Annotated in this window: 48 protein-coding genes and 1 pseudogene (2 of these 49 only partly in view); 23 read left to right on the top strand and 26 right to left on the bottom strand. The window is 60.8% G+C overall.

The window, feature by feature from the left end:
* Positions 1 to 2212, bottom strand: the 5' portion of a protein-coding gene (bamA, locus tag HU725_RS11900; RefSeq protein ID WP_217872344.1) for an outer membrane protein assembly factor BamA. Its footprint begins 152 nt before the window's first position; only the first 2212 of its 2364 coding nucleotides appear in the window; it begins with the start codon at positions 2210 to 2212; its stop codon lies off the left edge, out of view.
* 178 nt (positions 2213 to 2390) lie between these two features.
* On the opposite strand from bamA, the gene HU725_RS11895 reads away from it, so the two are divergent.
* Both HU725_RS11895 and HU725_RS11890 read left to right on the top strand, forming a co-directional pair.
* Positions 2391 to 3083 carry a response regulator transcription factor gene (locus HU725_RS11895; protein ID WP_186477367.1) on the top strand — a complete coding sequence of 231 codons (693 nt, stop codon included), beginning with the start codon at positions 2391 to 2393 and terminating at the stop codon, positions 3081 to 3083.
* Positions 3080 to 4339, top strand: a complete 1260-nt coding sequence (locus tag HU725_RS11890) for a HAMP domain-containing sensor histidine kinase (protein WP_186477366.1) — start codon at positions 3080 to 3082, stop codon at positions 4337 to 4339. Before HU725_RS11895 ends, HU725_RS11890 begins: the two co-directional genes overlap by 4 nt.
* 6 nt (positions 4340 to 4345) lie before the next feature.
* On the opposite strand, the gene HU725_RS11885 is transcribed toward HU725_RS11890, so the two are convergent.
* Positions 4346 to 5047, bottom strand: a complete 702-nt coding sequence (locus tag HU725_RS11885; protein WP_186477365.1) for a DUF3053 domain-containing protein — start codon at positions 5045 to 5047, stop codon at positions 4346 to 4348.
* 302 nt (positions 5048 to 5349) lie between these two features.
* Here HU725_RS11885 and HU725_RS11880 point away from each other — a divergent pair, with 302 nt between their 5' ends.
* The 3 genes from HU725_RS11880 (at position 5350) to HU725_RS11870 (ending at position 8309) form a co-directional block, all read left to right on the top strand.
* Positions 5350 to 6177: an amidohydrolase family protein gene (locus HU725_RS11880; RefSeq protein ID WP_186477364.1), complete on the top strand. Its 828-nt coding sequence runs from the start codon at positions 5350 to 5352 to the stop codon at positions 6175 to 6177.
* Between the two features lie 182 nt (positions 6178 to 6359).
* Positions 6360 to 6680 (top strand): hypothetical protein, encoded by a 321-nt coding sequence (locus HU725_RS11875; RefSeq protein ID WP_060479663.1) that lies wholly within the window; start codon positions 6360 to 6362, stop codon positions 6678 to 6680.
* Between the two features lie 276 nt (positions 6681 to 6956).
* Positions 6957 to 8309 (top strand): PAS domain-containing protein, encoded by a 1353-nt coding sequence (locus tag HU725_RS11870; RefSeq protein WP_186477363.1) that lies wholly within the window; start codon positions 6957 to 6959, stop codon positions 8307 to 8309.
* 105 nt (positions 8310 to 8414) lie between these two features.
* Here HU725_RS11870 and HU725_RS11865 read toward each other — a convergent pair whose 3' ends face one another.
* Genes HU725_RS11865 through HU725_RS11850 form a run of 4 tightly spaced genes read right to left on the bottom strand, consistent with a single transcriptional unit; the run spans position 8415 to position 13510 of the window.
* On the bottom strand, positions 8415 to 9428 hold the full coding sequence (locus tag HU725_RS11865; RefSeq protein ID WP_186477362.1) for an XdhC family protein: 1014 nt from the start codon (positions 9426 to 9428) through the stop codon (positions 8415 to 8417).
* Between the two features lie 12 nt (positions 9429 to 9440).
* Positions 9441 to 10787 carry a c-type cytochrome gene (locus tag HU725_RS11860; protein WP_186477361.1) on the bottom strand — a complete coding sequence of 449 codons (1347 nt, stop codon included), beginning with the start codon at positions 10785 to 10787 and terminating at the stop codon, positions 9441 to 9443.
* A gap of 18 nt (positions 10788 to 10805) precedes the next feature.
* Positions 10806 to 13055: a xanthine dehydrogenase family protein molybdopterin-binding subunit gene (locus tag HU725_RS11855; RefSeq protein WP_186477360.1), complete on the bottom strand. Its 2250-nt coding sequence runs from the start codon at positions 13053 to 13055 to the stop codon at positions 10806 to 10808.
* Complete coding sequence (locus tag HU725_RS11850) at positions 13055 to 13510, bottom strand: (2Fe-2S)-binding protein (RefSeq protein WP_186477359.1); 456 nt, start codon at positions 13508 to 13510, stop codon at positions 13055 to 13057. Before HU725_RS11850 ends, HU725_RS11855 begins: the two co-directional genes overlap by 1 nt.
* Before the next feature lie 246 nt (positions 13511 to 13756).
* Here HU725_RS11850 and HU725_RS11845 point away from each other — a divergent pair, with 246 nt between their 5' ends.
* Entirely contained in the window at positions 13757 to 15943 is a 2187-nt protein-coding gene (locus HU725_RS11845; RefSeq protein WP_186477358.1) for an OsmC domain/YcaO domain-containing protein, read from the top strand.
* Positions 15944 to 16037: 94 nt separating this feature from the next.
* On the opposite strand, the gene HU725_RS11840 is transcribed toward HU725_RS11845, so the two are convergent.
* Complete coding sequence (locus tag HU725_RS11840; protein WP_225915482.1) at positions 16038 to 16286, bottom strand: hypothetical protein; 249 nt, start codon at positions 16284 to 16286, stop codon at positions 16038 to 16040.
* 224 nt (positions 16287 to 16510) lie between these two features.
* On the opposite strand from HU725_RS11840, the gene HU725_RS11835 reads away from it, so the two are divergent.
* The 3 genes from HU725_RS11835 (at position 16511) to HU725_RS11825 (ending at position 18895) form a co-directional block, all read left to right on the top strand.
* Complete coding sequence (locus HU725_RS11835; protein ID WP_060479655.1) at positions 16511 to 16939, top strand: DUF2231 domain-containing protein; 429 nt, start codon at positions 16511 to 16513, stop codon at positions 16937 to 16939.
* Positions 16936 to 18225, top strand: coding sequence for a PQQ-dependent sugar dehydrogenase (locus tag HU725_RS11830; RefSeq protein ID WP_060479654.1), 1290 nt, complete (start codon positions 16936 to 16938; stop codon positions 18223 to 18225). Before HU725_RS11835 ends, HU725_RS11830 begins: the two co-directional genes overlap by 4 nt.
* A 163-nt stretch (positions 18226 to 18388) precedes the next feature.
* The gene (locus HU725_RS11825; RefSeq protein ID WP_186477356.1) at positions 18389 to 18895 is read left to right on the top strand and encodes a DMT family transporter; all 507 of its coding nucleotides are present in this window, start codon (positions 18389 to 18391) and stop codon (positions 18893 to 18895) included.
* Here the strand turns inward: HU725_RS11825 and HU725_RS11820 are convergent, their stop codons facing one another.
* A complete protein-coding gene (locus tag HU725_RS11820) occupies positions 18896 to 19801 on the bottom strand; it encodes a LysR family transcriptional regulator (protein WP_186477355.1) in 906 nt (301 codons plus the stop codon).
* Positions 19802 to 19952: 151 nt separating this feature from the next.
* Positions 19953 to 20282: a hypothetical protein gene (locus HU725_RS11815; protein ID WP_186477354.1), complete on the bottom strand. Its 330-nt coding sequence runs from the start codon at positions 20280 to 20282 to the stop codon at positions 19953 to 19955.
* Positions 20283 to 20586: 304 nt separating this feature from the next.
* Between HU725_RS11815 and HU725_RS11810 the strand changes: the two genes are divergently transcribed.
* Positions 20587 to 21336, top strand: a complete 750-nt coding sequence (locus HU725_RS11810; RefSeq protein ID WP_186477353.1) for a FadR/GntR family transcriptional regulator — start codon at positions 20587 to 20589, stop codon at positions 21334 to 21336.
* Between the two features lie 214 nt (positions 21337 to 21550).
* On the opposite strand, the gene HU725_RS11805 is transcribed toward HU725_RS11810, so the two are convergent.
* The 11 genes from HU725_RS11805 to HU725_RS11755 form a co-directional block, all read right to left on the bottom strand.
* A complete protein-coding gene (locus HU725_RS11805; protein ID WP_186477352.1) occupies positions 21551 to 23131 on the bottom strand; it encodes an aldehyde dehydrogenase (NADP(+)) in 1581 nt (526 codons plus the stop codon).
* A gap of 18 nt (positions 23132 to 23149) precedes the next feature.
* Positions 23150 to 24703, bottom strand: a complete 1554-nt coding sequence (garD, locus tag HU725_RS11800; RefSeq protein WP_186477351.1) for a galactarate dehydratase — start codon at positions 24701 to 24703, stop codon at positions 23150 to 23152.
* A 78-nt stretch (positions 24704 to 24781) separates the two neighbouring features.
* Entirely contained in the window at positions 24782 to 26146 is a 1365-nt protein-coding gene (locus tag HU725_RS11795) for an MFS transporter (RefSeq protein WP_060479648.1), read from the bottom strand.
* Positions 26147 to 26248: 102 nt separating this feature from the next.
* On the bottom strand, positions 26249 to 27160 hold the full coding sequence (gene kdgD, locus HU725_RS11790; protein ID WP_060479647.1) for a 5-dehydro-4-deoxyglucarate dehydratase: 912 nt from the start codon (positions 27158 to 27160) through the stop codon (positions 26249 to 26251).
* Between the two features lie 435 nt (positions 27161 to 27595).
* Positions 27596 to 28405, bottom strand: a complete 810-nt coding sequence (locus tag HU725_RS11785) for a gamma-glutamyl-gamma-aminobutyrate hydrolase family protein (protein WP_186477350.1) — start codon at positions 28403 to 28405, stop codon at positions 27596 to 27598.
* A 298-nt stretch (positions 28406 to 28703) separates the two neighbouring features.
* Positions 28704 to 29486, bottom strand: coding sequence for an amino acid ABC transporter ATP-binding protein (locus HU725_RS11780; RefSeq protein ID WP_186477349.1), 783 nt, complete (start codon positions 29484 to 29486; stop codon positions 28704 to 28706).
* A 22-nt stretch (positions 29487 to 29508) separates the two neighbouring features.
* Positions 29509 to 30753 (bottom strand): NAD(P)/FAD-dependent oxidoreductase, encoded by a 1245-nt coding sequence (locus tag HU725_RS11775; protein ID WP_186477348.1) that lies wholly within the window; start codon positions 30751 to 30753, stop codon positions 29509 to 29511.
* A 15-nt stretch (positions 30754 to 30768) separates the two neighbouring features.
* A complete protein-coding gene (locus HU725_RS11770) occupies positions 30769 to 31479 on the bottom strand; it encodes an ABC transporter permease (protein ID WP_060479643.1) in 711 nt (236 codons plus the stop codon).
* Entirely contained in the window at positions 31476 to 32195 is a 720-nt protein-coding gene (locus tag HU725_RS11765; protein ID WP_186477347.1) for an ABC transporter permease, read from the bottom strand. Before HU725_RS11765 ends, HU725_RS11770 begins: the two co-directional genes overlap by 4 nt.
* A gap of 100 nt (positions 32196 to 32295) precedes the next feature.
* Positions 32296 to 33048 carry a transporter substrate-binding domain-containing protein gene (locus tag HU725_RS11760; RefSeq protein ID WP_186477346.1) on the bottom strand — a complete coding sequence of 251 codons (753 nt, stop codon included), beginning with the start codon at positions 33046 to 33048 and terminating at the stop codon, positions 32296 to 32298.
* Between the two features lie 18 nt (positions 33049 to 33066).
* Positions 33067 to 33942 (bottom strand): MurR/RpiR family transcriptional regulator, encoded by an 876-nt coding sequence (locus tag HU725_RS11755; RefSeq protein ID WP_186477345.1) that lies wholly within the window; start codon positions 33940 to 33942, stop codon positions 33067 to 33069.
* Positions 33943 to 34083: 141 nt separating this feature from the next.
* Between HU725_RS11755 and HU725_RS11750 the strand changes: the two genes are divergently transcribed.
* The 9 genes from HU725_RS11750 to HU725_RS11710 all read left to right on the top strand — a co-directional run bounded on the left by HU725_RS11750 (position 34084) and on the right by HU725_RS11710 (position 50178).
* Positions 34084 to 35109 (top strand): Ldh family oxidoreductase, encoded by a 1026-nt coding sequence (locus tag HU725_RS11750; RefSeq protein WP_186477344.1) that lies wholly within the window; start codon positions 34084 to 34086, stop codon positions 35107 to 35109.
* A gap of 116 nt (positions 35110 to 35225) precedes the next feature.
* Positions 35226 to 36422, top strand: coding sequence for an amino acid aminotransferase (locus tag HU725_RS11745; protein ID WP_186477343.1), 1197 nt, complete (start codon positions 35226 to 35228; stop codon positions 36420 to 36422).
* A 246-nt stretch (positions 36423 to 36668) separates the two neighbouring features.
* On the top strand, positions 36669 to 37949 hold the full coding sequence (locus tag HU725_RS11740; RefSeq protein ID WP_186477342.1) for a serine/threonine transporter: 1281 nt from the start codon (positions 36669 to 36671) through the stop codon (positions 37947 to 37949).
* A 166-nt stretch (positions 37950 to 38115) separates the two neighbouring features.
* Entirely contained in the window at positions 38116 to 38616 is a 501-nt protein-coding gene (tpx, locus tag HU725_RS11735) for a thiol peroxidase (protein WP_060477282.1), read from the top strand.
* A 228-nt stretch (positions 38617 to 38844) separates the two neighbouring features.
* Positions 38845 to 40152 (top strand): MdtA/MuxA family multidrug efflux RND transporter periplasmic adaptor subunit, encoded by a 1308-nt coding sequence (locus HU725_RS11730; protein ID WP_186477341.1) that lies wholly within the window; start codon positions 38845 to 38847, stop codon positions 40150 to 40152.
* Entirely contained in the window at positions 40149 to 43247 is a 3099-nt protein-coding gene (locus HU725_RS11725; protein WP_186477340.1) for an MdtB/MuxB family multidrug efflux RND transporter permease subunit, read from the top strand. The genes HU725_RS11730 and HU725_RS11725 overlap by 4 nt, the downstream gene beginning before the upstream one ends.
* A complete protein-coding gene (locus HU725_RS11720) occupies positions 43244 to 46351 on the top strand; it encodes an efflux RND transporter permease subunit (protein ID WP_186477339.1) in 3108 nt (1035 codons plus the stop codon). The genes HU725_RS11725 and HU725_RS11720 overlap by 4 nt, the downstream gene beginning before the upstream one ends.
* Positions 46348 to 47835: an efflux transporter outer membrane subunit gene (locus HU725_RS11715; protein WP_186477338.1), complete on the top strand. Its 1488-nt coding sequence runs from the start codon at positions 46348 to 46350 to the stop codon at positions 47833 to 47835. Before HU725_RS11720 ends, HU725_RS11715 begins: the two co-directional genes overlap by 4 nt.
* A gap of 255 nt (positions 47836 to 48090) precedes the next feature.
* The gene (locus tag HU725_RS11710; RefSeq protein ID WP_186477337.1) at positions 48091 to 50178 is read left to right on the top strand and encodes a putative bifunctional diguanylate cyclase/phosphodiesterase; all 2088 of its coding nucleotides are present in this window, start codon (positions 48091 to 48093) and stop codon (positions 50176 to 50178) included.
* Here HU725_RS11710 and HU725_RS11705 read toward each other — a convergent pair.
* Together HU725_RS11705 and HU725_RS11700 are read right to left on the bottom strand one after the other, a co-directional pair.
* On the bottom strand, positions 50175 to 50435 hold the full coding sequence (locus tag HU725_RS11705) for a DUF1652 domain-containing protein (protein WP_186477336.1): 261 nt from the start codon (positions 50433 to 50435) through the stop codon (positions 50175 to 50177). The two genes, HU725_RS11710 and HU725_RS11705, sit on opposite strands and share 4 nt — an antisense overlap.
* A 393-nt stretch (positions 50436 to 50828) precedes the next feature.
* Positions 50829 to 51476, bottom strand: a complete 648-nt coding sequence (locus HU725_RS11700) for a DUF1345 domain-containing protein (protein WP_186477335.1) — start codon at positions 51474 to 51476, stop codon at positions 50829 to 50831.
* A 199-nt stretch (positions 51477 to 51675) separates the two neighbouring features.
* Here HU725_RS11700 and HU725_RS11695 point away from each other — a divergent pair, with 199 nt between their 5' ends.
* Positions 51676 to 52521 carry a site-specific integrase gene (locus HU725_RS11695; RefSeq protein WP_371326759.1) on the top strand — a complete coding sequence of 282 codons (846 nt, stop codon included), beginning with the start codon at positions 51676 to 51678 and terminating at the stop codon, positions 52519 to 52521.
* A gap of 69 nt (positions 52522 to 52590) precedes the next feature.
* Here HU725_RS11695 and HU725_RS11690 read toward each other — a convergent pair whose 3' ends face one another.
* From HU725_RS11690 to HU725_RS11680, 3 genes are all read right to left on the bottom strand, one after another.
* On the bottom strand, positions 52591 to 52890 hold the full coding sequence (locus HU725_RS11690) for a hypothetical protein (RefSeq protein WP_186477334.1): 300 nt from the start codon (positions 52888 to 52890) through the stop codon (positions 52591 to 52593).
* Positions 52891 to 52974: 84 nt separating this feature from the next.
* The gene (locus HU725_RS11685) at positions 52975 to 54327 is read right to left on the bottom strand and encodes a GntP family permease (protein ID WP_186477333.1); all 1353 of its coding nucleotides are present in this window, start codon (positions 54325 to 54327) and stop codon (positions 52975 to 52977) included.
* 110 nt (positions 54328 to 54437) lie between these two features.
* Positions 54438 to 54977, bottom strand: coding sequence for a gluconokinase (locus tag HU725_RS11680; RefSeq protein ID WP_186477332.1), 540 nt, complete (start codon positions 54975 to 54977; stop codon positions 54438 to 54440).
* 206 nt (positions 54978 to 55183) lie between these two features.
* Here HU725_RS11680 and gnuR point away from each other — a divergent pair, with 206 nt between their 5' ends.
* The 3 genes and pseudogenes from gnuR to HU725_RS23145 all read left to right on the top strand — a co-directional run bounded on the left by gnuR (position 55184) and on the right by HU725_RS23145 (position 57639).
* Positions 55184 to 56203, top strand: a complete 1020-nt coding sequence (gene gnuR, locus HU725_RS11675) for a transcriptional regulator GnuR (RefSeq protein WP_186477331.1) — start codon at positions 55184 to 55186, stop codon at positions 56201 to 56203.
* Between the two features lie 116 nt (positions 56204 to 56319).
* Positions 56320 to 57102: pseudogene (locus tag HU725_RS23150) on the top strand (PAS domain-containing protein); the annotation flags it as partial.
* A 42-nt stretch (positions 57103 to 57144) separates the two neighbouring features.
* Positions 57145 to 57639, top strand: a complete 495-nt coding sequence (locus HU725_RS23145; RefSeq protein ID WP_397468457.1) for a methyl-accepting chemotaxis protein — start codon at positions 57145 to 57147, stop codon at positions 57637 to 57639.
* Here the strand turns inward: HU725_RS23145 and HU725_RS11665 are convergent.
* Positions 57614 to 57671, bottom strand: partial view of a transporter substrate-binding domain-containing protein gene (locus tag HU725_RS11665; RefSeq protein WP_186477387.1) — the end only. Its footprint extends 3230 nt past the window's final position; only the last 58 of its 3288 coding nucleotides appear in the window; its start codon lies off the right edge, out of view — the gene reads right to left on this strand; it ends in the stop codon at positions 57614 to 57616. The genes HU725_RS23145 and HU725_RS11665 overlap by 26 nt on opposite strands.

The following is a 57671-nucleotide window of genomic DNA, read 5'->3' as shown; positions in this document are numbered from 1 at the left end:
CGTTGCCGCACCCTTGGGTCGTGGAGAGGTAGCACTTGTCGGAGTAGACGTTGCCCGCGTCGACGAAAACCGAGCTGCGCAGCTGACTCTGATTTTTGATGAAAGGCATCGGGAAGAGGTACTCGGCGCCGCCAGTCACCAGGATATTGCCGCCAAGCACATCGGTGTCTCGGTCAGAGTAGTAGGCCTGGCCGGCGCTGGCATAGTTGCCGGTGGCAGGGGTGCTGCGCGGGCCGAGGGTGCCGTCCTTGAACCCGCGCACCGTGCCTTGGCCGCCGGCGGTGTAGCTTTCATAGAATGGCAGGCCATCGGTGGAGCCGTAGCCGTTACCGTAGCCTAGCGTGCTGTGCAGGCGCAGCGTGGTGTCGCTGCTCAAGGGCAGGAAAGTCTGCCCGGTATAGTCGAGTTTGTAGAACGACAGGTCGCTGCCAGGCGTGGTGGCCATCAGTGTCAGGGACTGCGAGTGGCCTCGAGTGGCGAGCACGCCTTTGTTCAGTGTCGACTCGGACCAACCGATCGAGGCCTTGAGGTTGTTGAAGCTCTTGCCCTCGCGCTCGATGAAGTCGTAGATCTCGTCGGCGCTGTAGGTGCCTGGGTTGATGTCATCGTGCTGCAGGGTCAGGCCATACGTCAGGCGCGACGTTTCGTTTATGGGGTAACCGAAGTTGACGCCTGCCCCATAGCTGTTGATTGCGTAGTATGAAACCCCGTCATCGTAGTAGTCGCTGTAATCAGTCGTGCTGTAAAACAGGTTGTAACCCAGGCTAACGCCGTCTTCGGTGAAGTAGGGATCGACAAAACCGAAGTTGTACTTGGTCTGGTACTCCGAACGGGTCAGGCCGATGGATACCTTGTTACCGGTGCCGAGGAAGTTGGTCTGGCTGATCGAGCCACCCAGGATCAGGCCCGCGCTCTGGGCGAAACCGACACTGGCGGTGATCGAGCCGGAAGCTTGCTCTTCGACACTGTAGTTGACGTCGACCTGGTCGTCGGTGCCTGGCACGGCCGGGGTTTCGACGTTGACTTCCTTGAAGAAGCCCAGGCGCTCCAGACGGGTCTTGGACTGGTCGATCAGGTAGGTCGACGCCCAGCCACCTTCCATCTGGCGCATCTCGCGGCGCAGCACTTCGTCTTCGGTCTTGGTGTTGCCGCGGTAGTTGATACGGTTGACGTACGCGCGCTTGCCAGGGTCCACCACGAACATGATGTCGACGGTATGGTCCTGATCGTTGGGCTGCGGCACGCCGTTGACGTTGGCGAAGGTATAGCCTTCGTTGCCCAGGCGACGGGTGATCAGCTCGGAGGTGGTGGTCATCACCTTGCGCGAGAACACCTGGCCAGGCTGCACCAGCAGCAACGACTTGACCTGGTCTTCCGGCACCTTGAGGTCACCCGACAGCTTCACGTCGCGAACGGTGTACTTTTCGCCTTCGTTGACGTTGACGGTGATGTAGACGTGCTTCTTGTCCGGGGTGATCGACACCTGGGTAGAGGCGATGTCCATGTTGATGTAGCCGCGGTCCAGGTAGTAGGAACGCAGGCGTTCCAGGTCACCGGACAGTTTTTCGCGGGCGTACTTGTCGTCGTTCTTGAAGAACGACAACCAGTTGGTAGTCTTTAGCCCGAACAGCTGCTGCAGCTCTTCGTCGCTGAACACCGTGTTGCCAACAATGTTGATGTGCTGGATGGCAGCGACGGTGCCTTCGTTGATCTTGATCTTCAGGGCTACGCGGTTGCGCGGCTGGGGCACCACTTCGGCGTCCACCTCGGCCGAGTAGCGGCCCTGGGCAACGTACTGGCGCTGCAGCTCGTTGCGCACGCCTTCGAGGGTGGCACGCTGGAAGATCTCGCCCTCAGCCAGGCCCGACTGCTTCAGGCCCTTCATCAGGTCGTCGGTGCTGATCGCCTTGTTGCCTTCGATCTCGATGCTCGACACCGACGGGCGCTCGACCACGTTGATGATAAGTACGTTACCGTCGCGGTTGAGCTGAATGTCCTGGAAGAAGCCAGTCTTGAACAGCGAGCGGGTGGAGTCCACCAGACGCTTGTCGTCGGCCTGGTCGCCAACGTTCAGCGGCAAAGCGCCAAACACGCTGCCAGCGGATACCCGCTGCAGGCCGTTGACGCGGATGTCGGCGATCCTGAACGACTCGGCCTGGGCTAAGGAAGCATTGAGCACGAGGAGGGAGAGCAACAGTCGCGGGTAATTCATCGAAGGTTCCAGGCGGGCATTAAAGAGCAGCGCGGGGCTGCCGGGAAGCGGGCGATGAGCATACGGGCGGGCTGTGTACGGCGCCGTTAACCGAGGGTAAAGATGTGTAAAGTTTGCCCACTTGCTGTTCATGCAAGGCGATCATTGCACCTCTGCAGAGGCTGGCACCTGACCCACCATGATTCCCGTACTGCTGGTCGATGACGACCGTGAACTAACCGAAATGCTTGCCCTTTACCTGGCGCGCGAGGGCTTTCAGGCCACGGCCGTGGCCACTGGCGAGGAGGGCGAGGCGCGTGCCTTGAGCGGGCACTATCGCCTAGTGGTGCTGGACGTGATGTTGCCAGGCATCTCAGGCATCGAAGTGCTACGGCGCATTCGTGCGCAGAGCCAAGTGCCGGTGCTGTTATTGACTGCACGTGGTGACAATATTGACCGTATCGCCGGGCTGGAGCTTGGCGCCGATGACTATGTTCCCAAGCCCAGCTCACCCGGTGAACTGGTGGCCCGCCTGCGGGCGATCCTGCGCAGAGTGCATCCGCAAATATTGGCCGAGAGTCAGGGCGCAGAGGCGATAGGCCGTGGCGCGCTGACCCTGTGGCCGGCCCGGCGCAAGGCGCAGTGGGGGGCGAAACCGCTGGACCTGACCGGTACAGAATTCAGTCTGCTCGAAGCCCTGATGCGCCAAGCGGGGCAGTTGGTGAGCAAGCAGGATTTGTCGCTCAACGCCTTGGGGCGGCCGCTGACCGCTTATGACCGGCGCATCGATGTGCATATCAGCAGCATCCGCCAGAAGCTCGGCCCGCGCGTCGATGGCAGCAGTTGGATCCAGAGCGTGCGCGGCATGGGTTACATGCTGATCGTTGAATGATACGCCGGCGCCTGTTCTGGAAGCTGTTCTTGGCATTCTGGCTGGCCAACAGCCTGACTTTCCTGGTCGGTGCCGGTGCCTTCATGCTCGACGAGTTGCGCGGTGACACCCCAGGGTTGCGCTCAATGCTGGCCACCGAGCTGAACCTGCTACACCGCTACGGCGAACAGGCTGGCCGTCAATACTTGCAGGTTTCACCTCAGCCTCCAGAGGTGCAGGTCGGCTTGTATGACGGCACCGGCCACCTGCTGGCCGGGCGTGCCGTGCAAACGCCGCGTTTTGAAAGGGCGCTGCTCGACGAAGGCGGGCGAGCCTTGGTGCTGCGCGCCTCGGTACCCGCCCGCCTGAACGAGGCGCCACCTCCGCGCGCGATGGGGCCATTGCTGACCGGAACGCTGATGAGTGCTCTGTTCGCCTTTTTGTGCAGTCTTTATCTGACCCGACCGTTGGCCTGGCTGCGTGAGGCCATGGGCCAGGTTGCCCAAGGCCGGTTCGATGTACGTATACGCCCGCGTCTGGGACGGCGCCGCGATGAGATCGTCGAGCTGGCCGAAGACTGTGACCGCATGACTGGGCAGCTCAAAGCGTTGGTCGAGGCGCAGCAGCAACTGCTTCACGATATCTCCCACGAACTGCGCTCGCCTTTGACTCGCTTGCACGTTGCCATCGGGCTGCTGCGCCAGCAGCCTGAGCGCACGCAGATGCTTGGGCGCATCGAGCGCGAATCGCGGCGCATGGATGACTTGATCGAGCAACTATTGACCTTGGCGAGGGTGCAGTCGCAACAGACCAGCAGCGAGCATGGACAGCTGGATGTCGTCGAGTTGCTGGCTCAGATCGTCGAAGATGCCCGCTTCGAAGCCAGTATGAAACAGGCGCAGGTCACCCTGCAGGGGGCCAGCGCATTCGTCACCAAAGGGCATGAAGAACTGCTGTATCGTGCTTTCGAGAACGTGATCCGTAACGCCATGCGCTATACCGCAGCGGGCAGTGAAGTGCGGGTCGAGGCCTTGCTGATCGGCGCTGGCGACCAGCTGCAGGTACTGATCGTTGACCAGGGGCCGGGGGTAGAAGCATCACGCCTGCAGCGCATTTTCGAACCGTTCGACCGCGGCGGGCAGCAGGGTGGCGATGGCTTCGGCCTGGGGTTAGCCATCGCTCGCCGCGCCGTCGAGCTGCACGCAGGCGCTATCACTGCAAATCTGGGCGAGCGTGGCGGCTTGAGTGTGGCGATCATGCTGCCACGCCTGGATTGATGCGGTTCAGCGACCGAGCATTACAGTCTTGAGCTGCGCCTGAGCCTGCTGCACGATTTTGGCCTGATTCGTCAGGTCCTGCAGCAACGCGTTGAGTTGCGCCTGCACTGTAGGGTCGGTGACCTTGACGACCGGCCCGTTGATCTGGATCTGTGCTTTATGAGCTTCGACGTAGTCGGCCACTTTCAGGCTACTGTCGAGGGTGCCGTTGATCTGCGGCAGCACCTGGAGGAAGGTATCGGCCGGCACGCTGACAGTGCGGTCATACGCTTTGTCGTAGACCACTTTGAGATCTTCCGGCTGCTTGAGCTGAGCATGGGCGCTATCGGCCTTGGCTTTTTGCACTTGCAGCTCGCTGCCCATGTCGTTAAGGCCAGTCTGTACTGCTTTGATGTCGTCACGGCGGCTGGTGATATCGTCTAGCGAACGCACCGCGCCTTTTTGCAGCAGGCCGCCAAGGGGCTTGACGGCGTCATCCATGGCGCTATTGAAGTGGGTAATGACCGCGTAGTGGTCGCTGTAGGGGCCGAACGCCTTCGACTCATCGGCGCTGAGCTTGGGAACGTGAACGCCGGGCTTGTCGATGATGCGGGTTTGCAGGAATTCGCTGAAGGCAGCGCGTTGCTTGGGTTCGTTGTCGCCGCAGGCAGCGAGTGCGAGAGGCAGGGCGAGGGCAAGCAACCACGTGGGGCGGAACGAGACGTTCATGTCGATGAAACTCCATAGGGATTGAGGCACGCCAGCTGGCAAGCTGGCGTAGCGCTCAAGGGTAGCGGGTTTTCAGCGCTGGATCCAATGTTCGCCATGCGCACCCACGGCCAAGTGAATCCCCCGACTTGCCGCCCTCGCTCGAGCGCTCGGCCGTGCTGTATCCGCCACAGGCGCTGTTACGCTTGTGGATGACTGTCTGCAACCGTATCAGCCCGGCACGCGTCGATAGGTTTCGACAGGATCGGTTAATGCATCGACTATAGGTGTAACAAACGCATTGGCGCCTGGAGAAGATACGCTTGAACATCTACGACGAACCGAAGATCGACTGCCATAACCATTTGTTCGACCCCTCAAACTTTCCATACCACCCCCAGGCCCCTTACGCACCGGCTGGCCAGGAGGTGGCAACCCTAACCCAGTTCAACCAGGTGCTCGACGCGTATGGCGTGCGCCATGCGTTGCTGGTGGGGCCCAACAGTGGCTACCACACCGACAACGCACTGTTGCTGCACGCCCTGGCAACAGGCCACGGACGCTTCAAGGGCATTGCGGTAGTCGAGCGGCAAATCGGACTGGACGCCTTGGCCGCGCTGCAGCACCAGGGCGTGGTCGGGGTGGCCTTCAACCCAGCATTGAACGGCGTAGCCAGCATGGCCGATGCCGAGCCCTTGTTCGGTAAGCTGGCCGAGTTGGGTATGTTTGCTCAGGTACAGGTGTGCCAAGACCAACTGCTGGGATTACAGCAGCTGATAGAACGCTCTTCGGTTCGTCTGTTGATCGACCACTGCGGCCGGCCAGATGCCGCCATGGGGCTGCAGCAGGCTGGTTTCCAGGCATTGCTGGGGCTTGCCGACAGCGGCAGAGCTTGGGTGAAGCTCTCCGGCGTGCAGAAGTTCGCCGAAGCCGATGACCTGTATCGGCAGAGCCACGATTACATCCGTGCGCTACTCGAGCGATTTGGCCCGCACGCCTGTGTTTGGGGCTCGGACTGGCCCTTCATACGCCAGCACGCGCGGGTGGATTACGGGCCGCTGCTCAAGCTTGCAGAGCGATTGATGCCCGATGCCCAGGTACGTCGCCAGGTCATGTGGGACACCCCGCAGCGGCTGTTTGGCTTTTGCTGATCTTACGCAGTCGACAGTACCGCCCCCGGCTCATGGCCGTATGGCGCGCGCCGCTAGGGGCATGGGCCTGAGTTGTGGTATACAACCATCAACCACACCACCTTCGCTGGCATCCGGATGCGTCGCGGCGGTTGGGTGAATTTCTCGCACTTGCTCCACTACTGTGAAACGGAGATTCGAAGATGACCGCCACCGACCGTCTAAGCCTGCTGCAGTACGAGCACCTGGGCCTGGACGATGTTGCCGCTGCCGAGTTCAAGGTGGCGCTGGAGGAGCTACGCAAACTGGCGCTGGAAGACCGTTACGAGCACCCCGCAGCACTGCACCTGGGTGATATCGCCGACGCCGAAAACCGTCAGGAACTGGCTGAAACCAAAGCTTGGGGAATCGGCTTTCTGCAAGGGCTGACCTGTGCCAAGGCTTTCAACCAGGAGCAACTGGAGGCGCTCAGGCGGGTATTCCAAGCTGCCGCCGACCGCGCTATCAAGCGCATGTGCCGATAAACGCAAGATTGGGAATCTGCCGCTGTCTGCAATGGACAGCGGTAATCAGTTAACCCCCGGATGTGCATGCGAAACACGCAGCCGCATGCACAGTCGTGCCGTACAGTGTTAACGGGCATATCGGCTTTTTTTCGACTTTACTCTCAAGCACCGATGCCAAATCTTCATGTTTTGACCGCAACCTGTACGGGCGGCTCGCAGTAGCGCGGGCTGGCGTCGAGCCAGGCGAGCTCGCCCGGCTGCATCAGGCGGTTGAACAAGGGTATGGGGGCCCGCATGAAGCTACGCGCTAAACTGCTCTGGCTGTTAGTCCCGCCGCTGCTGCTGGTGTTGCTGCTCATCTACTTCGCAGCCCAGAGCATGCTGCTGGCGCCCCAGGACAAACAGGACGAACGCCTGCTGGTTGCCGAAGCCGAACGCCTGCGGGCGTTGCTAGGCAGTACTTTCGAGCGTGACGCCAACCGCCTGCGGCAATGGGCCCAGGCGCTACCGGGGGCCGTACCAGCGGCCTTCCCCCTGGATGCTGCCACGTTGGGCCGCAGCGGTTTCGACTTCATCGGCTATTTTGCCAATGGCATGCGCCGGCAGAGTTGGCGGCCGCTTGACCTCACGACGCTGGAACGCCCCTCTGGCGTTCGACCCTTCAGCTTGCAGGCGCTGCATGAAGGCGCTGAGCAGCAATTGGTGCGTCTGCTCCAGGCCCAGGATGTGGCGCCGCCTGCGCAATTACTGGCAGTGTTCAGGGTGCCGCTGATCATCGTGGCAGTCGATACCGCTCGCAGCGGCGAACGGGCCGGCGGTGTACTGCTGGCCGGCACCTTCATGGACCGCAAGCGAATCACCATGCTGCAGCAACAATTGGCCGGCGAGCTGGCCTGGCTGCCTGTGACCAGCGAGCAGCAGCGGCCAGCGCTTCAGACTGAATTGATGAGCATCGGTAATCGCAAGGTAGTCGATGGCCGCCATCAGAGTATCGACCTGCTGTTTCATGACAGCCTGGGTGAGCCGCAACTGCGGCTGCAATTGACCCGTGAACGCCACCTTTATCTGGAGGGCGAGCAGCAGCTAACTATCTTTCTCGGCGTAACATTTGGGCTTCTCTGCCTGGCATGGCTATTGATCTACCTTGCACTGAACGTGAATCTACTGCGACGCATTGCGCGCTTGCATCGCGAACTGCTCGCCGTGGGTGGGTCAGCGGTCGGGCGACGCCTGACAGATGACAGCGTTGACGAATTGGGCACCCTGGCACGCGAAGCGAACCGTGTGCTCGACCGCCTTGAGCAAAACGAAGCCCGCGACCGTGTGATTCTCCAAGCAATGCGAGACGGCTATTTCGAGCTTGACGAGCTGGCCAGGATTGCGTCAGTAAACCCGGCGTTCTGCACGTTGCTTGGTTACCCGGCGGTTCAGATGCTTGGGCGCTCCTTCGCTTCACTGCAAGCGCCGCAGCCTTCAAGCCCTGATATAGCCTCGGTAATCGCTGAAACCGAGCCCGGGGCGTCAGTCTGGACTGCACTACGCTGCGCCGATGGCAGCATTGGCCAGTTCGAAATGCAGATTTTCAGGCGCCACAGCGCCGCAGGGCGCCTGATCGGCTATCGCGGCGTTCTTCATACAATCAGCTAGCGTGCATCACATAGCCCCTGGCTGATCTGAATCGCCTTTCGCTACGCCTGGGCTGATTCAGACGACCGCAGGCATTTCAAAACGCGCGTCCAAGGGATTGGTAGCTTAATCCTGAGCCTCAAGCGCCCGCTTGGCAGCGCTGACATCGACCGCGCTCGGCAAGGTAATACCGTTCTTGGCCGCCAGGATTTCGGCCATGACACTGACGGCAATCTCCGCAGGGGTCTTGCTGCCGATATAGATGCCAATCGGCCCGTGCAGCCTTTGCAGTGAGGCTTCGGTTTCGCCGAAATGCTCGATCAGGCGCTCACGGCGCAATTGGTTATTGCGCCGTGAGCCTATCACGCCAATGTAAAATGCAGGGCTGCGCAACGCCTCGAGCAGTGCCAGGTCGTCGAGCTTGGGGTCATGGCTTAGGCCCACGATGCAACTGCGCAGGTCGGGGGTAAAAGCGCGCACTACGTCATCCGGCATGCCGACGATCTTCTCCACGCCTGCAACATTCCACCCGTCCATGTATTCGGGGCGAGGGTCGCAGACTGCCACCTTGAAGCCATTGAACAGCGCCATGGTTGCCAGGTATTCGGCCAGCACCCCGGCACCGATCAGCAGTAGGCGATACCCCGGCCCGAGGGGGTTGCCCATCATTTTGCCGTCGAACTGGAACGGTTCAGGCGGCACGCTGGTGGTCAATTGAACCTGACCGCTCTGCAGGTTCAGCGCCCGGCGCACCAGGTTGCCATCCTCCAGTAGCTGCAGCAGTTGCCCCAGGCTTGCCAGCGCTGGGTCGAATTCGAGGATCAACTCCAGCGTACCGCCACAGGGGAGGCCGAAGCGGTGGGCTTCATCGGCGCTGACACCATAGCGCACCACCTGCGGTGGGCTTGATGGCATACCCTCGCCGCGGTAGGCGGTGGTGTAGCGGTGGATGAGATCGTCTTCGATGCAGCCACCCGATACGCTTCCCACCACCCGGCCGTCGCCGCGCAAGGCCATCATCGAACCTACTGGCCGGGGCGATGAGCCCCAGGTGCGGGCGACGGTGGCCAGCAGTACGCGTTCGCCCGCCAGCAGCCAATCGTGTGCGCTACGCAGCACCAACAAGTCGATACTTTCCATTGGCCCGGGCCCTCAACGCATGTGCAGAATGATCGGGCTGCTGCTGGCCGGGTCGGTGTGCCCACGTAGCTTGCTCACTGCCTGCGCGTCCACCGTGCCACCGTTATTGCCCCAGGCGCTGCGCGCGAAACTCAGCACCGCCGCGATCTGCGGGTCCGTCAACTGTTCGCGGAAGGCGGGCATGCGGTAAGCATCCGGTATTCCGGCGGCGACTACGCGCTGCGAGCCGTTGAGGGTAATGTTGATCGCCGAGGCGTTTTCGCGGGCCAACGCCGAAGTGGCACCGGCCAGCGGTGGCATCCATTGCCCCTGACCCTTGCCATCGAGGCCATGGCAGCTGGCGCAACGGGTCACGTAAGTGTGCGCGCCGGGGTCGTCCAACCGTGTGGCTGCCGACAACGCTTGATACTGCCAAGGCGCACCGTCTCGTTCAGGGTCGCCGGGCAGGGATTTGAGGTAGCGAGCAATAGCGTTCAGGTCTTCATCGTGCATGAACTGGGTGGAGTTGTTGAACGCTTCGGTCATGGACCCGTAGACGACCGCATGCCGATTGCGGCCTGTCTTGAGGAACTGGACGATTTCAGCCTCGCTCCAACGGCCAAGGCCGGTGTTGGGGTCGCTGCGAAGGCTGGGGGCGTACCAGCCATCGAGCAGGGCGCCGGCCAGGTAGGGTTTACCGTCTTCATCGAGCGCTTTTTCATTGAACGCAAGGCCGCGCGGGGTGTGACAGCTGCCGCAATGGCCCGGGCCCTGAACGATGTAGGCGCCGCGGTTCCACAACGCATCCTGCCCGGCCTTATCGGCGTAAGGGGACTTGGCGGCGAACAGCCCATTCCACAAGGCAATGGGCCAGCGCATATTCAACGGCCAAGGGATATCGCTTGGCAGGTTTGCCTGATGAGCTGGCTGCACACCACTCATGAAGAAGGCGTACAGCGCCTGCACATCGTCATCGCTGAGTTTGGCGTAAGAGGGGTAGGGCATGGCGGGATACAACCGACGACCGCCGGGCGCCACCCCATGGCGTACGGCGCGATCGAAATCAGCCAGGCTGTAATTGCCGATGCCAGTCTCGCGGTCAGGGGTGACATTGGTCGCATGGATGGTACCCAAGGGCGTGGCCATGGCCAAACCACCGGCAAACGGCTTGCTGTCGGGCAGGCTGTGGCAAGCGACGCAATCGCTCAGCCTGGCGACATACTCGCCGCGGCTGACCTGCGCGGGGTCAAATTGTTGTGTTTGGTCGGTGTTGAAGGGGCTGGCTGGTTCGCGGGTCACGTACCAGGCCAGCAGGCCGGCCGCGATCAAGCACGGCATGGCCAGCCAGCCAGCGGCTCTGGCGAAACGACGATGGCTCATTGGGCAGTCCTTTTCCAGTCAGCTGAAGGTATGGCGGCTCAAGGGCAGGCTACGCACCCGTTGGCCGGTCAACTGCGCCACGGCATTGGCCACGGCAGGCGCCACTGCCGGCAACGGCGGCTCACCGATGCCACCCATCTTTGCTCCGCTCTCGACGATACGTACATGCACCCGAGCCATACGCGAGGGTGGCAGGATTGGGTACAAGTCGTAGTTGCGAGCACGGGGCTTGCCATCGATGAAGACCGCTTCCTCCACCAGCGTCTGCGACAGCCCCAGTGCCACTGCACTGTTGACCTGGTGCTCGATGATCGAGGGGTTGACTATGCTGCCGGGGTCAATTGCCTGCCATATGTCATGCACCTTGACCTGACCGTTTTCGATGGACACCTCAGCGATGGCCGCCGCTTGCGAGCCAAACGGTGAAGCCATGGCAATGCCACGGGCGCGCCTGCTGCCGTCCTCAGCGGTGAATGGCCCGCGCTTCCAGCCTCCGGACAGTTCGGCCACCGCGTGCAGCAGGTTGGTCAGGCGCTGATTGTCACGCAACAAGTGCAGGCGAAGTTCGTAAGGATCCTTTCCGCCCTTGTCGGCCAATTCGTCGAGGAATGATTCGTAGAAGAAGTCGTTCAACGAGTTGCCCACCGAGCGCCAGTAACCGAGCATTGCTGGGCCTTTCACATAGATCTGGGCGACCCGCTTGTTGGCGATGGCGTAGGCTTTGCCCGAAAGCCCCTCTACAGCAGTGGGGTCGACCTTCTCGCCTTGTTTGCCCGCGAGGGCTTCGGTGGGCCCTTCGGTGGCGCTGATCGCTTCGAGGGCTACCGGTAGCCCGTCGGCATCCAGCGCTGCACGGAACTTGACCACCGCCACCGGGCGCAGCACGTCGCGCAAGAACTCTTCCTCACGGCTCCATATCAGCTTGACCGGGCGATTGACCGCTTTGGCCAGGGCAATGGCTTGTGGATAGGGATTGGCCGAATCGTAGAGGAAATGGCGACCGAAGAAGCCACCGAGCAGCGGCGAGTGCAAGGTGATTTGAGCCGCGTCCAGGCCGGTGCGCTTGGCGATGTCATCGCGGAACATGTCCGGGGCCTGGTTAGGCAGCCACACCTCGAGGGTCCCATCAGGGTTGAAGCGAGCGATGGCGGACGGCGGCTCGAGCTGGGCATGGTTGAGGTACTGGTTCTGGTAGCTGGCTTGGACCGTGGTCTTGGCATTGGCCAAGGCACTTTCAACGTCCCCTTCATGTTCATCGTCGCGGGCCGGGCCTTGCGCATTGGCCAAGTGCTCCCGCCAGCCATCGCTTGAGAAGTCTGCCGGCATTGCCCGCACCTGGCTGTCGGCCTCAGGCTCTTTCCAGTCCACCTGAATCGCCTCGACGGCGCGCTTGGCATGCCACCAGCGCTCGGCCACCACGGCTACCGCCCCTGGCAGCTGGTGCACCGAATGCACCCCTTTCATGCCCTGAACCTGCGCCTCATTGCGTAGGCTGCCCACGGTCATGCCCAGGCGCGGCGCATGCTGCACGGCGGCATGCAGCATGCCATCGACCTTGATATCGATGCAGTACTGGGCCTTGCCCGTGGATTTGTCGTAGGCATCCAAGCGCGGTACTGGTTTGCCGATCCAGCGGAACTGGCTGGGGTCGCGCAGTTTGACGCTGCCTGGATCCGGAACCGGCAGGTCCATGGCGCGGCCGGCCAGTTCACCGTACGCCAGTGAGCGACCGGAGTTTGCGTGCACGACCTTGCCAGGCTCGGTGGTCAGCTCATCGACTGGCACGCGCCATTGCTCGGCGGCGGCCTGTAGCAGCATGGCCCGGCCAAGAGCGCCGAGCCGGCGCATGGTCGGGTAGCTCATGCGCACCGACATGCTACCGCCCGTGATGCGCATGCCATTTTCCATCACCACATAGGCTTCACCAGGCGGGGCGCTCTCGACCAGGAAATTGACAGGGTCAACGTCCAGTTCCTCGCCAACAATCTGCGCCATGGCCGTGAACGGGCCCTGACCGCCTTCCATGAATGGGCTGAGCAGGCGCACCTTGCCATCAGGGCGGATTTCCAGAAACGCCGGAACCTGGGTGCCGCGTTCTGCTGTGGCTGGCGTCGCTGCCTGTACCCGAGCCGACCCCAGTGGTAGGCCAAAACCTAGCACCAGTGCACCCACCGCTGTGCCGGCCAGGAAGCGACGACGCGACAGATTGACGGTTTCGCCCTTTTGCAACTCCATTAGCACTGCGCCATGATCGATGGGAGTATTCATCAGGCCTGCTCCCCTTGGGCGAGTGCATGCACCGCCGTGTAAATGGCGTTATAGGTGCCGCAGCGGCAGAGATTGACCATCGCCGCGTTGATCTGCTCATCGCTCGGTTTGGGGGTGTGCTTGAGCAGCGCCGTGGCAGCCATGACCTGACCAGATTGGCAGTAGCCGCATTGCGCCACTTGGTGCTTGACCCAAGCTGCGACCACACGCTTGCCGACTTCATCGGCCTCTACCGCTTCGATGGTGGTGACTTCGCGGCCAACCACGCCGGCTACTGGGGTGACACAGGCACGCACAACGTTGCCATCGACCAACACTGAACACGCATCGCACTGGGCCAGCCCACAACCATACTTGGTGCCAGTCATGCCCAGGTCGTCGCGCAGTACCCACAGCAACGGCGTGTCGGCATCGGCGTCGACCTGGTAGGTCGTCTGGTTGATACGAAGTTCCATGGCTCACCTGCTGATCATCGGTTGATGGCATTGACTGTCGACTGGGGGATTCGTTGCCCCCCAATCCAGAAACGCTAGCACACAGATACGACCACTGGTCAGGTTGCAGATGGGGGTTCGCAGGATCAGGCAAGCAATCCGTTGGATTGGGTAGGCGCACGGGATGGCGAAGGGGACTTCCGGGGCGAAAACCCGGATAATGCCGGCCAATTTCGTTTTGCACGCTTAAATCACGGTACTGTCCGCATGGAAATCAAAGTCAACTTTCTCGACAACCTTCGTCTTGAAGCCAAATTCGACGACTTCACGGTGATCGCCGATCAGCCGATCCGCTACAAAGGCGATGGTTCGGCCCCTGGCCCGTTCGACTATTTCCTGGCGTCCTCGGCGCTGTGTGCGGCGTACTTCGTCAAGCTCTACTGCCAGACCCGCGATATCCCCACGGAGAATATTCGCCTGTCGCAGAACAATATCGTCGACCCGGAAAACCGCTATAACCAGATCTTCAAGATTCAGGTCGAGCTGCCTGAGGACATTTCCGAGAAGGATCGTCAGGGCATCTTGCGATCGATCGATCGCTGCACCGTGAAAAAAGTCGTGCAGACCGGCCCTGAGTTCATCATCGAGCAGGTCGACAACCTCGACGCCGATGCCCAGGGCCTGCTGATGCCGGTGGCCGAAACCACCACCTACATTCCCGGCAAGGACCTGCCGCTGGAACAGACCATCGCCAACATGTCCGGTATCCTCGCAGGCCTGGGCATGAAGATCGAAATCGCCTCATGGCGCAACATCGTGCCTAACGTCTGGTCGCTGCACGTACGCGATGCGCAGTCGCCGATGTGCTTCACCAACGGCAAGGGCTCGACCAAAGAGGCCGCGCTGGCCTCGGCGCTGGGTGAGTTCATCGAGCGGCTGAACTGCAACTTCTTCTACAACGACCAGTTCTGGGGTGAGGACATTGCCAATGCGCCGTTCGTGCATTATCCGAACGAGCAATGGTTCAAGCCTGGGCCAAAAGACGCTTTGCCCACGCAGATTCTCGATGAGCACTGCTTAGGCATCTACAACCCAGATGGCGAGCTGCGCGGTTCGCACCTGTACGACACCAACTCGGGCAACACCGAGCGCGGCATCTGTTCGCTGCCATTCGTGCGCCAGTCCGATCAACAGGTGGTGTACTTTCCCTCCAACCTGATCGAAAACCTGTTCCTGAGCAACGGCATGAGCGCTGGTAACACCTTGGCCGAGGCCCAGGTACAGTGCCTGTCAGAAATTTTCGAGCGTGCCGTCAAACGCGAGATACTCGAAGGGGAGCTGGCCCTGCCGGACGTTCCGCCGCATGTGCTGGCCAAGTATCCGGGCATCCTGGCCGGTATACAGGGCCTGGAGGAGCAGGGGTTCCCGGTGTTAGTCAAGGACGCATCGCTCGGCGGTGAGTTCCCGGTGATGTGCGTGACACTCATGAACCCGCGTACCGGCGGGGTATTTGCCTCGTTCGGTGCCCATCCAAGCTTCGAAGTGGCGCTTGAGCGTAGCCTTACCGAGCTGCTGCAAGGGCGCAGCTTCGAGGGGCTGAACGACCTGCCGCAACCGACCTTCGAAAGCCATGCCCTCACCGAGCCGAACAACTTCGTCGAGCACTTTATCGATTCGAGCGGTGTGGTGTCGTGGCGCTTCTTCAGCGCCAAGGCCGACTTCGAGTTCGTCGAATGGGACTTCTCAGGCCACGGTGAGGACTCCAATAGCCAGGAAGCGGCAACCTTGTTCGGCATCCTCGAAGGCCTTGGCAAAGAGGTCTACATGGCCGTGTACGACAATCTCGGCGCCACTGCCTGTCGCATCCTGGTGCCAGGCTATTCCGAGATCTACCCGGTTGAAGACCTGATCTGGGACAACACCAACCGCGCTCTGGATTTTCGCGCCGACATTCTCAACCTGCACAGCCTCGACGACCGAGCGCTGCGCGCCCTGCGCCGACGCCTGAACAACCTCGACGTGGATGACTACACCACTATCACCACGCTGATTGGCGTTGAATTCGACGAGAATACGGTGTGGGGCCAGCTGACCATTCTGGAGCTCAAACTTCTGATCTGCCTTGCGCTCAAGCGCTTGGAGGATGCCAAGGAGCTGGTCGAGGCGTTCCTGCAATTCAATGACAACACTGTCGATCGCGGGCTTTTCTACCAGGCGCTGAACGTGGTGTTGGAGGTGTACTTGGACGATGAGCTTGAAATCGCCGATTACGAGACCAACTTGCGGCGCATGTTCGGCAATGAGCGGATGGATGCAGCGCTGGGGTCGGTCGAGGCAAGCGTTCGATTCTACGGCCTGACGCCGACCAGCACGAAACTCGAAGGGCTGGACCGACATCTGCGCCTGATCGAAAGCTACAAGAAGCTGCATGCTGCCCGGGCAAAGTTCGCCTGAGCCTTGGCAGGGCGCTGTGCGCCCGTTGGCGACGCAATTGGCTGGCCGTTACCGATGCGCCGTCGCCGTCTGCGGCGCCAGCCGGCCTTGAACCTCAGTGCTTGCACTTGGCGAGCACTACCTGGCATGTGCCAGGTGTGCCGCCGGAGCGGCCGGCGTATCGGATGCAATTGTTCAACGATTTCTGCTTGGCGATGCCTAGGGTATTGCCCCAGGCAAGTCCGCCTTCGCCAATGCTGGGCAACGCCTTGGCGAAACAGTTGGAACCAGGCGCCGCGGCATAGTAGCGCGCCTTGGTGCTTTTGCTCGAGCATCCGGCATTGATGACCAAGCTCACGGCCATCAGCACAGCTGTAGCCCAGCACGCCCTATGGCGTTTGTCCTCGATGCCCATCCTGCCCCCTTGTCACCCGTGCATGGAGTCTTCAAGACTACTTGCATCAAGCCAAGCGGTGAACTATCCGCACATCCAGGTGATCCCTTCTTAAGCGCACCCTGCGCACGCCTGATGGACCGAGCCGCGCGCCAGTCTGCCAGCCTTAGGATACCGACTGATAAGGAGGCGCCGTGAGCGCTACTGAGCACACTCTTTACCGATGCACGCCCAGCCCGCTGCATGCGATTTTGCTGGCCGGCACGGTACCGTTGTTTCTCGGCGCACTGCTGAGCGACATTGCCTACTACATGAGCTATCAGATCCAGTGGAGCAACTTCGCCGCATGGTTGATAGCCGGTGGCTTGTTGTTCTGCGGGCTGGCGTTGTTGTTCGCCTTGGCCAACCTGGTGCGCGCTCGGCGCAAAGCTGGGCGGCCGACCCTTTATTTGCTGCTGCTGTTGGTGACGTGGGTGCTGGGCCTGATCAATGCTTTCGAACACGCCAAGGATGCCTGGGCAGTGATGCCCGCTGGTTTGGTGCTGTCGGTAATCGTCAGCATCCTGGCCTGCGTGGCCGCTGGGCTGGGCTTGAGCAATCTGCGTTCGGGAGTTGAAGCATGAAGCCATTGCACGCACTTTCTCTGTTGAGCGTGGCCCTGCTGTTGGCCGCCTGTGGTGGTGACGGTGAGCCGAATCAAGCGCTGGGCCCTGATCCGAAGCTGCCTGCGCCTGAGCGCGGGCTGTTGCCCAGTATGAAAATCGCCCAACCAGCGCAGTGGGGTGATCAGAAACCTACAGTGCCCGAGGGCTTCAGCATCACCGCCATCGCCACCGATCTGAAAATTCCGCGTCAAAGCCTGGTACTGCCCAATGGCGATATTCTGATCGCCGAGGGGCGTGGCGGCAGCGCCGCCAAGCTCAAGCCCAAGGATGTGATCGCCAGTCAGATAAAGGCCCAGGGCAATACCCAGGTCAAAGGTGGCAACCGTTTGACCCTGCTGCGCGATGCCGATGGTGATGGCACCTACGAGATGCAGACGGTATTCGCCGATAACCTCAACGCGCCTTATGGGCTGGCATATGCCGACGGCAAATTGTACGTCGCCAACCAGGATGCGCTGGTGAGTTTCGATTACCAGGATGGCCAGACCAAAGCCGGCGGCCCACCCAGCAAACTCACCGACCTGCCAGGGCAGGTCAACCATCACTGGACCAAATCGCTGACCATTAGCCCCGATGGGCGCTATCTGTATGTGGGCATAGGCTCCAATAGCAACATCACCGAGCGCGGCATGGAGGTGGAGATAGACCGCGCCATGGTCTGGCAGGTGGATGCGGTCACCGGAGCCCATAGGCCGTACGCCACCGGCCTGCGCAACCCAACCGCATTGACCATCCAGCCAGATACCGGCCAACTGTGGACGGTGGTCAACGAACGTGACGAACTGGGGCCGGACCTGGTACCGGACTACCTCACTTCGGTGCGTGAGGGCGGCTTCTACGGCTGGCCCTACAGCTACTGGGGGCAGAACGTAGATGAGCGCGTTAGGCCGCAGAACCCGGACAAGGTGGCTGCCGCCATCAAGCCGGATTACAGCTTGGGTTCCCACGTCGCTGCGCTGGGTGTCGATTTCTCCAATGCAGCGATGGGTGAGCGGTTTGCCGAAGGGGCGTTCGTGGGTGAACACGGCAGCTGGAACCGCCCGAACCCCGTCGGCTACAAAGTGATCTTCGTACCCTTCAAAGGCGGCAAGCCTGCAGGCGAGCCCATCGACTTTGCGACGGGCTTCCGTGGTGAAGATGGCAAGACCCGTGGCCGCCCAGTGGGGGTGACCGTCGACCCACGAGGCGCGCTGATCATCGCCGACGACCTGGCGAACACGGTGTGGCGGGTTACCCGCAAGTAAAGCTAGAGCCCCAGCCTGTCCTTTTCGCCATCATGTCGCGGAAGGGACAGGCTTCAGGGTGGGGCATTCGTAGCACGAATGATCAGCGTGCATATCTTCGATTTCCATAATCAATGGTTATCAAGTGATGATCTGCTCATCTTGTATACCGATGGGCTCGATCATGATCTCCAAATCCATTTTACTGACTGCTCTCCCTATATTGATGGCCTTGCTGGCGGGGTTGGTGCTGCCGTATCAAGCAGCTAGCAACGCCGCGGTTGGTCGTGCACTCGGGCACTGGTTGTGGGGGGCGTTCACCTCTCTGACGGTAAGTTCGCTGGTAGTGATTGCAGCGTTGCTGATTCTGCGTGTGCCCATGCCTGACCTGAGCAAAGCCGCGCAGGGGCCTTGGTGGCTATGGATTGGCGGCGTGCTGGGCGCGCTCTATGTGGCTGGCGCTGCAGCTTTGACACCCAAGCTGGGTACGGCAGGCTTTTTGGTCTTGGTGGTGGCAGGCCAGATTCTGACGTCGGTGATTGTCGATCATTTTGGCCTGGTGGGAGCTGCCAGCAAACCCGTGAACCTGCCCAGGGTAGCGGGTGTGTTGTTGATCCTTGGCGGCGTGTTGCTGGTGCAGGGAGGCTGGACCACGAGCCCAGAGCCCGGCCGAGCCATGATCGAGCGCTGATCAATGCTCTGACTGGCTACACGCCCACACGGCCTCGCGCAGCCAGCGATGGCCAGGGTCACTGTCCTTGCGTGCGTGCCAGGCCTGCTGATAGGCCAGTGCGGCTATCGGGAGCGGTGGGGCGAACTGGCACAGAGAAGGGTGCAACTGCGGCCCGAGCGCGCGCTTGGCGACGGTAAGGATCAGGTCCGTGCCGCTCAGCACGTCCACTGCCGCGCTCCAGTGTGGCAACGCGAGGGCGATATGGCGCCGTAGACCTTGCTCTGTCAGAGCCTGCTCGATTTCATCATAGGCATCGGGATGCATGGCCATGAGCACGTGAGGGCGCGTCAGCCACTGTTCTAGGGTGAGTTCGCCTGCAGCCGGCAGCACCTGATGGTCTGCGACACTGATGAAACTGTCTTCGAATAAGGTCTGGGTGATGATCCCGGCTGGAAGGTCCGGAAAAATCCCCAATGCCAGGTCCAGTTCACCATCGAGTAACTGGGCGAGCATGGTTTCACGGCTGGCCTGACTGATAGCCAGGTCGATCCCTGGGGCGACCCGGCGTAGGTAGCGCACCAGTGGCGGCAAAATGATGCGCGAGGCGTAGTCCGACAATGACAGCCTGAAACGTCGGTGCGCCTGGCCAGGGTCGAACAGTGGTGCGGCCAACAAACCGTTGAGGCTGCCTAGGGCATCCTGCAGTGGTTTGGCCAACGCCTGCGCACGTGCGGTCAAGGTCATTTGGCCACGTTGGCGAATCAGTAGGGGGTCGTCGAAGTGTGCCCGCAACTGCGCCAAGGCGTGGCTAACCGCTGGTTGGCTGCGGTGCAGGCGCAAAGCCGCACGCGTCACGTGCTTCTCAGTGAGCAATGCGTGCAGCGCCAGCAGCAAGTTGAGGTCGATCTTACGCAGCTCATCCATGGGGCGAATGCTTTCGTCGGCTGAATTGGAGTCAGATCAGTCTAACGAATTTCGCCCAAGGCGTATTTAGGTGCAAAGAGGGCATGCACTTCACGTGAAATGTGAAATATTCAGGATGAAGAATGCTCTATAAACAATTGATCCATATCAATTATTTTTTCGCTATCGCGTGCTGGATGCATTGCTCATAGTAGGTTTTCTTGATTGCAGCCGGTGGTAGCCTGGAGCGGCTGTTGTAGGTCTGTTCTGTGATCCCGAAGGCGGTCATGCGCATCCAAGGTTTGGCGAAGCGTCGGACTTGCAGCTTCTTGCGGGTGGCGTACAGTGTCACACCCGAAAGCTTCGCCTGCTGGGCTTCGGCGGCGATTTGCGAGCCCCAACCACACACTTTGCGGTCGTTCTGATCAAGCGGCTTGGCGTGTGCGCCGAAGGCCAAGGCGGTGAGTGAGAAGACGGCTACTGTAGCTCGAATGGGTCGCATGTTGCTGTCCTAAGCATCTGAAGATCAAAGGAGTTTGCCTGTGCTTGCGAAACTTGGGGGCCAGCATTTTCCCATCAGGCTGTGACCTAGCGGGTGCCCATGGGTTTCTCTTAGCGCTCACTACTTAGGGCAATGGCGGCTATCCATTGTCACCGACCGGCCCTGGCAACCCCTTTAGGCAAAGCGAACAATTAGGGTAATCCAGCGACATAAAGCGCGAGCGTGAAATACCGCATAGGGTGTATGTGATCGTACAACTGCTTGCGCTATCATGGGCGCTGTCTTTCAAGGTGAAATACACGGCATGACAGAGCAGCAGGTACAGGCTAGGACCCGGCGCAAGCCGCGCAGTCTGGCTCAGGAACTGGTCACGGTGCTGACCGAGCGCATTCGCAGCGGCCAACTCAAGCGCGGCGACAAGCTACCGACCGAATCGCAGATCATGGCCGAGGAGGGTGTCAGCCGCACCGTGGTGCGTGAGGCGATCTCCCGGCTGCAGGCGGCGGGGCAAGTCGAGACGCGACACGGTATCGGCACCTTCGTGCTGGATGCACCAGCGACTGGCGGCTTTCGAATCGACCCGGCGACCGTGGTTACCTTGCGCGAGGTGCTGGCGGTGCTGGAGCTGCGCATCGCCCTGGAAATCGAAGCGGCGGGCCTTGCGGCACAGCGGCGCAGCGATGAAGAACTGGCGGGTATGCGCGCGGCGCTGGACGAACTCAACGAGGGTGCTGCCCACGCCAACGATGCGGTGTCGGCAGACTTCCAGTTCCATTTACGTATTGCCCAGGCCAGCGGCAACCATTACTTCGCTGATATTCTCAACCACTTGGGCACCAGTATCATTCCGCGTACCCGGTTGAATTCGGCACGTTTGGCCCACGACGACCAGGCCCACTACATGAGCCGACTGATGCATGAACATGAAGCGATCTATGAAAGCATTTCGCGGCGCGACAGCGAAGGGGCGAAAATGGCCATGCGCATGCATCTGAGCAATAGCCGCGAGCGTTTGCGTCAGGCCCATGAGCAAGCCGAGGCGCAAGGGGCCTGATTGCTCAAGAGCTTGTGCCGGTCTCTTCGCAAGTAAATCCGCATGCACCCCACTCTGTAGAAGGTTGATGCTGGAAACGCCCGCATAATGCTGTCAATCCAAGGCCTGCTCGGACCTTGTACTCAGCCTTATGCGGGCAAAGGGCCGCAAAGCGACCCCCCTAGTTCACTGAGCAGCGTTAGCGCACGTGCGGAGCGTGCGCGTTTCAGAGCCTTTAAATCGAGCCTTCGCTCCACTGCCCGTTGACCAAGCGGCGCAGCCCAAGCGGGTTGCTGTCGCGCAGTGCTTCGGGCAGCAACGCCTGCGGGTAGTTCTGATAGCACACCGGGCGCAGGAAACGGTCGATGGCCAGGGTGCCAACCGACGTGCCGCGGGCATCGGAGGTAGCCGGGTAAGGGCCGCCATGCACCATCGCGTCGCACACTTCAACGCCGGTCGGGTATCCGTTGATTAGAATGCGGCCGACTTTTTCCTCCAGCAAAGGCACCAGCCACGCATAGGCCTCGAAGTCTTCAGCCTCGCCGATCAATGTGGCGGTAAGCTGGCCACGCAGCCCGAGCAGTGCGGCGCGCAACTGGTCGTCGTCCTGCACCTCCACAGCCACGGTGGTCGGGCCGAACACTTCTTCCTGCAGCAGCGGATCGGCGTTGATCAGCAGGCTGGCATCGGCTTTGAAGAGTTGCGCGCGGGCCTGACTGCCTTCCTGGGCTTGACCAGCCAGATGCTGGATGCCGGCATGGGCTTGCAAATGCTCCAACCCGCCTACGTAGCTTCGCAGGCCGCCAGCATTGAGCATGGTCTGGCCGGCTTGGGCATCCAGCTGCTGCCCCAGATTTGTCAGCAGTTGACTGAACTGTGGCGAGCGCAGGCCGATTACCATCCCTGGGTTGGTGCAGAACTGGCCTGCGCCCATGCACACAGAGCCTGCCAATTCGCCCGCGATGGCTTCGCCACGCTTGGCCAGGGCACCGGGCAGGATGATCACCGGGTTGATGCTCGACATTTCGGCGAACACCGGAATCGGCTGTGGGCGTTCTGCAGCCATGCGGCACAACGCGTCACCACCGTTCAGCGAGCCGGTGAAGCCTACGGCCTGGATGGCCGGGTGCTTCACAAGCGTTTCGCCAACACGGCTGCCGAAGATCATATTGAACACGCCTTGGGGCATGCCGGTGCGCTCGGCGGCGCGGATGATCGCCGTGCCCACCAGGTCTGCGGTGGCCATGTGGCCGCTGTGGGCCTTGAAAACCACCGGGCAACCGGCGGCGAAGGCGGCTGCGGTATCACCACCGGCGGTGGAGAAGGCCAACGGGAAGTTGCTGGCGCCAAATACCGCGACAGGCCCGACACCAATGCGCATCTGACGTAGGTCGACCCGTGGCAGCGGCTTGCGCTCAGGTAGGGCTAGGTCGATCCGGGCCCCTAGGAAATCCCCGCGGCGTAGCACTTGGGCGAACAGGCGCATTTGGCCGCTGGTGCGGCCGCGTTCGCCCTGGATGCGAGCGGCTGGAAGGGCAGTTTCGCGGCAGACGATGGCGACGAAACTGTCATCGAGCTCGTCCAGTTCGGCGGCGATCGCTTCGAGGAATTCGGCGCGCCGCGTCGGGCTCAGTTGACGGAACTCAGCAAAAGCGGCCTTGGCAGCGTTAGCGGCCTGATCGACTTCGCCATCAGTGGCTTGGGCAAAGCTGTAAGGCAGGGCCTCGCCGGTGGTGGCGTCCAGGCTCTGCAAGCGTTGCGGGCCGGCGGCGCTGCGTTGACCTGCGATGAAGTTGTGGCCGAGGATCTCTGGCATGTGGGTCTCCTAGGGATATCAGGTAATGGGTGCCGGATTGAACAAGGTGATGTCGTTATGCAGGCGGTGTTGTTCAGCCCAGGTCTGCTTACGGCCGCTGGCAACGTCCAGGTAGTAGTGGAACAGCTCCCAGCCCAGGGTCTCGATGGTCGAGCGACCGCTGGCGATGCTGCCTGCGTCTATGTCGATCAAATCGGGCCAGCGCTGAGCCAGTTCGGTACGGGTACAGACCTTGACCACAGGCGCCATGGCCAAGCCATACGGCGTGCCCCGGCCAGTGGTGAATACATGCAGGTTCATGCCAGCAGCCAGTTGCAGGGTGCCGCAGACGAAGTCGCTGGCCGGGGTGGCGCAGAAGATCAGGCCCTTGCGGTTGACCCGCTCACCTGGGCCAAGGACGCCCTGGATGGCGCCGCTGCCAGATTTGACGATCGAACCGAGGGACTTTTCGACGATATTCGACAAGCCGCCTTTCTTGTTGCCCGGCGTGGTGTTGGCGCTACGGTCTGCCGCACCTTGTTGCAGGTAACGGTCGTACCAGTCCATCTCGCGTACCAAGGCGGCGGCGACTTCTTGGTTCTCGGCGCGGGAAGTGAGCATGTAGATGGCATCACGCACCTCGGTCACTTCCGAGAACAGTACTGTGGCGCCTGCACGCACCAGCAGGTCGGCGGCAAAGCCCAGCGCCGGGTTGGCGGTGATGCCGGAGAAGGCGTCGCTGCCACCGCACTGCATGCCAAGAATCAATTCGCTGGCCGGGACGGTTTCGCGGCGGCGTTGGTCGAGTTTTTTCAGGCGGGTGTCGGCCAGGCCCATGATCTGTTCGATCATTTCGCTGAAGCCAAGTGTGGCGTCCTGCAAGCGATACAGCCACGGTTCACTTAGGTCAACCGAAGGGTCGCCATCGTGCATGACCTGCCCGGCCTGGAGCTTTTCGCAGCCCAGGCTGATTACCAGCGCTTCGCCTCCCAGGTTGGGGTTGCGCGCCAGGTTGCGCACAGTGCGGATCGGGATGTACGCATCGCGCGCGTTGATTGCCACGCCGCAACCGTAACTGTGGGTGATGGCTATCACGTCGTCGACGTTGGGATACTTGGGCAGCAGTTCGCTGCGGATACGTTTGACCGCGTGCTCCAGCACGCCGGTTACGCATTGCACAGTGGTGGTGATGCCAAGGATGTTGCGGGTGCCGACAGTGCCGTCGGCGTTGCGAAAACCTTCGAAGGTGAAGCCCTCTAGTGGCGGCAGGGCAGCCGGGACTGCGTCGCAGCGCGGCAGGCTATCGAGCTCCGGTGCAGCAGGCATTGCCAGTTGGCTTTCCTGCACCCAACTGCCCTGGTGCAGGTCTTCCAGCGCGTAGCCGATGACTTGCCCGTAACGTCGCACCGCCTCACCCTTCGCGATGGTTACGGTCGCAACCTTGTGGCTTTGTGGTACAGCTTCGACCAGCGTCAGGCCGTCGGCGAACCGCGCCCCTTCACCTAGGCCACCGTCGTTCACTACGACCACGACGTTATCGTTCTCGTGCAGGCGTACGTAGCGGGGCGAATCGGAATGTTCGATCAACTGCATGTTTGGGCCCTACTTGTCGGATTCTCAGGCTTTTTGTACATCCGCCCGTTTCGGCATTGCCGGCACGGGCGTGATCACTCAGTGCTGCGAGGTGGCCAGCTTGCTGCTAGCGCTTGGCTCAGAATTGGAAAGCGGTGCATCTTCGCGCAACTCGATACGCTTGATCGGGCCGACGATCACCAGGTAGCTGAAGACCGCCACCAGCGCATTGGCACCCACATACACCAAGGCCCACTTGAACGAACCTGTGGCGCTGATGATGTAGCCGATAACGATGGGCGTAGTGATCGAGGCAATATTGCCGAAGGTGTTGAACAGCCCTCCCGAAAGCCCGGCGATCTGCTTGGGTGAAGTATCTGCCACCACCGCCCAGCCCAGGGCCCCGATACCCTTGCCGAAGAACGCCAGGGTCATGAAACCAACCACCATCCATTCGGTATCCACGTAATTGCAGAACACCATGGTGGTGGACAGTAGCAAGCCACAGACGATTGGCAGCTTGCGTGAGAAGGTCAGCGAGTTGCCGCGACGCAGCAGCCAGTCCGAGATGACTCCGCCCAGCACGCCACCTATAAAGCCGCAGATCGCTGGCAGCGAGGCGATAAAGCCCGCTTTGAGGATGGTCATGCCCCGTTCCTGAACCAGATAGACAGGGAACCAGGTAAGGAAGAAGTAAGTGATGGCGTTGATGCAGTATTGGCCCAGGTACACCCCAAGCAACATGCGGCTGGTCAGCAATTGCTTGATGTAGCCCCATTTGGGGCCGCTGTTACCACGCTTCTGGTCCATGTCGACCAGGCCGCCGTTTTGCTCGATGTGGTCCAGTTCGCTTTGGCTGATGCGCGGGTGCTGACGCGGGTTGTAGATGGTCTTGAGCCATACCATGGAGAACAGAATCCCCAGCGCCCCCATGACCACGAACACATGCTCCCAACCGAAACTGAAGACTATCCAGCCCATGATCGGGGCAAACAGTGCGGTGGCGAAATACTGCGCTGAATTGAAGATCGCCGAAGCCGTTCCGCGTTCCTGGGTCGGGAACCAAGCCGCGACGACCCGGGCGTTGCCGGGGAACGAGGGGGCTTCGGCAAAGCCGACGAGAAAGCGCAGGGTAAACAAGGTCACCACTGCCCATGCAACTGGCAGGCCGCCGACAAAACCCTGCAGCAGGGTGAACAGCGACCAGGTGAAAATGCTGAAGGCGTAGACGTTCTTCGAGCCGAAGCGGTCCAGCAGCCAGCCGCCGGGTATCTGCCCGGCCACGTACGCCCATCCGAAGGCGGAGAAAATATACCCGAGGGTGACGGCATCGATGCCGAGGTCTTTCTGCAGGCTGGAGCCTGCAATGGCGATGGTTGCACGGTCTGCGTAGTTGATCGTGGTCACCAGGAACAGCATGAACAGGATCAGGTAGCGCACATGCGTCTTTTTAGTCGCTTGCATGTTGGCATCACTCCCACTAGTTATTTTTGTGCGGGCTCACGAGTTGTAGCCGGAGTGGGGCAGCCCACTCCGGAGGCGGCAATGGCAGGCCGCAGAGCACGCTTATTGCGGGCCCATCTTGTCCATCAATGCGGCGAGCATCTCGTACTCTTCGCCGGTGAGGTCGGTCAGCGGTGTGCGTACTGGGCCTGCATCGTAACCGGCAATCTTGGCCCCGGCCTTGACGATGCTCACGGCGTAGCCGGCTTTACGGTTGCGAATATCCAGGTACGGCAAGAAGAAGTCGTCAATCAACTTGGCCACGGTGGCGTGATCGTCACGGGCGATGGCGTGGTAGAAGTCCATCGCGGTCTTGGGGATGAAGTTGAACACTGCCGAAGAATAAACCGGAACACCCAGTGCCTTGTAGGCGGCTGCGTAGACCTCGGCAGTCGGCAGGCCGCCCAGGTAGCTGAAGCGGTCACCCAGGCGGCGACGGATCGACACCATCAGCTCGATATCACCCAGGCCGTCCTTGTAGCCGATCAGGTTCGGGCAGCGCTCGGCCAGCTGTTCCAGGAGGCTGGCATTGAGCCGGCAGACGTTGCGGTTGTACACCACTACCCCGATGTTGACCGATTTGCACACTGCCTCGACGTGCGCGGCAACACCGTCCTGGCTGGCTTCGGTGAGGTAATGAGGCAGCAGCAGCAGGCCCTTGGCACCCAGGCGCTCGGCTTCTTGTGCGTACTCGATGGCCTGGCGGGTCGAGCCGCCTACGCCGGCGAGGATGGGTACCGACTTGGCGCAGGTGTCGACCGCGGTCTTGATCACCTGGCTGTACTCGCTGGCGGCCAGGGAGAAGAACTCACCCGTACCACCTGCGGCGAAGAGTGCGCTGGCACCGTACGGGGCCAGCCACTCCAGGCGTTTGATGTAGCTGGCTTGGTTGAAATCGCCTTGAGCGTTGAAGTCAGTGACCGGGAAGGAAAGCAGGCCGTGAGAGAGGATGGATTTGAGTTCTTGTGGATTCATTGTTGTAGGCATCCTAAGGCGCTTGGGTGAGGGTGTTGTTTTGCGTTGGAGGTAAGTTATCGTACAACCTCGCGGATGACTAGCCCCCTTTGCAGAATATTTTTCGCAGCGTAACAGGCAGCCCAGGGAGTTACCGGCCTCTACGCGGACAAACCATTTTCCAAAGGGATAGTGTCAGGGGATATGGGTGTGGTGGATTACACGGCCGACGGGTCATTACTGGTGCTCGATGACCTGAATGGCAGCCTGAACGCCGCTCAGCGGCAGGCTTGTCATCGTATCTCTTGGCGGGATTCAAAAACGATCGCGGAGACAGGCGCAAGCCCGCCGCCCGTTCCTACGGGAAGTGTTCTGGGACCAGCAGAGGGTGACCGAGGGAACGGGGGCGACCTTGCGCCGCCCCGCGATCAAAGCTAACGAAGCTGAAAAAGAGTGTCAGGCAGCCTGTTGGCGCTTGAGCTGGCTTTTGCGCACTTGCGCCCGGCAGGCATCACCGAAAGCCTGGAAGATCTTGATCGAATCAGGGTTTTGCGCTGCCTGCCATTCCGGGTGCCACTGTACGGCAAACAGGAAAGGCGAGATGCTCGGTGCGTGGATTGCCTCGACCAGGCCGTCTTCGGCATGGGCGATCGGCTCGATGCCTGCACCCAGGTTGCGCAAGCCCTGGCCGTGCAGTGAGTTCACGCGAATCTCGTCGACACCCAGGGTTTCGCGCAGCCAGCTGCCCGGCTTGATCTTCACCCCATGCACTTGTGCGTACTGCACATCCACAGGGTCTTGCGGGTTTTCTCGGTGGTCGTTGAAGCCAGGCTCGGCATAGACCTTCTGGTAAATGTCGCCGCCCAAGGCAACGTTGATTTCCTGCATACCACGGCAGATGCCGAAAATCGGCAGGCCGCGCTTGAGGGCTGCCTTGACCAGCGGGATGTCGAACAGGTCGCGGTTCTTGTCCTGGCCTTTACCGGGTGTTTCGTTTTCCTGGCCATACAGCGCCGGGTCGATATTACTGCCGGCACCGGTCAGGTACACGCCGTCGGCCATGTCCAGATAGGTCTCCAGGTCGTCGATGCCGCAGCAGGTAGGCACCAGAACCGGGACGCAATCGGCGAAGTCGACCAGCGGAGTGATGTATTTGTGAGTCATGACCTGATAGTCATGGCCTTTGCGCTCTTGGCTGCCCATGGTCATCAGAACGACGGGTTTGCGCAGGGAAGGTTGCTTGTTGCCAATGTTGCTGTTGGACATATGTCACCTTATGACAGGGCTCTGCCTGTCGTTGTTGTGCAGGTGCACGGCCTGTGGCCTGGGTGTGCTGCCTGAAGTCCCGAGCACTGCCGGCTCGTCACTGGGCGAATCCGGTCGGGGCTTGTCGATAGCTTGCCAGAGCCGTTCGATATGTCAAACGAGTCAAACGCGTTCAGGCCCCCAAATCATGGGGGCTTGCCTCCTTGCGAGCCTTAGCCAGCAAGGGTTTGGCAGGGGCCAAGGTCAATTATATTTAACGATGCAGTTGGCTCATTGCAGCGCTGCAATGATCTGCGCTTCAGTGCAGGATCTGAGCGAGGAATGCTTTGGCTCGTGGGGTGCGTGGTTGATTGAAGAATACTTGCGGCGGGCTGTCTTCGATGATTTGACCACCCTCTAGAAACAGCACCCGCTCCGCTACCTGCCGAGCGAAGCCCATCTCATGGGTAACGCAGAGCATGGTCATCCCGGAGCCGGCCAGTTGCACCAGCACCTCCAGTACCTCGGCGACCATTTCCGGGTCGAGCGCAGAAGTGGGTTCATCGAACAGCATGATGCGCGGTTTCATGCACAGCGCACGGGCAATCGCCACCCGCTGCTGTTGGCCGCCCGACAATTGGCTTGGGTACTTCTTAGCCTGGCTCTGGATACCGACTTTGCTCAGGTAATGATAGGCCAGCTCCTCGGCATCCTTGCGCGACAGGCCACGCACGCTGGTGGGGGCCAGCAGGCAGTTGTCCAGCACGCTCAGGTGCGGGAACAAATTGAAGTGCTGGAACACCATGCCGATTTCGCTACGCACCTGAGCTGCCTGGCGGGTATTGGCAGCCAGGTCGGTGTCGGCAACCCGGATGCTACCTTGCTCGGCGATTTCCAGGCGATTGATGCAGCGGATCAGGGTCGACTTGCCCGAACCAGACGGGCCACACAGAACAATACGCTCGCCTTCGCGCACGCGCAGGTCGATATCGCGCAGCACATGGAAGGCGCCATAGTGCTTGTTCAGGCGCTCGATGCGAATAAGCTCCCGGCGTGGGTCATGTTCCGGGGCCGGGCTGGCAACGCTCATTGGTGCGGTCATGTTGTTGTTCTCCCGCTGGATATCAGTCGAAACGCGCAGCGCTGTAGGGCGCAGGGTCGGTAAAAGGGTGTTCGCCAGTGACGAGCTCGGCCACCAAGCGGCCGCTGACTGGGCCGAGTGTGAGACCGTGATGGGCGTGGCCGAAGTTGAACCACAGCCCCGGGTGCCGATGCGCTGGGCCTATCACTGGGCGCATGTCAGGCAAGCATGGCCGGCGGCCGAGCCAAGGTTTGTCGTCCAAGCGCTCACCGAGGGCGGGGAACAGCTTGCGGGCCAGGGCCTCGCAGCGCTGGAGCTGAATTTCGTTGCCCGGCGCGTCGCTGGCGGCGAACTCGATGCCGGTGGTCAGGCGCACGCCTTGGGCCATGGGCGCCAGTACATAGCCGCCTTGGGTATCGCAAATTGAATGCAACAACTTCCCGCCGTCACGGGTGCCATAGTGCATGTGGTAGCCGCGCTTTATGCCCAGCGGAATCCGGTAGCCCAGCTGTTGGTAAAGCGCTCCGGACTGAGGTCCGAGGCACGCTACAACCTCATGTGCAGTGATCGGCCCGCGCTGGCTGTCGACCTGCCAGTGGCCGGCGACCTGGCGCAGGCTGCGCGCATCGCCATGCAAGAATTGCCCGCCGCGCTGGGTGAAGAGGGCGGCGTAGCCTCGGGTGAGGGCGCCTGGGTTGGTGACGGTCTTGGGGTCCAGCCAGTGGATACCGCCGACCGCCGTACTGCCAAGTGCATCCTCGCGGGCCTGGAGTTGGCCGCGCTCGAGGATTTCATACTGCAAGCCATAACGGGCCAGCCCTTTGAGCTCAGCCTTTGCCTGTTCGAACAGGCAAGGGTCGCGATACACCTCGATCCAGCCTTTGGCTTGGATCAGCCCTTCAAGGCCGGCCGCGTGAACCAGCGCATCGTGCTCTACGACACTGCGCTGCACCAGCGGCAGCATGTCGGCCGCTGCCCCGGCAAGGCGCGCCGGTGCCGACTGGTGCCAGTAGCGCATCAGCCAAGACGCCGCCTTGGGCAGATGCTGCAGGCTGTAGCGCACGTCTGGCTGACGGTTCAGGCCATAACGCAACAGCGCGCCCCACTGCCTGGGGAAGGCATAGGGAATCACGCTGGATCGCTCGATCAGCCCGGCGTTGCCATGGCTGGTGCCACTGCCTGGAGCGTTGCGGTCGATCAGGATTACCTGGCGCCCTCGGGCCTGCAGGTGCAGTGCGGTACTGACGCCGACGATTCCGGCGCCTAGTACAAGGGTTTGGCAATGCATGGATAGGTCCTTGAGTCAGTTCAGGTGGCGGCCCAGCCGGGCCTCCAGTTGTTTGAGCAGGCGCCGTACCAGTTCGACGATCAATAGGTACAGCACCGCGGCCCACAGGTAGATCTGGAAGTCGAAACTGCGTGAGAACGCCAGTTTGGTCACCCCCATGAGGTCGTAGATGGTCACCAGTGAAGCGATGGCACTGGCCTTGATCATCAATATCAGCTCGTTACCCAGCGGGCCGATGGCTACCAGCAACGATTGCGGCAGGATCACCTTGAAGAAGGTGGTCGAGCGCTTCAAATTCAGCGCCCGCGCTGCCTCATACTGGCCCGGCGCGACAGCCATCAGGCTGCCGCGAAAGATCTCGGCTTGGTAGGCGGCGGTATTGAGGGTGAACGCCAGCAATGTGCAGAACCAGGCTTCACGAAAAAACCACCACAGCCCAACGTCTTGCCAGAACCCCTTCAGAGAGCCAAGGCCGTAGTAGAGCAGGAACAGTTGTGCCAGCAGCGGCGAGCCGCGAAAGAAGTAGATGTAACTGGCGGCCAAGCGTTGCAGGATCAAATTGCCAGACATACGCGCCAGGGCCAGCAGCAGGCCAAGGACGGCGCCCAGGCTGAAGGAAATGGCCACCAGCTTGGCGGTTACCAGCAAACCATCGACGAAACGTGGGCCATAGCGCTCCAGCAGGTCTGGGTCCATGATCAGCCCCAGGAGTTGATCGGCACTCATACGCGGGCTCCTTGCAGATGGCGGTTGCTGCGGCGTTCGATGTAGGCGAACGCCCGACCCGAAACAGCGGAGAATAGGAGGTAAGCAACGCAGGCCACGGCGTAAAAGAACATCGGCTCCTTGGTTACGCTGACTGCCAGGTTGGTCTGGCGCATCAGATCGACCAGCGAGATGGTCGATACCAGCGAGGTGTCCTTGAGCAATGACAGCCAATTGTTCGACAGCCCCGGCAGGGCGATGCGAGTCAGTTGTGGCAGTACCACCTTGATGAACCCGGTGCGCTTGCTCAGCCCCAGCGCCGAACAAGCCTCAAGTTGCCCTTTGGGCAGGGTCTTGAACGCAGCCAGCCAAATTTCACTGGAGAAGGCTGCGAACACCAAGCTGAAGGCGATCATCGCCGCGAGGAAGGTGTTGATCAGGAACTCGCCTTCATAGCCCATGGCGCCCAGCAGCTTTTGCGCCGCGATCTGGCATCCGTAAAAGATGATGAGCAGGGTCAGAAGCTCGGGCAGCCCGCGGAACACGGTGGAAAACAGGGTGGCCCAAGCTCTTGGCAGGCGTTTGTTCGAGCGCGCCGCGATTGCTACCAGCAGCCCCAGTGGTAGGCCGATGGGCAGGCAGGCCAGGGCCAGCGAAACGGTCACCAGCGCCCCAGCGAGCAACGCTTGGCCCCAGCCTCCATTGGCCAATGACAGTAAATACAATTGATCGAGCATGACGAACCCCTTGCATGGGCAGCGCGGCTTTGGTGCTGCTACAGCCTCGTTTGGGCAAAGGGCCGCTGAGCGGCCCTGACGATCGCGTCGTTTCCGAAGATCAGTTGTAGATATCGAAAGCGAAGTATTTGCTGGCGATCTTCTGGTAGGTACCGTTGGCGACGATCGCGGCCAGTGCGGTATTGAGCCGCTGGCGCAGGGCCTCGTCGTCTTTGCGCACGGCAATGGCGGCATCAGCCCGGGTTCCGGCAACGTCGCCCAGCACCTTGCAGCAGCCCTGACCGTTCTTGTTCATCCACTCGTGCAGGGGGAATTTGTCGGCGATTACCCCGTCCAGGCGCCCGGCAGCGAGGTCGGCGTTGGCCTCGTCCATGGTCGGGTACAGCTTCACGTTGGCCCCGGCCTTGGCGTACACGTCTTCGGCATAGATGGCCTGTGTCGAGGACGACTGGGCGCCGACGGTGTAGCCGTCGAAGTTGGTCTGTGCATCGTCGATCTTGCTGTCCTTGGCCACTGCGACGGTCAGTGGGGTGCGATAGTAGTGGTCGGTGAAGGCGATTTTCTTGCGCCGTTCCTCTGTATTGATCATCGATGCGACCACCGCATCGTATTTGCGCGCCATCAGCGCCGGAATGATGCCCTCCCAGTCCTGGGCGACCAACGTGCACTCGACCTTCATCTGTTCGCAAAGAGCATGGGTGATATCGATGTCGAAGCCGTGTAGCTGGTTGTTGGCATCGACATAGTTGAACGGCGGGTAGGCACCTTCGGTGGCAAAGCGCAGAGTCTCTGCGCTGGCGTTACCTGTGAGCAACAGAGCACACGCACCCAGCATAGCCATGGTTTTGGTCATCTCACACCTCTTGCACGCTTACTGTTGTTGTTTGCCCGCTGGCCACGAGGTGTAGCCGACGAACTCGTTATGAAGAGCGGCAGTTGCTTGCAAACGCTTTTCAACATCCGGCCCGAGTTTCTTGCAGACCTCGTTGACCATCAGATGGACCCACGACAGCATCGTCGCGGTGGACTCCCAGAACAGATTGAACTCGGTGGGAATGCGAAATACCTCGTCGGCGTGGGCATTGGCCCAGTCGCAGAAGGTGTCGGTCACCAGTGTCACCGGGATACCCGCTGCGCGCGCTTTCTGACACAGCTGCAAGGCATGGCGTGAATAGCGGCGGGCCTCGAATACCACCAGCGCCGTGTCTTCGCTGCGTCCAAGCAGTACCTCGCCGAAGTGCCCGGCGCTGCCATCGACCAGTTGCACCCCGTCACGTAGGTATTGCAGCAGGTGGCTCATGCACATGGCGATGCCGCGCTCGGTCTGAAAGCCGGCTATGCACACCCGTGGTTGGCTGGCCAGGCGCTGTGCCACAGCGTGCCACGCGTCGCTCTGGCGGTATTCGTGTACGCGCACCAGAGCAGCGATCTCTCGTTCAAGGCTGCCTGCGGTGTCACTGGCATCCTGGTTCTGGCGATATTCTTGCAGGCGGTCGCCCATCAACCACGGCCCATCACCCAGATCGCTCTGCAGGTCTTGCTTGAGTGCCTTGAGATGGGCATAACCCAGAGATCGGCAGAAGCGGCCCACGCTGGATTCGCTAACCCCTAACTTGGCGGCAATGTCCGCTGAGGTCTGGAAGGGCAGCTCGTGCAGGTTCGCGAGCATGTAGCTGGCAATTTTGCGACCCGAGGCAGCGGCCCCTTGCAGGCTGTTTTCCAGGCGTTGCTTGATCGGTTGGCTCATGTCGCAGTTCCAAATGAAGCGTAGGTAGAAAATGGCTGTTTTCTGTCATTGAGTCAACAATTGACAGATAGCTGTCACTTGTCAGAAAGTTTTTGTCGTTGCCAGGCTGTTGCTATTCCAATTCCAAAAAAGGAGCTACAGATGTCCACACCGTCCCATGGCCCGCTCGTGCGCATCCCATTCGCCGACCTGGAGGCGCTATTGCAGCGGATTTTTCAGCGTCACGGCTGCAGCGAAACGGTGGCTGGCGTGCTTGCGCACAATTGCAGCAGCGCCCAACGCGATGGCGCACACAGCCATGGCGTGTTTCGTATCCCTGGCTACGTCTCGACCCTGGCCAGCGGTTGGGTCGATGGCCGAGCCACCCCCACGGTCACCGACGTTGCCCCAGGGTATGTGCGCGTCGATGCCGCAGGCGGCTTTGCCCAGCCGGCACTGGCTGCAGCACGCCAGTTGTTGATTGAAAAGGCCCGTAAGGCGGGCATCGCCGTGCTGGCGATCCACAACTCGCACCATTTTGCAGCGCTATGGCCTGATGTAGAGCCGTTTGCCGACCAAGGCCTGGTGGCGCTGAGTGTGGTCAACAGCATGACGTGCGTGGTGCCGCATGGTGCACGCAAGCCATTGTTCGGTACCAACCCGATTGCCTTCGCTGCGCCGTGCGCAGGGCAACCCCCGATCGTTTTCGACATGGCCACCAGCGCCATGGCCCATGGCGATGTGCAGATCGCCGCACGGGCGGGCGAGCAGTTGGCCGAAGGCATGGGTGTCGATGCGCAAGGTCAGCCGACCACTGACCCGCGAGCGATACTCGAAGGCGGCGCGCTGTTGCCCTTTGGTGGGCACAAGGGCTCGGCTCTGTCGATGATGGTTGAGTTACTGGCCGCGGCCCTGACCGGTGGGCACTTTTCCTGGGAATTCGACTGGTCCGGGCACCCGGGGGCGAAAACCCCATGGACCGGCCAACTGCTCATCGTCATCGACCCGAGCATCGCCGAGGGAAGTCGCTTCGCTCAGCGCAGCCGGGAGTTGGTCGAGCACATGCAGGCTTGCGGGTTGTCGCGGATGCCGGGCGAGCGTCGCTACCGCGAACGGGAAGCGGCCGAGCGCGAAGGGGTGGCGTTGCAAGAGCAGGAGCTGCAGAGCCTTACGGCACTGCTGGGCTGAGCTGCTGTGCAAAGTTGCATAGACAACCTTGCACTTATGTGATGTTCCTTGGCCGCAACTGCGGGTATGCTCAGGGCTGTCTTTCCGAACTGTCCTGATCCAAGGAGCTGCACGCTGTGTTCAAACATGTCGATGCCTATGCCGGCGACCCGATCCTCTCGTTGATGGAAACCTTCAAGGCCGACCCGCGCGCCGACAAAGTCAACCTGAGTATCGGCCTTTATTACGACGAGGCCGGTGTGGTGCCGCAGCTGGCAGCTGTGGATGCGGTGGAAAAGCGTATCGCAGGCCAGGCCCATGAAGCCTCGCTGTACCTGCCAATGGAGGGCCTGGGCAGCTACCGTCAGGCGATTCAGGCGCTGCTGTTCGGTGCCGATCACCCGGCGGTGACCGCCAAACGCGTGGCTACCGTGCAGACCGTGGGCGGCTCTGGCGCACTGAAAGTCGGCGCCGACTTCCTCAAGCGTTATTTCCCGCAGTCTGAAGTCTGGGTCAGCAACCCGACGTGGGACAATCACCGCGCCATCTTCGAAGGTGCAGGGTTCAAGGTGAACACCTACCCATACTTCGACTCGGCCAGCCGGGGCGTCGATTTCGACGGCATGCTGCAAACCCTGCAAAGCCTGCCGGCACACAGCATCGTGTTGTTGCACCCGTGCTGCCACAACCCTACCGGGGCCGACCTTGATCAGGGTCAGTGGCAACACGTGGTCGAAGTGGTCAAGGCGCGCCAGCTGATTCCATTCCTCGACATCGCTTACCAAGGCTTCGGCCAAGGCCTTGTCGAAGATGCCTACGCCATCCGCGAAATGGCCCGCGCCGGTGTGCCGTGCCTGGTCAGTAACTCCTTCTCGAAGATCTTCTCGCTGTATGGTGAGCGCGTAGGGGGCCTGTCGGTGGTTTGCGATGACGAAGCTACCACCCAAAGCGTGCTTGGCCAGCTCAAAGCTACCGTGCGGCGCAACTACTCGAGCCCACCGAATTTCGGCGCCCAGTTGGTTGCCGGCGTGCTAGGCGACGCCGCACTCAACGCCCAGTGGGCCAGCGAAGTCGAGGTGATGCGCAAGCGGATTCTCGATATGCGTCAGGCACTGGTCGATGCCTTGGCGGTGCTGTTACCCGGTCAGGACTTCCAGTTCTTCTTGCGCCAGCGCGGCATGTTCAGCTACACCGGCTTTAGCGTTGAGCAGGTGCGTCGCCTGCGGGACGAGTTCGGCGTATATCTGATCGACAGCGGCCGAGTGTGCATGTCCGGCCTGCGTCCGGCCAACCTGCAACGGGTTGCTGAAGCGTTCGCCGCTGTTCAGAAGTAATCCTAGGGTCCATGTGGCCACTCGGTTGGGCCGCTGTGCGGCCCTTTCGGCCAAAGGGCCGGCCCTACAGCGGCCCATTTGGACAACCTACTTGTAAAGACAAGTGCAACCACTCCTCGGAAAAGGGCTTCGCAAGTGCAACCTTTCCGTGCACAATCGCGCCCCTCTTTTCCGGTTGAGTTGGGCGAAACCTCTAGTTCGCCATTCTCAGCCTGTTGCAGTCTTGCGAGTGGAGCTTCACCCGGAATGAATGAGCAGGCCCCAAGCGTTGAGCAACGCTTTGTAGAATCGACCCCCGCCACCCTTGGCAGCTGGTCGCGTCACGACACCACTTGGATGCTGGGCCTGTTCGGCACGGCCATCGGCGCAGGCACTTTGTTCTTGCCGATCAACGCTGGCCTTGGAGGGTTCTGGCCGCTGCTGATTCTGGCCGTGCTGGCCTTTCCGATGACCTATTTCTCCCATCGCGGCCTGACCCGTTTCGTGCTCTCGGGCAAAACCGGTGGCGATATCACCCAAGTGGTCGAGGAGCATTTCGGGGTCAAGGCCGGCACGCTGATCACTGTGCTGTACTTCTTCGCCATTTTCCCGATTCTGCTCATCTATAGCGTGGCACTGACCAATACCGTCAGCAGCTTCATGGAGCACCAGTTGCATCTGGCCCCGCCGCCCCGGGCTATCCTGTCGTTCGTGCTGATTCTGGGGCTGTTGGCAATCGTGCGCTGCGGCGAGCAGGCTACGGTGAAAGTCATGAGCCTGCTGGTTTATCCATTCATCGTTGCCCTAGGCCTGCTGGGCCTGTACCTGATACCGCACTGGACCGGTGGCATCCTTGACAGCGCGAGCGAGGTACCATCGAGCTCGGCCTTCCTGCATACCCTGTGGTTGGCCATTCCGGTCATGGTGTTCTCGTTCAACCACTCGCCGATCATCTCGGCCTTCGCCGTTGACCAGAAGCGCAGCTATGGTGTGCATGCCGATGAGCGCAGCGGTCAAATCCTGCGTCGGGCGCACCTGTTGATGGTGGTGATGGTGCTGTTCTTCGTATTCAGTTGCGTGCTCACCCTGAGCAGTGGGCAGTTGGCCGAGGCCAAAGCGCAGAACCTGTCGATCCTCTCGTACCTGGCCAACCACTTCAGCAACCCGACCATCGCCTTCGCCGCACCGCTGATCGCATTCGTCGCAATTGCCAAGTCGTTCCTCGGCCATTACATCGGTGCTAGTGAGGGCTTGAAGGGCATCATCGCCAAGGCCGGTGCACGGCCGGCGGCCAAAGTGCTCGACCGGGTTGTCGCAGGGTTGATGCTGGTGGTCTGCTGGATCGTCGCCACACTCAACCCCAGTATTCTGGGCATGATCGAGTCCCTGGGCGGGCCGATCCTCGCCGTGCTGCTGTTCCTGATGCCGATGTACGCCATCGCCCGGGTGCCGTCGATGCGCAAATACAGTGGCGCGCTGTCCAATGTCTTCGTGGTGGTGATTGGCTTGGTCGCACTGACCTCGGTGGTCTACGGCCTGATCGGCTGATCCTTAGCCACCCATGGAAAAAGCCCGGCGCGCTTGTGGCGCGCCGGGCTTTTTTTGTCCACAGGAATTCCGCGGCAATAGAACAATTTCTTCGTACCCCATAGGCACCCGGCCGCCTTCATGCTTAACTCAGTGTCCTTTTCAAACCCCGCATAAGGATTTCGTCATGGCTCAAGTGACTCTCAAAGGCAACCCGGTTCAGGTGAAAGGCAACCTGCCACAAGCCGGCGCCCAGGCTCCGGCTTTCTCCCTGGTTGGTGAAGGCCTGGCTGACAAGTCGCTGAAGGACTACGCCGGCAAGCGCAAGGTGCTGAACATTTTCCCAAGCGTCGACACCCCGACATGCGCGACCTCCGTTCGCAAGTTCAACGCCCAGGCCAACGACGTTGATAACACGGTGGTGCTGTGCATCTCGGCCGACCTGCCATTCGCTCAGGCGCGTTTCTGCGGCGCAGAGGGCCTGGAAAACGTCAAGAACCTGTCGACCTTGCGTGGGCGTGAGTTCCTGGAAAACTACGGCGTTGCCATTGCTGACGGCCCACTGGCCGGCTTGGCAGCTCGCGCCGTAGTGGTGCTGGACGAAAACGACAAAGTGCTGCATAGCGAGCTGGTTGGCGAAATCGCCGAAGAGCCGAATTACGAAGCAGCCCTGGCTGTTCTGAAGTAAGGTTCGCGGGAGGGAAGGGCAGGCGAAGGAACTCGATCGCCTGCCGCCTCTCCAAGCAACACCCTGTAACGGCTCGGAACGTTTTCCGGGCCGTTTTCATTTAAAGTTCAACCTGTTGGCAACGTCAGGCAAAGGTAAACCTCTGGTAAAGAGGCTTTGCTTAACCACAGTCAGTGCTTATCGTTCAACCTCCCACGCTGCCATTTCCGAACAAGGTTCGTTCAACCCATGCAAGTGTCCAACTCCCGTTCCCCTCGTCGCTGGCTCGTTGGCCTGCTGATCCTGTTGCTGGTGGCTCTGCTGGCCTGGTGGCTGTGGCCCGCTGCAACACCCGAGCACAAAGCGGCCGGCACAGGGCGCGGTGGTAAAGGCGCGGGCATGATGGGCGGGCGGCCTGGTTTCGGTGGCTCCACCGACCCGGTGCCCGTGCGTGTCGAGCCTGTTCGTGTGGGTGATTTCCCGCTTTACTACAAAGCCCTGGGCACGGTCACCGCCACCAATACGGTGAATGTGCGCAGTCGTGTGGCCGGCGAGCTGGTGAAGATCCTGTTCAAGGAGGGCCAGCAGGTCAAGGCCGGCGATCTGCTCGCTGAAATCGATCCACGCCCGTATCGCATTGCCCTACAGCAGGCTGAGGGCACGCTGGCCCAGAACCAGGCTCAGCTCAAGAACGCTCAAGTTGACTTGGCCCGTTACAAGGGCCTGTACGCCCAGGACAGCATCGCCAAGCAGACCCTCGATACCGCCCAAGCCCAGGTGGCTCAATACCAGGGGCTGGTCAAAACCAATCAGGCGCAGGTCAACGATGCCCGCCTGAACCTCGATTTCACTCAGATCCGCGCGCCCATTAGTGGCCGTGTCGGCCTTCGCCAGCTTGATCTGGGCAACCTGGTGGCCGCCAATGACACCACCGCGCTGGTCGTGATCACTCAAACCGAACCGATCAATGTGGCCTTCACCCTGCCAGAAACCGAGTTGAGTACGGTGCTGGAGCGCTACCGCAGCGGCGCCAGCCTGCCTGTCGAGGCCTGGGATCGCAGCGACAGCAAGCTGCAAGCTAGCGGTGTGCTCGGCAGCATCGATAACCAGATCGACACCACCACTGGCACCCTGAAGTTCAAAGGCCGTTTCGAGAACAAAGACCTGGCACTGTTCCCCAACCAGTTCGTCAATGTCCGCCTGCTCGCCGACACGCTCAAGCAGGTGGTATTGGCCCCGGCGGCAGCTGTGCAGTTCGGCAACGATGGCACTTTCGCCTATGTGGTCGATGACCAGAGCAAGGTCAATATCCGCAAGCTCAAAGTCGGTGCCAGTGATGGCCAGAGCAGTGTGATCCTCGATGGGCTCAAAGCCGGCGACCGCCTTGTGCTGGAAGGGACCGACCGCTTGCGCGAGGGTACCCAGGTGGAAGTGGTCGAGGACAGCTCGCAAGTGCCGAGCACCCCGGGCCAGCACCTGCAGGGCCAGGATGGCAAGGGCTCGGCGCAAAGCCATGACGCGCCTACTGGCGCAGCGGCAGGCAAGGCGGGCGCATGAACCTGTCGCGGCTGTTCATTCTACGCCCGGTCGCAACCACGCTGACCATGTTGGCCATCGTCCTGGCCGGGTTGATCGCCTACACGTTGTTGCCGGTATCGGCCTTGCCCCAGGTCGACTACCCGACCATCCGGGTCATGACACTGTATCCCGGCGCCAGCCCGCAGGTGATGACCAGCGCGGTGACCGCACCCTTGGAGCGCCAGTTCGGCCAGATGCCCGGGCTTGAGCAGATGGCCTCGACCAGTTCCGGTGGTGCCTCGGTGCTGACTTTGCGTTTCAGCCTGAACATGAACATGGACGTTGCCGAGCAGCAAGTACAAGCTGCGATCAACGCCGCCAGCAATCTGCTGCCCAGCGATCTGCCGGCGCCGCCTGTGTACAACAAGGTCAACCCCGCCGACACCCCTGTGCTGACCTTGGCCATATCCAGCAAGACCATGCCGTTGCCCAAGCTCAATGACCTGGTCGATACCCGCGTGGCGCAAAAACTCGCGCAGATCAGCGGCGTGGGTATGGTGAGCATCGCCGGTGGCCAGCGTCAGGCAGTGAGGATCAAGGTCAATGTCGATGCGCTCGCTGCCAACGGCCTGAACCTCGACGACGTGCGTACCTTGATAGGCGCATCCAACGTCAACCAGCCTAAGGGCAACTTCGACGGCCCAACCCGGGTGTCGATGCTCGACGCCAACGATCAGCTTCGCTCGCCAGAGGAATACGCCAACCTCATTCTCGCCTACAACAACGGCGCGCCGCTGCGCTTGAAGGACGTCGCGGAAATCGTCGACGGCGCGGAAAACGAGCGGCTGGCTGCATGGGCCAACCAAAATCAGGCGGTACTGCTGAACATCCAGCGCCAGCCGGGCGCCAACGTCATTGAGGTAGTCGACCGCATCAAAGAGCTGCTGCCGTCGATCACCGATAACCTGCCTGCTGGCCTTGATGTGTCGGTGCTCACCGACCGTACCCAGACCATCCGCGCGGCGGTCAAAGACGTGCAGCATGAATTGCTGATTGCCATTGTGCTCGTGGTGATGGTCACCTTCGTGTTCCTGCGCCGCTTCAGCGCCACATTGATCCCCTCAATTGCCGTACCCCTGTCGCTGGTGGGGACGTTCGGGGTGATGTATCTGGCCGGTTTTTCGATCAACAACCTCACGCTCATGGCGCTGACCATCGCCACCGGCTTCGTGGTCGACGATGCCATCGTCATGCTCGAGAACATATCCCGGCACATCGAGGAGGGCGAAACGCCCTTGCAGGCGGCCCTCAAAGGCGCCAGACAGATCGGCTTCACTCTGATTTCGCTGACCTTTTCGCTGATTGCGGTGTTGATCCCGCTGCTGTTCATGGCCGATGTAGTCGGGCGTTTGTTCCGCGAGTTCGCCATTACCCTGGCGGTGGCGATCCTGATTTCCTTGGTGGTTTCGCTGACCCTGACCCCAATGATGTGCGCGCGCTTGCTCAAGCGTGAACCCCGTGAGGACGAACAGAGCCGCTTCTACCGTGCCAGTGGCGCGTGGATCGACTGGTTGATCAAACATTACGGCCGTGGCCTACAGTGGGTGCTCAGGCATCAACCGCTGACCCTGCTGGTGGCCGTGGCGACTCTGGCACTGACCGTGCTTCTGTACATGGTGGTGCCCAAGGGCTTCTTCCCCGTGCAAGACACCGGGGTGATCCAGGGCATATCAGAAGCGCCGCAGTCAACCTCGTTCGCCGCCATGAGCGAGCGTCAGCAGGCCTTGAGTAAGGTCATCCTGCAGGACCCGGCCGTACAGAGCCTGTCGTCCTACATTGGCGTCGATGGCGACAACGCTACCCTCAACAGCGGCCGTTTGCTGATCAACCTCAAGCCCCATGGCGAGCGTGACGTCACTGCAGGGGAAGTGATCAGCCGCCTGCAACCTCAGCTGGACAAGCTGGTGGGTATTCGTTTGTTCATGCAGCCGGTACAGGACCTGAGCATCGAAGACCGGGTCAGCCGCACCCAATATCAGTTCAGCTTGTCCTCACCAGACGCCGACCTGCTGGCGCAGTGGAGCGGCAAGCTGGTGCAGGCTCTGCAGCAGCGCCCGCAGTTGCAGGACGTTGCCAGTGACCTGCAAGACAAGGGCCTGCAGGTCTACTTGGTGATCGACCGCGACATGGCCAGCCGTCTTGGCATCACCGTGGCGCAAATTACCAACGCACTGTACGACGCCTTCGGCCAGCGGCAGATTTCCACCATCTACACCCAGGCCAGCCAGTATCGAGTGGTATTGCAGGCCCAGGATGCGGCCACTATCGGCCCGTCGGCGTTGGAGTCGATTCACGTCAAGGCCACCGATGGCGGCCAGGTACGCCTCTCGGCGCTAGCGCGCATCGAACAGCGGCAGGCGCAACTGGCCATTTCGCATATCGGGCAGTTCCCGGCGGTGACCCTGTCGTTCAACCTTGCCCATGGCGCATCCCTGGGTGAGGCGGTCAAAGTGATCGAGCAGGTGCAACAGGACATCGGTATGCCGCTCGGTGTGCAGACTCGCTTCCAAGGGGCGGCCGAAGCCTTCCAGGCCTCGCTGTCGAGCACCTTGCTGCTGATCCTGGCCGCCATCGTGACCATGTACATCGTGCTCGGCGTGCTCTATGAGAGTTACATCCACCCGGTGACCATCCTGTCGACCTTGCCGTCGGCGGCAGTCGGTGCGTTGCTGGCATTGATCCTCAGTGGCAACGATCTGGGCATGATCGCCATCATTGGCATCATCCTGCTGATCGGCATCGTCAAGAAGAACGCGATCATGATGATCGATTTCGCCTTGGAGGCCGAACGTCATCAAGGCATGAGCCCGCGAGATGCCATCTATCAGGCGGCGCTGCTGCGTTTCCGGCCGATCCTGATGACCACCCTGGCTGCGCTTTTTGGCGCCGTGCCCCTGATGCTTGCCACCGGCTCGGGTGCGGAGCTGCGCCAGCCGTTGGGCCTGGTGATGGTGGGCGGCTTGCTGGTGAGCCAGGTGCTGACGCTGTTCACCACACCGGTCATCTACCTGTATTTCGACCGCCTTGCCCGGCGCTGGCGGCCAAAGCATGACCCGCAGCAGGCCCAGGCATGAACCTGTCCGGGCCTTTCATCCGCAGGCCGGTGGCGACCATGTTGCTGAGCCTGGCGATCATGTTGCTCGGAGGCGTCAGTTTCGGTCTGTTGCCGGTGTCACCGTTGCCACAGATGGACTTCCCCGTGATCGTGGTGCAGGCCAACCTGTCCGGTGCCAGCCCTGAAGTGATGGCCGCCACCGTTGCCACGCCGCTGGAACGCAAACTGGGCAGCATCGCGGGCGTCACCACGCTCACCAGTAGCTCCAACCAAGGCTCCACTCGGGTCATCATCGGCTTTGAAATGGGCCGGGACATCGACGGCGCAGCGCGTGAGGTGCAGGCTGCGATCAACGCCACGCGCAATCTCTTGCCCAGTGGCATGCGCAGCATGCCCACCTACAAGAAGATAAATCCGTCGCAGGCTCCGATCATGGTGCTGTCGTTGACCTCCAGCGTGCTGCAGAAAGGCCAGCTCTACGACTTGGCTGACACCATCTTGTCGCAGAGCCTTGCCCAAGTCAGTGGGGTAGGGGAAGTGCAGATCGGCGGCAGCTCCTTGCCTGCCGTGCGCATCGCTGTCGAGCCGCAGTTGCTGAACCAGTACGCGCTCTCTCTGGACGAGGTGCGTAACGCGGTATCGAACGCCAACCAGCGTCGGCCCATGGGGTTTGTCGAGGATGCCGAGCGTAACTGGCAGGTGCGGGCGAACGACCAGTTGGAAACTGCCAAGGACTACGAACCGATCGTAATTCGGCAGTCCAATGGCACCATTTTGCGCCTGTCTGACGTAGCGACCGTGACCGATGGCGTGGAAAACCGTTACAACAGTGGCTTCTTCAACGATCAGAGCGCGGTACTGCTGGTGATCAACCGCCAGACCGGCGCCAACATCATCGAGACCGTCGACCAGATCAAGGCCCAGTTGCCGGCCTTGCAGTCGCTGCTGCCGGCCAGCGTGCAGCTCAATGTGGCCATGGACCGTTCGCCGGTGATCAAGGCCACCCTCAAGGAAGCCGAGCACACGCTGCTGATCGCCGTGGTACTGGTGATCCTGGTGGTGTATCTATTCCTCGGCAGCTTGCGTGCATCGCTGATCCCCAGCCTGGCGGTGCCGGTGTCGCTGGTGGGCACCTTCGCGGTGATGTACCTGTGTGGGTTCTCGCTGAACAACCTGTCGTTGATGGCACTGATCTTGGCCACGGGGCTGGTGGTGGACGATGCCATCGTGGTGCTGGAGAACATCTCCCGGCACATTGAGGACGGTCAGCCGCCCATGCGCGCCGCATTCCTCGGCGCCAGGGAAGTGGGCTTCACCTTGCTGTCGATGAACGTCTCGCTGGTGGCAGTGTTCGTGTCGATCCTATTCATGGGTGGCATCGTGCGTAACCTGTTCCAGGAGTTTTCGATCACGCTGGCGGCAGCGATCATCGTCTCCCTGGTGGTGTCGTTGACCCTCACGCCAATGCTCTGCGCGCGCTGGCTCAAACCCCATCGTGCGCAGCAGACTCGCCTGCAGCGCTGGAGCGACAAAGCACATCAGCGCATGGTCGATGCCTATGATCGTAGCCTTGGCTGGGCGCTGCGTCACAAGCGCTTGACCCTGATCAGCCTGCTGGCGACCATCGGCCTGAATATCGCCCTGTATGTGGTGGTGCCCAAGACACTGATGCCTCAACAGGATACCGGCCAGTTGATGGGCTTCATCCGCGGGGACGATGGGCTGTCGTTCAGTGTGATGCAGCCAAAAATGGAAACCTACCGCCGAGCCTTGCTTGCCGACCCTGCGGTGCAGAGCGTTGCCGGCTTCATCGGCGGCAACAGCGGCACCAACAACGCCATGGTGCTGGTGCGGCTCAAGCCCATCAGCGAGCGCAAGCTCGATGCTCAGAAGGTCATCGAACGTCTGCGTAAAGAGATGCCCAAAGTACCCGGTGGGCGGCTGTTCCTGATGGCCGACCAAGACCTGCAGCTGGGCGGGGGCGGCCGCGACCAAACTTCCTCACAATATCTGTACACCTTGCAGAGCGGCGACCTCGCTGCCCTGCGCCAGTGGTTCCCCAAGGTGGTTGCAGCGCTGCGCGCATTGCCCGAGCTCACCGCCATCGACGCCCGCGACGGTTCCGGCACCCAGCAGGTGACGCTGGTGGTGGACCGCGACCAGGCCAAGCGCCTGGGCATCGACATGGACATGGTCACCGCCGTGCTGAATAACGCCTACAGCCAGCGGCAGATTTCGACCATCTACGACAGCCTCAACCAGTATCAGGTGGTGTTGGAGATCAACCCCAAGTACGCCTGGGACCCGACCACGTTGGAGCAGGTCCAGGTAATCACCAGCGAGGGTGCGCGTGTACCGCTGTCGACCATCGCTCACTACGAGAACAGCCTGGCCAACGATCGGGTCAGCCACGAAGGGCAGTTCGCGTCTGAGGACATCGCCTTCGACGTCGCCGAAGGCTACAGCCCCGACCAAGCCATGGCGGCCGTGGAGCGTGAAATAGCCAAGCTGGGCCTGCCCGAGGAAGTGATTGCCAAGCTCGGCGGCACGGCCAGTGCGTTCGCCAAGACCCAGGAAGGGCAGCCGTTCATGATTCTCGGAGCCTTGGTACTGGTGTATCTGGTGCTGGGTATCCTCTACGAAAGTTACATTCACCCTCTGACGATCCTCTCGACCTTGCCGTCAGCTGGTGTAGGTGCGCTGCTGGCCTTGTATGCCACCGGCGGCGAGTTCAGCCTGATTTCGTTGCTGGGCCTGTTCCTGCTCATTGGCGTTGTGAAAAAGAACGCCATTCTGATGATCGACCTGGCCTTGCAACTGGAGCGTCACCAGGGCCTGAGCCCGGAGGAGTCGATCCGTCGCGCTTGCCTGCTGCGCTTGCGGCCCATTTTGATGACCACCCTTGCGGCTATTCTGGGTGCGCTGCCGCTGCTGATCAGCCGTGCCGAAGGTGCCGAAATGCGCCAGCCATTGGGCCTGACCATCATTGGCGGCCTGGTGGTCAGTCAGTTGTTGACCCTGTACACGACACCGGTGGTTTATCTGTATCTGGACCGCCTGCGTCACCGATTCAACCATTGGCGCGGTATTCGCACCGACGCTGCTCTGGACACGCCGTTATGAACTTTGCCCACACCCGAATTCACCGCGCCTTGCAATTATTGACCCGTGGACGCGGCTCACGCTTGGCCGGCGCGGGGCTCTGTGTGGCCATGCTCAGTGCCTGTACTCTGAGCCCGGACTACCACCGCCCGGCCCTGAGTACGCCAGCGCAATACAAGCAGGCCGATGGCTGGACTCAGGCCAACCCGTCCGATGCCATTGCCCGTGGCGCCTGGTGGGAAATTTACGGTGACCCCGGGTTGAACGCGCTTGTGGAGGAGCTCAACCGCAACAACCAGACCGTCGCGCAGTCCGAAGCTCAGTACCGCCAGGCCCAGGCGCTGGTGCGCAGCAGCCGAGCGTCACTGTTCCCCAGTTTGGACCTGACCACCAGCAAGAACCGCTCGGCCCAAGGTGCTGGCAGTTCCAGTTCGAGCCTGTCCAACAACAGCAGCGGCATCCGCAACACCTACAACGCACAACTGGGCGTCAGTTGGGAGATCGACCTGTGGGGCAAATTGCGCGAAACGCTCAATGCCAACGAGGCCAGCGCACAGGCAAGCTTCGCTGACCTCGCCGCGATTCGCCTTAGTCAGCAATCGGAGCTGGTGCAGAATTACCTGCAACTGCGGGTGATCGATGAGCAGAAACGTTTGCTTGAGGCCACAGTCGCGACTTACGAACGGTCGCTGCGAATGAATGAAAACCAATACAGAGCCGGTGTCGCCGGCCCGGATGCAGTGGCCCAGGCGCGGACCCAGCTCAAATCGACTCAGGCCGACCTGATCGATCTGATCTGGCAGCGTGCACAGTTTGAAAACGCCATCGCTGTACTCTTGGGTAGGGCGCCGGCACAGTTCGCCCTGGCCGATAGCAAGCGCATACCCGCGTTGCCGCAAATTCCCATGGCGCTACCATCACAATTGCTCGAACGCCGGCCGGACATTGCTTCCGCCGAACGTAGCGTGATGGCTGCCAATGCCAACATCGGTGTGGCCCGCGCGGCATACTTCCCCGATCTGAGCCTGAGCATGAGTGGCGGCTACTCCAGCAGCAGCTTCAGCAACTGGATCGAGCTACCGAACCGATACTGGTCGGTAGGCCCGCAGCTGGCTCTGACGTTGTTTGACGCTGGCAAGCGCAGTGCCGAGGTTGACCGCACTCAGGCCGTCTATGACCAGACCGTGGCGCAGTATCGGCAGACGGTGCTCGACGGTTTCAAGGAAGTGGAAAACTACCTGGTGCAATTGAAGGTATACGCTGACGAGGCCGTGGTTCGCCAAGAGGCATTGGACGCAGCGCGCGAATCGTTGCGCTTGACCGAAAACCAGTACCGGGCCGGTTTGATCGGCTACCTGGACGTGGTCAACGTACAAACCACTGCCCTGAGCAACGAGCGCAGCGCGTTGACCCTGCTGCAGGGGCGGCTGGTGGCCAGCGTACAACTGATTGCTGCCTTGGGTGGCGGCTGGGATGCAGAGCAGGCGTTCGTCGACCACGATTAGGGCTTTTGCTGGCCTGGCAGAGTGCCTTGCGCAATCCCAGCACGCATGTTCGAAGCGCTGCTGCAGTCAGCATGATTTGCCGACAAGTGGCAATATGCCTTCATTGGCCATCCCACCCCGCTAAACCAATGCTTTGCAGGTGTTGACGGCTATTTTTGGATCCATTTCCTGCGCTACAAACCGCGTGCGTTTCGCCAACGCTTGAGTACAATCGTCAGCTTTTCCTGGCCCTCCTGTCCCGAGCTGGATTCTCCAATGCTGACCGGTAGTTACTCCCCCGCGCTGGTTCTGATTTCACTCTGCGTAGCCATGCTGGCTTCTTACACTGCTCTGGACTTGGCCGGTCGTATTGCCACTGCCAAGGGCCGTGGGGTGTATCTGTGGATGGGCGGCGGAGCGCTGGCCATGGGGATTGGTATCTGGTCGATGCACTTCATTGGCATGCTCGCGTTCAGCCTGCCCATCGCCTTGGGTTACGACATCAGCCTTACTGCCTACTCGCTGCTGATCGCCGTGCTGTCCTCCGGTTTTGCTTTGTGGCTGGTCAGTCAGCCAAGCTTGCCTTGGCTGCAGTTGGCATTCGGCGCGCTGGCCATGGGCATTGGTATAGCCTGCATGCATTACACCGGCATGGCGGCGCTGCGCATGCTGCCGGGTATCGATTACGACCCGGCGTTGTTCGGCGCCTCACTGGCAATCGCGGTAGGCGCTTCAGCAGCGGCATTATGGATTGCCTTCCGCTTGCGTATGCATACGCCCTATGTGCGTCAGATCCGTGGGCTGGCAGCCATGGTGATGGGCGTTGCCATCGTCGGCATGCACTACACCGGCATGGCTGCGGCGAATTTTACCGAGGGCAGCTACTGCGGGGCGCTGGTCAACGGGCTGCAGGGCAACAGCTTGGTTTATCTGGTGTTGATCACAACCCTGGCGGTGCTGGCGGTGGCTTTGCTGACCTCGGTGCTGGATGCGCGCCTTGAGGCACGCACGGCCGCGTTGGCCCATTCGCTCACCCTTGCAAACCAGGAGCTCACCCAGCTGGCCTTGCACGATACCTTGACAGGGCTGCCAAACCGCACGCTGCTATCGGATCGCATCGATCAGGCGATCGGTAAAGTGGCAGAACGGGGCGGTTGTTTTGCATTGATGTTCATTGACCTGGACGGATTCAAACCAGTCAACGATGCCTTTGGCCATCATGTCGGCGATCTGTTGCTCAAGGCCGTAGCTGCGCGCTTGCGCGGTCATCTGCACAGCCAGGACACATTGGCGCGGATCGGCGGCGACGAATTCGTGCTGCTGGTGGAGCTACGCGAGCCGGAAGATGCCATGGACGTAGCGGTCAAACAGGTCAATCTGGTCTCGCGCACTTTCCGCGTCGCTGAGCACGATCTGCAACTGACGGCGAGCCTTGGCATTGTGCTGTACCCTGGCAATGGGCAGGACCAGCTTGAGCTGCTGCGCAATGCCGACGCGGCGATGTACCACGCCAAAAGTGTCGGCAAGAATGGCTACTGCTTCTTCGATGCGTCGATGAACAGCAACGCTCGGCAACAGTTGCAGCTGCTGCAGGATCTGCGCGCAGCATTGGAGCAAGGGCAGTTCCGCCTGCACTATCAACCCAAATTCGACGCAAAGTCCTGCGCGCCCATAGGTGCCGAAGCGTTGTTGCGCTGGGAGCATCCTCAGCATGGTTTGATGCAGCCCGACCGTTTCATTGGCCTGGCGGAAAAAACTGCTCTAATCATTCCAATCGGTGAGTGGGTGCTGCACGAAGCCTGCCGGCAGATGCGCTGCTGGCTCGACCAAGGTCAGGCTGACTGGCGCATGGCGGTCAACCTGTCCGCTATTCAGTTCAGCCACCCCGGCCTGGTCGACAGCGTCGCCCGCGCCTTGCGCGAACACGGTCTGCCAGCCAATTGTCTGACCCTGGAAATCACCGAAACCACGGCAATGCACGACGCCGATGCAAGTTTGATGGTGCTGCAGCGCCTCTCGGATATGGGCGTTGACTTGTCGATCGATGACTTCGGCACGGGTTATTCGAGCCTGATGTACCTCAAGCGCCTGCCGGCCAATGAGCTGAAAATCGACCGCGGTTTTGTGCGCGACCTGGAACAGGACAGCGACGATGCGGCGATCATTTCAGCGATCGTCGCATTGGGGCAGGCGCTGGGCTTGCGCATCGTTGCCGAAGGAGTAGAAACCGGCGGCCAGCAAGCTTTCCTCACTCGCCTGGGCTGCGACTCACTTCAAGGTTACCTGCTCGGTCAGCCTATGCCGGCTGAGCAGTTCATGAGCAGGATGCAGGCGTCGCGCGATGGAAACGAAGCGGTGGCCTAACCGGCATTCAATAGGCGCACGGGTGGGGCGAACGCTTCGATCTCGGCTTCCACAGCCTCGATGATGCGCTCCACATCGGCGGCGGCCATGATTGCCGTGCAGGGTATGCCAGCGATGGCCAGCAATGTCACGCCGGTGGTACGGTCAAAAAGCCGCGCGACCATGCTTCGTGGCGCATCCATGCTGGCCTCGAAGCCTAAGGGATGGAAATGCCAGCGCATCACCTGGCAGGCATTGGGGAACGTCATCTTGTTCATGCCAGCCTCCTAAAAAGTGCCGGGTTCGCCGCTCGATGCAGGGAACTTAACAATAGCACCTGTTGCCCCTCATATTCTGCGGGGGAGATGACAAATGTAAGAATGCATGACGGCCGTCACAGCCCGCGCAAACAAGCCGTGTTTCAGCAAATGGGCAGGCAAACGTTTTCCCCGCGCGCCGCGTAGGGCTGACCTGTTCGCCGTGTTAGGTTTATGGATGTTCCTCACCCGGTTTTTTCGGACGAGCGGTGGGGTATGACCGCCAGCGAGACAGTCATGGGCTATTACACGCTCACTCAATGCATGGCCGGGGCCGGTACGGTTACTATGGGGTGGGGCATCGATCACCACCGGCGTCGCTACTGGCGTATCGCGGCGTGTGCAGCATGAGGGCTAGCCGAGAAGGCCTGCGGCGATGTTGATGGTGAAGCCAAGAATTGCAGTATTGAATACAAAGCCTACCAATGAATGGGCCAACACCACCCGGCGCATGCGCCTGCCGCCTACGCCGACATCGGAAGTCTGCACGGCAACACTGATGGTGAACGAGAAGTAGTGAAAATCCCAATAATCGGGGTTGCGTTCATCGTCGGGGAAGCGCAGAGCCGGTGTATCACCAGCTCCCGTATAGAATATCCGGGCGTAGTGCAGGCTGAAGATGCAACCGATCAGCAGCCACGAGCCTGCAACCGTCATCCCGGTATAAAGGTAATGCAAAGCCAGCGCGCTGCCTTGCAGGCCACGGCTGGATACCAATTGCAGGGTGACTGCAGCCAGGCTGGCGATGGCTGCCACGCACACCACCAACAGCACCCCGCCTGCATTCTCGTCCTCTATCTGCGCGACCTTGCGTACGGTGTCGGGCGTCGCCCGCAAGGTCAGTGCTAGAACCAGCAGCAGGTACAGCCAGACGCCCAGGTTCCAGCCGGCAAGCACGCGCTGGATGGGATCGGCGGCCGGGATGAACCAAGCACCGACAACGCCTGCGATGGCGGCGACGATCAGGCGTGGGTGAGTCCGGGTCAGGCGGTGGAAAACCATAGGCGCTCGCACAGTGGGTCATGGGATGCACTCTAGACCACAGCGCCTATCCGGGCCTGGGTTCGATCAAAGGGCGCCGTTTACGGTACCATTGCTGCCGTCGCCTTGCTTCGCTTCAGGATCCATTGTTTTGCCCAGCCCTTCACACAACCCCTTGTTGCAATACCTGGCCCGGCTAGCGCCGTCCAGCCAGCAGACCATGCGCTACATTCTCCAGGACGCCGCCGACCGTCTCGGCTTCATCGATTGCAACCTTGCCGATGTGCCCTGGCACAGGCTGGAGCCGGGTCATGTGATTGGATTGGTGGCGGCTTTGCGCGCAGATGGTTACGCGCCGAACAGTTCGTCGCTCTATGTCAATGCCGTGCGCGGGGTGATGAACGAAGCCTGGCGCTTAGGCATGATCGATCACGAGCAATTGCTACGCATCCGTGAAGTCAAGCCTGCGTCGGGTAGCCGCTTGCCCCCCGGGCGCAATCTACGGCGCAGCTTGATTCGCGAATTGATGGACTTGTGCGAAGCCGATCCACGCCCTCAGGGTGTAAGGGACGCAGCAATCATTGCCCTGCTGTATGGCACTGGCATGCGCAAGTCGGAATCGGTGGACATCGATCTCGATCAAGTCGACTTCCAGGCTCGCAGCCTGCAGGTAACGGGCAAAGGTAATCGCCAGCTCATTAAATATGCTCCGCCCTGGGCATTCGAAAAGCTGCAGGCCTGGCTGGACTTGCGCAGGCATTCACTTCCCGAAGGCGCGGCGGACGACCCATTCCTGTTCAATCGCATTCGCCGTGGTAGCCATATCACGCGCGCGCGGATTACCAAACATGCGATCTACTACATCGCACGCCAACGTGGCGCTCAGGTTGGGGTGAAAATAATGCCTCACGACTTTCGCAGGGCCTTCATCACGCGAGTGATCGAGGAGCATGACCTGTCGATTGCGCAGAAGCTGGCGCATCACGCCAATATCCAGACGACGGCCGGCTATGATCGGCGTGATGACAATGAGCGCAGGCGGGCTGTGGACCGCTTTGACTATTAAAGGCTCAACTGCTTAGTGCCGATCGAGGAAAGGGCCGCGAACCGGAGTTCGCGGCTGGCTTTAAACTGGTCACTTGCTTGCGCCAGAACCGTTGCCGCCCTGTCCCCCAGCCCCTTCTGAGCCTGTACCGTCCATGCCGGGCAGGTCTCGGTTGTCCTGCGGGGTAGAGGGTAGGTTCTGTTTGTCGTCACCCTGCAGCCGCGGGTCAGTACTGCGTGGCATGGGCTTTTCGATGGGGTTCAAGGTGCTGTCGACACCCGGTTGGGGCGCAGGGTTATGGGGATCGTCGGGGTAGGTGGGGCCGGTTCCAACCGCAAGGGCCAAGGGCGAGGTGAGCAACGCTAGTAATATCAGGGTCGAGCGGGTCATGGCAGACTCCTTTGCGTAGGGTAGGGCTCATTCATTGTTTGGGCCCTACCCAGGGTGCCCAGGTGCCATCTGTCCGATCAGCGGTCACACCACCGTCGACAGCGCCATGATGAAGATGATGCCAACCACCGACAGAATCGTCTCCATCATGCTCCAGGTCTTGAAGGTTTCGGCAACGGTCATGTTGAAATACTGCTTCACCAGCCAGAATCCAGCGTCGTTGACGTGAGACAGGATCAGCGACCCGGCGCCGGTGGCCAGCACCAACAGCTCTCGGTTAACCCCTGGCACCAGGTCGATTACCGGAGCAACGATGCCGGCACCGGTGATCGTCGCTACGGTGGCCGAGCCGGTTGCGATGCGGATAACCGCTGCCACCAGCCAAGCGAGCAGGATCGGTGAAATTTGAGCTTGTACGGCCATTTGCCCAATCACGTTGCCTACGCCAGTGTCCACCAACATCTGCTTGAAGCCGCCACCGGCACCCACGATCAATACGATGGCTGCGGTGGGGGCAAGACTCTGGTCGAGCATCTTCATGATCTGCTGACGGCTGAAGCCGCGCGCGCCACCAAAGGTCCAGAAAGCCAGCAACAACGCGGCTAGCAGGGCGGTGATGGGGTGGCCGATCAAGTCCATCCACTGACGGAAAATATGCTCGGCTGGCAATACCACGTCGGCGAAGGTCTTCAGTAGCATCAGCGCCACCGGCAGCAGGACGGTGACCAGGGTGATGGTGAAGCTTGGCAGGTTGCCTTGGTCAGACTCCTTGGCGATCTGGTCCATCAGCTCCTGCGACGGGTTGCCGGGAATGTAGCGCGCAATGAAATTGCCGAACAGCGGGCCGGCAATGACCGCCGTGGGCAGAGCGACCAGCAGGCCATAGAAGATGGTTTTGCCGATATCGGCATGAAAGATGCCAATCGCCAGCAGTGGGCCCGGGTGCGGCGGCACCAGGCCATGGACCACCGAAAGGCCAGCCAGTAGCGGAATGCCAATCTTGATCAGCGACACTCCCGAACGCCGCGCGACGATGAACACCAGTGGGATCAGCAACACGAAGCCGATTTCGAAGAACAGCGGTATGCCGACCAGGAAAGCAGCGAACATCATTGCCCAATGCACGTTCTTCTTGCCGAAAGCGCGAATCAACGTCTGAGCGATCTGGTCGGCGCCGCCGGAATCGGCCATTAGTTTGCCTAGCATCGTGCCAAGGGCAAGGACGATACCGACAAAGCCGAGCACGCCGCCGAAACCGTCCTGGAACGATTTCATGACCTTGGCTACCGGCATGCCGGATGTCAGGCCGAGGAAGCCTGCAGCCAACGTCAATGCGACGAAGGGGTGAACCTTGAAGTGGGTGATCAGCAGTATCAGCCCGACGATGGTGACCAGCGCGTCGAGCAATAGGTAAGTATCTGTAGCGAGTCCGAACATGGTTTTGATGCCTCGGTCTTATCGTTGTTTTGGGCGTAGCAATGGATCAGGTGGCGGCGCTTTTGGGCGGCAAGACAGCGCTATCTTCGGTGAGCCAGGAAACTGCCGGTTCAGGCAGTGCGCGCCAGGTTCCGGTCACCGTGGGGCTTTAACCACGCGTCGACCGCCTCGGCCAGCACGTTTATTGGCTGGGTGGCATCCAGGGTCAGGGTCAACGGTTCGCCATGGGGAACTTCCAATGCGGCGAACTGGCTGTCGATCAGGCTGGCCGGCATGAAATGCCCAGGGCGTGCAAGTACGCGCTTTTCGGCCTCGCTCGGGGTAAGTTCGAGGAACACGAATACCAGCTCCGGCATGGCGTCACGCAGTGTGTCGCGGTAGCGGCGTTTGAGTGCCGAGCAGGTGAGTATGGGTCGCTCACCAGCCTGGACCGCCGCTTGCAACTCCTGGCCAAGACGCACCAACCAACCTGCGCGGTCATTGTCATCCAGTGGGATGCCAGCACTCATCTTGCGGATGTTTTCGGCAGGGTGAAACGCGTCGCCTTCGATCAGGCGACCGCCGCTTCGCTTGGCTATGGCATCGCCGACGCAGCTTTTGCCACAGCCAGCCACGCCCATCACCACGATGGCGGACAGGGAAGAATTCATCAGTACCTCCTGCGGGGCGAGATAGCGCTGTCTTGTAGACAACAAAGCACCGTCTGCCCAGTGTTATTGGACTTGTCCTTACGCAGTATGGACGCTTGGCAGAGCACTGTATTGGCCACTACCAAAGATTACATTGCCTGCGTCCTGAGACAGCGCTACCTTAGTGGCCGTTCCCCATTCCTGCAAGTAGTAAAATTACAACATTCATGACTCGCATTGGCTCTCGCACCACAGGTCGTCCTACGTTGGCGGAAGTCGCCAGGCTTTCCGGCGTTTCTCCTATCACCGCTTCGCGCGCATTACGCGGGGTTAGTACGGTTGCTCCTGAACTTGTGCTGAAGGTCACGGCCGCCGCTGCCTCGCTGGGCTACGTCGCAAACCCTGCGGCACGTGCTTTGGCGTCGGCGCGCAGTCAGTCTGTCGTTGTGTTGATCCCGTCATTGTCCAACCAATTGTTCATCGACACTTTGGAGGCCATCCATGAGGTCATGCGGCCGCGCGGGTTAGAAGTGCTGATTGGTAACTACCACTATGATCTCGATGAAGAAGAAAATCTGATTCGCAACTACCTGGCGTATCAACCCTGCGGGATTTTGCTCACTGGCTTTGACCGCAGCGATACATCCCGACAGATGCTCGCGGCCAGCGGTGTACCCTGTGTGCACATGATGGAGCTCGGGGGTGAGCAGGGCGCTTTATCTGTCGGCTTTTCACAGCAACAGGCCGGGCGTGCGGCAGCGCTGCACCTGATCGAACGTGGGCGCCGGCGCCTCGCGTTCATTGCCGCGCAGCTCGACCCGCGGGTGATGCAGCGCGCCGAAGGTTTCCGCCAAGCCCTGGCCGAAGCGGGCATGCAGGCCACTGAGCTTGAGATACTGGCGCCGCAGCCATCGTCCATCGAACTGGGCAGTGAGTTGTTCAGCCAGCTTTTGGCCAAAGCCCCGGATGTGGATGGCATTTTCTTTTGCAACGACGACCTAGCCCAGGGGGCGGTCCTGCAAGCGCTGCGTCAAGGCATCGAAGTACCTCGCCAGGTGGCCATGGTTGGGTTCAACGACCTGCCCGCTTCGGCGCACATGGTGCCGCGCCTGACCTCCATCCGCACGCCAAGGGCAGCCGTTGGTCGAGGCGCGGCGCAGGCCTTGCTGGCGCTGCTCGATGGCAAGCGCGTGGCAGCTGAACAGCAGGACTTGGGCTTTGAACTGATGGTGCGCGAAAGTACCTAGCGGCAAGCGGAAATCGACACTGCAAAAGGCCTAATTCCAAGGTGGTAGCAAGTGGCTTGCATGGTAAAAATGTCGATCTATTCTCAGAAAGTCTGCGCACAAAGGACCCTGGCGCCATGTTCGACTTCCATCGCAAATCTGACCTTATCGAAATACAGCGCACCCGCAAGGCCCTAACCGATACCCAGGCGAAGCTGGCCGCAATAAGCCGTTGCATGGCTATGATCGAATTCACGCCCGAGGGCGTCATTGTCGATGCCAATACCCACTTCTGTAACGCACTGGGATACAGCGTGGACGAACTGCGTGGCAAGCACCACCGCCTGTTCTGTGACCCCGGCTACGCCCAAAGCGCCGAGTACCAGCAGTTGTGGCAGCAGCTGGCTCAGGGCAAGGCCATCAGCGGCACGTTCGAACGGGTCGATAAGGCCGGCCGTGAAGTTTGGCTTGAGGCCAGCTATATGCCGGTGTTGGACGAGCAACAGCACGTCACCAGCGTCATCGAGATTGCGGCCGACATCAGCCAGCGTGTGAAGGACGAGCACGAAAGCGAAAGCCTGCTCAAGGCCATAGGCCGCTCCATGGCGGTGGTCGAGTTCACGCCTCAGGGCCGCGTGATCAAGGCCAATGCCAACTTCCTTCAGACGATGGGTTATCGCCTGGAAGAAGTCGAGGGCCGCCACCACGGCCTGTTTTGCCTGCCCCATGAGCGAGAGTCTGGTGCCTATCGTGAGTTCTGGGCCTCGCTCAATCGCGGCGAGTACCACTCCCATCGCTTCGAGCGGGTGAACAAGCAAGGGCAGACGGTCTATCTGGAGGCTTCATACAACCCAATCTTCGATAACAAGGGCCGCTTGTACAAAGTGGTCAAATTTGCCAGCGACATCACTGCCCAGGTCAGCACCCAACAAAGCGCCGCCGATGCGGCCCATGCCAGCTCTGTGCAGACCGATGCATGTGCACGCAAAGGCACCGAGGTGGTGCAGCAGGCCGTAGCGGTGATCGAGCAGATTTCCCAAGAGCTCAATGACGCTGCGCGCAGTATCGATGCTGTGAGCAAACAGTCGGATGTGATAGGGCAGATCGTGCTGACGATTCGCGGCATTGCCGATCAGACCAATTTGCTGGCGTTGAACGCCGCCATCGAGGCGGCGCGAGCCGGTGAGCATGGCCGTGGCTTCGCGGTGGTCGCCGATGAGGTGCGCAGCCTGGCAGCGCGCACCAGCAAAGCCACTTTGGAGATCGTCGATGTGGTGAGGCAGAACCACGACTTATCGCTGACCGCAGTGGCCAGCATGCAATCGAGCTTGTCACGCACAGATCGTGGCGTTGCGCTGGCCAACGAGGCCGGAACGGTGATCATGGAAATCCAGCAGGGCTCGCGCCATGTTGTGGATGCCATCAGCCAGATCAGCTCGACGCTGCAATTGCACTGAGGGTCTCACGCAGTTCTTTGAGCAAAGACTCA

It is taken from the genome of Pseudomonas promysalinigenes (assembly GCF_014269025.2).
GTDB lineage: Bacteria > Pseudomonadota > Gammaproteobacteria > Pseudomonadales > Pseudomonadaceae > Aquipseudomonas > Aquipseudomonas promysalinigenes.
This window is presented reverse-complemented; position numbering and strand designations above follow the sequence as displayed.

Coding starts and splice junctions, on each gene's coding strand:
- HU725_RS11895 (WP_186477367.1), top strand. CDS start 2,391: ATGATTCCCGTACTGCTGGTCGATGACGACCGTGAACTAACCGAAATG.
- HU725_RS11890 (WP_186477366.1), top strand. CDS start 3,080: ATGATACGCCGGCGCCTGTTCTGGAAGCTGTTCTTGGCATTCTGGCTG.
- HU725_RS11885 (WP_186477365.1), bottom strand. CDS start 5,047: ATGAACGTCTCGTTCCGCCCCACGTGGTTGCTTGCCCTCGCCCTGCCT.
- HU725_RS11875 (WP_060479663.1), top strand. CDS start 6,360: ATGACCGCCACCGACCGTCTAAGCCTGCTGCAGTACGAGCACCTGGGC.
- HU725_RS11870 (WP_186477363.1), top strand. CDS start 6,957: ATGAAGCTACGCGCTAAACTGCTCTGGCTGTTAGTCCCGCCGCTGCTG.
- HU725_RS11865 (WP_186477362.1), bottom strand. CDS start 9,428: ATGGAAAGTATCGACTTGTTGGTGCTGCGTAGCGCACACGATTGGCTG.
- HU725_RS11860 (WP_186477361.1), bottom strand. CDS start 10,787: ATGAGCCATCGTCGTTTCGCCAGAGCCGCTGGCTGGCTGGCCATGCCG.
- HU725_RS11855 (WP_186477360.1), bottom strand. CDS start 13,055: ATGAATACTCCCATCGATCATGGCGCAGTGCTAATGGAGTTGCAAAAG.
- HU725_RS11850 (WP_186477359.1), bottom strand. CDS start 13,510: ATGGAACTTCGTATCAACCAGACGACCTACCAGGTCGACGCCGATGCC.
- HU725_RS11845 (WP_186477358.1), top strand. CDS start 13,757: ATGGAAATCAAAGTCAACTTTCTCGACAACCTTCGTCTTGAAGCCAAA.
- HU725_RS11840 (WP_225915482.1), bottom strand. CDS start 16,286: ATGGCCGTGAGCTTGGTCATCAATGCCGGATGCTCGAGCAAAAGCACC.
- HU725_RS11830 (WP_060479654.1), top strand. CDS start 16,936: ATGAAGCCATTGCACGCACTTTCTCTGTTGAGCGTGGCCCTGCTGTTG.
- HU725_RS11825 (WP_186477356.1), top strand. CDS start 18,389: ATGATCTCCAAATCCATTTTACTGACTGCTCTCCCTATATTGATGGCC.
- HU725_RS11820 (WP_186477355.1), bottom strand. CDS start 19,801: ATGGATGAGCTGCGTAAGATCGACCTCAACTTGCTGCTGGCGCTGCAC.
- HU725_RS11815 (WP_186477354.1), bottom strand. CDS start 20,282: ATGCGACCCATTCGAGCTACAGTAGCCGTCTTCTCACTCACCGCCTTG.
- HU725_RS11810 (WP_186477353.1), top strand. CDS start 20,587: ATGACAGAGCAGCAGGTACAGGCTAGGACCCGGCGCAAGCCGCGCAGT.
- HU725_RS11805 (WP_186477352.1), bottom strand. CDS start 23,131: ATGCCAGAGATCCTCGGCCACAACTTCATCGCAGGTCAACGCAGCGCC.
- garD (WP_186477351.1), bottom strand. CDS start 24,703: ATGCAGTTGATCGAACATTCCGATTCGCCCCGCTACGTACGCCTGCAC.
- HU725_RS11795 (WP_060479648.1), bottom strand. CDS start 26,146: ATGCAAGCGACTAAAAAGACGCATGTGCGCTACCTGATCCTGTTCATG.
- kdgD (WP_060479647.1), bottom strand. CDS start 27,160: ATGAATCCACAAGAACTCAAATCCATCCTCTCTCACGGCCTGCTTTCC.
- HU725_RS11785 (WP_186477350.1), bottom strand. CDS start 28,405: ATGTCCAACAGCAACATTGGCAACAAGCAACCTTCCCTGCGCAAACCC.
- HU725_RS11780 (WP_186477349.1), bottom strand. CDS start 29,486: ATGACCGCACCAATGAGCGTTGCCAGCCCGGCCCCGGAACATGACCCA.
- HU725_RS11775 (WP_186477348.1), bottom strand. CDS start 30,753: ATGCATTGCCAAACCCTTGTACTAGGCGCCGGAATCGTCGGCGTCAGT.
- HU725_RS11770 (WP_060479643.1), bottom strand. CDS start 31,479: ATGAGTGCCGATCAACTCCTGGGGCTGATCATGGACCCAGACCTGCTG.
- HU725_RS11765 (WP_186477347.1), bottom strand. CDS start 32,195: ATGCTCGATCAATTGTATTTACTGTCATTGGCCAATGGAGGCTGGGGC.
- HU725_RS11760 (WP_186477346.1), bottom strand. CDS start 33,048: ATGACCAAAACCATGGCTATGCTGGGTGCGTGTGCTCTGTTGCTCACA.
- HU725_RS11755 (WP_186477345.1), bottom strand. CDS start 33,942: ATGAGCCAACCGATCAAGCAACGCCTGGAAAACAGCCTGCAAGGGGCC.
- HU725_RS11750 (WP_186477344.1), top strand. CDS start 34,084: ATGTCCACACCGTCCCATGGCCCGCTCGTGCGCATCCCATTCGCCGAC.
- HU725_RS11740 (WP_186477342.1), top strand. CDS start 36,669: ATGAATGAGCAGGCCCCAAGCGTTGAGCAACGCTTTGTAGAATCGACC.
- tpx (WP_060477282.1), top strand. CDS start 38,116: ATGGCTCAAGTGACTCTCAAAGGCAACCCGGTTCAGGTGAAAGGCAAC.
- HU725_RS11730 (WP_186477341.1), top strand. CDS start 38,845: ATGCAAGTGTCCAACTCCCGTTCCCCTCGTCGCTGGCTCGTTGGCCTG.
- HU725_RS11725 (WP_186477340.1), top strand. CDS start 40,149: ATGAACCTGTCGCGGCTGTTCATTCTACGCCCGGTCGCAACCACGCTG.
- HU725_RS11720 (WP_186477339.1), top strand. CDS start 43,244: ATGAACCTGTCCGGGCCTTTCATCCGCAGGCCGGTGGCGACCATGTTG.
- HU725_RS11715 (WP_186477338.1), top strand. CDS start 46,348: ATGAACTTTGCCCACACCCGAATTCACCGCGCCTTGCAATTATTGACC.
- HU725_RS11710 (WP_186477337.1), top strand. CDS start 48,091: ATGCTGACCGGTAGTTACTCCCCCGCGCTGGTTCTGATTTCACTCTGC.
- HU725_RS11705 (WP_186477336.1), bottom strand. CDS start 50,435: ATGAACAAGATGACGTTCCCCAATGCCTGCCAGGTGATGCGCTGGCAT.
- HU725_RS11700 (WP_186477335.1), bottom strand. CDS start 51,476: ATGGTTTTCCACCGCCTGACCCGGACTCACCCACGCCTGATCGTCGCC.
- HU725_RS11695 (WP_371326759.1), top strand. CDS start 51,676: ATGCGCTACATTCTCCAGGACGCCGCCGACCGTCTCGGCTTCATCGAT.
- HU725_RS11690 (WP_186477334.1), bottom strand. CDS start 52,890: ATGACCCGCTCGACCCTGATATTACTAGCGTTGCTCACCTCGCCCTTG.
- HU725_RS11685 (WP_186477333.1), bottom strand. CDS start 54,327: ATGTTCGGACTCGCTACAGATACTTACCTATTGCTCGACGCGCTGGTC.
- HU725_RS11680 (WP_186477332.1), bottom strand. CDS start 54,977: ATGAATTCTTCCCTGTCCGCCATCGTGGTGATGGGCGTGGCTGGCTGT.
- gnuR (WP_186477331.1), top strand. CDS start 55,184: ATGACTCGCATTGGCTCTCGCACCACAGGTCGTCCTACGTTGGCGGAA.